The organism is Mesorhizobium sp. CA16 (assembly GCF_020165175.1).
In the GTDB taxonomy this organism is placed as follows: domain Bacteria; phylum Pseudomonadota; class Alphaproteobacteria; order Rhizobiales; family Rhizobiaceae; genus Mesorhizobium.
Genome location: NZ_JAIUHP010000016.1, coordinates 111574 through 168299, shown reverse-complemented (window position 1 = coordinate 168299; position 56726 = coordinate 111574). Strand labels below are relative to the sequence as shown.

The 56726-nt window shown below is 64.5% G+C and carries 56 protein-coding genes and 1 pseudogene (2 of these 57 only partly in view); 26 read left to right on the top strand and 31 right to left on the bottom strand.

The annotated features are described in order from the left end of the window. The 5 genes from LB525_RS21950 to LB525_RS21930 all read left to right on the top strand — a co-directional run. On the top strand, positions 1-1979 hold the 3' portion of the coding sequence (locus LB525_RS21950) for an ABC transporter substrate-binding protein (protein ID WP_224546987.1). It extends 103 nt beyond the left edge of the window; only the last 1979 of its 2082 coding nucleotides appear in the window; its start codon lies off the left edge, out of view; its stop codon occupies positions 1977-1979. Positions 1980-2106: 127 nt separating this feature from the next. Further along, the gene (locus LB525_RS21945; RefSeq protein WP_224546985.1) at positions 2107-3114 is read left to right on the top strand and encodes an ABC transporter permease; all 1008 of its coding nucleotides are present in this window, start codon (positions 2107-2109) and stop codon (positions 3112-3114) included. After that, the gene (locus LB525_RS21940) at positions 3115-4269 is read left to right on the top strand and encodes an ABC transporter permease (protein ID WP_224526461.1); all 1155 of its coding nucleotides are present in this window, start codon (positions 3115-3117) and stop codon (positions 4267-4269) included. Positions 4270-4278: 9 nt separating this feature from the next. Continuing rightward, positions 4279-5949: an ABC transporter ATP-binding protein gene (locus tag LB525_RS21935; protein WP_140845831.1), complete on the top strand. Its 1671-nt coding sequence runs from the start codon at positions 4279-4281 to the stop codon at positions 5947-5949. A gap of 18 nt (positions 5950-5967) precedes the next feature. Then, positions 5968-7338, top strand: a complete 1371-nt coding sequence (locus LB525_RS21930; protein ID WP_224546983.1) for an alpha-glucosidase/alpha-galactosidase — start codon at positions 5968-5970, stop codon at positions 7336-7338. A 9-nt stretch (positions 7339-7347) separates the two neighbouring features. On the opposite strand, the gene purD is transcribed toward LB525_RS21930, so the two are convergent. Then, positions 7348-8628, bottom strand: a complete 1281-nt coding sequence (gene purD, locus LB525_RS21925; protein WP_224546973.1) for a phosphoribosylamine--glycine ligase — start codon at positions 8626-8628, stop codon at positions 7348-7350. A 382-nt stretch (positions 8629-9010) separates the two neighbouring features. Here purD and LB525_RS21920 point away from each other — a divergent pair, with 382 nt between their 5' ends. Then, the gene (locus tag LB525_RS21920) at positions 9011-10036 is read left to right on the top strand and encodes an IS110 family transposase (protein ID WP_224546963.1); all 1026 of its coding nucleotides are present in this window, start codon (positions 9011-9013) and stop codon (positions 10034-10036) included. A 239-nt stretch (positions 10037-10275) separates the two neighbouring features. Here LB525_RS21920 and LB525_RS21915 read toward each other — a convergent pair whose 3' ends face one another. Further along, entirely contained in the window at positions 10276-11070 is a 795-nt protein-coding gene (locus LB525_RS21915; RefSeq protein ID WP_224546961.1) for a phytanoyl-CoA dioxygenase family protein, read from the bottom strand. 91 nt (positions 11071-11161) lie between these two features. Here LB525_RS21915 and LB525_RS21910 point away from each other — a divergent pair. Next, positions 11162-12072 (top strand): annotated as a pseudogene (locus LB525_RS21910) (LysR family transcriptional regulator). Positions 12073-12138: 66 nt separating this feature from the next. Further along, positions 12139-13122, top strand: a complete 984-nt coding sequence (gene ubiA / locus LB525_RS21905) for a 4-hydroxybenzoate octaprenyltransferase (protein ID WP_224547059.1) — start codon at positions 12139-12141, stop codon at positions 13120-13122. 162 nt (positions 13123-13284) lie between these two features. Here ubiA and LB525_RS21900 read toward each other — a convergent pair whose 3' ends face one another. The 3 genes from LB525_RS21900 to LB525_RS21890 form a co-directional block, all read right to left on the bottom strand. Further along, positions 13285-13851, bottom strand: coding sequence for a DUF6101 family protein (locus tag LB525_RS21900; protein WP_071074058.1), 567 nt, complete (start codon positions 13849-13851; stop codon positions 13285-13287). 186 nt (positions 13852-14037) lie between these two features. Further along, positions 14038-15471, bottom strand: a complete 1434-nt coding sequence (locus LB525_RS21895) for an FAD-binding oxidoreductase (protein WP_224546959.1) — start codon at positions 15469-15471, stop codon at positions 14038-14040. A gap of 19 nt (positions 15472-15490) precedes the next feature. Then, on the bottom strand, positions 15491-16453 hold the full coding sequence (locus tag LB525_RS21890) for an L-threonylcarbamoyladenylate synthase (RefSeq protein WP_224546957.1): 963 nt from the start codon (positions 16451-16453) through the stop codon (positions 15491-15493). Positions 16454-16624: 171 nt separating this feature from the next. Between LB525_RS21890 and LB525_RS21885 the strand changes: the two genes are divergently transcribed. Together LB525_RS21885 and LB525_RS21880 are read left to right on the top strand one after the other, a co-directional pair. Continuing rightward, the gene (locus tag LB525_RS21885) at positions 16625-17125 is read left to right on the top strand and encodes a hypothetical protein (RefSeq protein ID WP_224546956.1); all 501 of its coding nucleotides are present in this window, start codon (positions 16625-16627) and stop codon (positions 17123-17125) included. A 99-nt stretch (positions 17126-17224) separates the two neighbouring features. After that, complete coding sequence (locus LB525_RS21880; RefSeq protein ID WP_224546954.1) at positions 17225-17614, top strand: hypothetical protein; 390 nt, start codon at positions 17225-17227, stop codon at positions 17612-17614. 97 nt (positions 17615-17711) lie between these two features. On the opposite strand, the gene LB525_RS21875 is transcribed toward LB525_RS21880, so the two are convergent. Then, positions 17712-18035, bottom strand: a complete 324-nt coding sequence (locus tag LB525_RS21875) for an ATPase (RefSeq protein WP_224546952.1) — start codon at positions 18033-18035, stop codon at positions 17712-17714. A 265-nt stretch (positions 18036-18300) separates the two neighbouring features. Beyond that, on the bottom strand, positions 18301-20700 hold the full coding sequence (gene glyS / locus LB525_RS21870) for a glycine--tRNA ligase subunit beta (RefSeq protein WP_224546943.1): 2400 nt from the start codon (positions 20698-20700) through the stop codon (positions 18301-18303). A gap of 252 nt (positions 20701-20952) precedes the next feature. On the opposite strand from glyS, the gene LB525_RS21865 reads away from it, so the two are divergent. Next, positions 20953-21135, top strand: a complete 183-nt coding sequence (locus tag LB525_RS21865) for a hypothetical protein (RefSeq protein WP_224546941.1) — start codon at positions 20953-20955, stop codon at positions 21133-21135. Here LB525_RS21865 and LB525_RS21860 read toward each other — a convergent pair. Further along, positions 21132-22055: a glycine--tRNA ligase subunit alpha gene (locus LB525_RS21860; protein ID WP_224547049.1), complete on the bottom strand. Its 924-nt coding sequence runs from the start codon at positions 22053-22055 to the stop codon at positions 21132-21134. The two genes, LB525_RS21865 and LB525_RS21860, sit on opposite strands and share 4 nt — an antisense overlap. A 191-nt stretch (positions 22056-22246) precedes the next feature. Here LB525_RS21860 and LB525_RS21855 point away from each other — a divergent pair, with 191 nt between their 5' ends. Beyond that, complete coding sequence (locus LB525_RS21855) at positions 22247-22708, top strand: GNAT family N-acetyltransferase (RefSeq protein WP_224546939.1); 462 nt, start codon at positions 22247-22249, stop codon at positions 22706-22708. A gap of 419 nt (positions 22709-23127) precedes the next feature. On the opposite strand, the gene LB525_RS21850 is transcribed toward LB525_RS21855, so the two are convergent. From LB525_RS21850 to LB525_RS21830, 5 genes are all read right to left on the bottom strand, one after another. After that, positions 23128-24903: a tetratricopeptide repeat protein gene (locus tag LB525_RS21850; RefSeq protein WP_224546937.1), complete on the bottom strand. Its 1776-nt coding sequence runs from the start codon at positions 24901-24903 to the stop codon at positions 23128-23130. A 203-nt stretch (positions 24904-25106) separates the two neighbouring features. After that, positions 25107-25523 (bottom strand): DUF1284 domain-containing protein, encoded by a 417-nt coding sequence (locus tag LB525_RS21845; protein ID WP_224546935.1) that lies wholly within the window; start codon positions 25521-25523, stop codon positions 25107-25109. Then, a complete protein-coding gene (locus tag LB525_RS21840) occupies positions 25520-26128 on the bottom strand; it encodes a biotin transporter BioY (protein WP_224546925.1) in 609 nt (202 codons plus the stop codon). The genes LB525_RS21845 and LB525_RS21840 overlap by 4 nt, the downstream gene beginning before the upstream one ends. A gap of 205 nt (positions 26129-26333) precedes the next feature. Next, the gene (locus tag LB525_RS21835; protein ID WP_095768711.1) at positions 26334-26999 is read right to left on the bottom strand and encodes a GntR family transcriptional regulator; all 666 of its coding nucleotides are present in this window, start codon (positions 26997-26999) and stop codon (positions 26334-26336) included. 100 nt (positions 27000-27099) lie between these two features. Then, positions 27100-28113 (bottom strand): polyprenyl synthetase family protein, encoded by a 1014-nt coding sequence (locus LB525_RS21830; RefSeq protein WP_224547047.1) that lies wholly within the window; start codon positions 28111-28113, stop codon positions 27100-27102. Between the two features lie 154 nt (positions 28114-28267). Between LB525_RS21830 and LB525_RS21825 the strand changes: the two genes are divergently transcribed. From LB525_RS21825 to moaB, 6 genes are all read left to right on the top strand, one after another. Further along, positions 28268-28492 (top strand): DUF2007 domain-containing protein, encoded by a 225-nt coding sequence (locus tag LB525_RS21825; protein WP_027164594.1) that lies wholly within the window; start codon positions 28268-28270, stop codon positions 28490-28492. Continuing rightward, positions 28492-29289: a tRNA1(Val) (adenine(37)-N6)-methyltransferase gene (locus tag LB525_RS21820; protein ID WP_224546923.1), complete on the top strand. Its 798-nt coding sequence runs from the start codon at positions 28492-28494 to the stop codon at positions 29287-29289. Before LB525_RS21825 ends, LB525_RS21820 begins: the two co-directional genes overlap by 1 nt. Before the next feature lie 242 nt (positions 29290-29531). Beyond that, positions 29532-30389, top strand: a complete 858-nt coding sequence (locus LB525_RS21815; RefSeq protein WP_095768714.1) for a S49 family peptidase — start codon at positions 29532-29534, stop codon at positions 30387-30389. A gap of 84 nt (positions 30390-30473) precedes the next feature. Further along, complete coding sequence (locus LB525_RS21810) at positions 30474-30659, top strand: NfeD family protein (RefSeq protein WP_095768715.1); 186 nt, start codon at positions 30474-30476, stop codon at positions 30657-30659. Positions 30660-30684: 25 nt separating this feature from the next. Further along, positions 30685-31578, top strand: coding sequence for a 4-(cytidine 5'-diphospho)-2-C-methyl-D-erythritol kinase (locus tag LB525_RS21805; RefSeq protein ID WP_224547045.1), 894 nt, complete (start codon positions 30685-30687; stop codon positions 31576-31578). After that, complete coding sequence (gene moaB, locus LB525_RS21800) at positions 31565-32122, top strand: molybdenum cofactor biosynthesis protein B (protein ID WP_224546921.1); 558 nt, start codon at positions 31565-31567, stop codon at positions 32120-32122. The genes LB525_RS21805 and moaB overlap by 14 nt, the downstream gene beginning before the upstream one ends. Before the next feature lie 36 nt (positions 32123-32158). Here the strand turns inward: moaB and LB525_RS21795 are convergent, their stop codons facing one another. Beyond that, positions 32159-32662 carry a glycosyltransferase gene (locus LB525_RS21795; RefSeq protein ID WP_095768718.1) on the bottom strand — a complete coding sequence of 168 codons (504 nt, stop codon included), beginning with the start codon at positions 32660-32662 and terminating at the stop codon, positions 32159-32161. Between the two features lie 148 nt (positions 32663-32810). Between LB525_RS21795 and LB525_RS21790 the strand changes: the two genes are divergently transcribed. Further along, on the top strand, positions 32811-33965 hold the full coding sequence (locus LB525_RS21790) for a PA0069 family radical SAM protein (RefSeq protein WP_224546911.1): 1155 nt from the start codon (positions 32811-32813) through the stop codon (positions 33963-33965). A gap of 192 nt (positions 33966-34157) precedes the next feature. Beyond that, complete coding sequence (locus LB525_RS21785; RefSeq protein ID WP_224546909.1) at positions 34158-34856, top strand: ribonuclease HII; 699 nt, start codon at positions 34158-34160, stop codon at positions 34854-34856. A 279-nt stretch (positions 34857-35135) separates the two neighbouring features. On the opposite strand, the gene LB525_RS21780 is transcribed toward LB525_RS21785, so the two are convergent. The 7 genes from LB525_RS21780 to LB525_RS21750 form a co-directional block, all read right to left on the bottom strand. Continuing rightward, positions 35136-35627 (bottom strand): F0F1 ATP synthase subunit B, encoded by a 492-nt coding sequence (locus LB525_RS21780; protein ID WP_224546907.1) that lies wholly within the window; start codon positions 35625-35627, stop codon positions 35136-35138. A gap of 11 nt (positions 35628-35638) precedes the next feature. Then, positions 35639-36220 (bottom strand): F0F1 ATP synthase subunit B, encoded by a 582-nt coding sequence (locus LB525_RS21775; RefSeq protein WP_095768722.1) that lies wholly within the window; start codon positions 36218-36220, stop codon positions 35639-35641. 60 nt (positions 36221-36280) lie between these two features. After that, positions 36281-36505: a F0F1 ATP synthase subunit C gene (locus LB525_RS21770; protein ID WP_027164582.1), complete on the bottom strand. Its 225-nt coding sequence runs from the start codon at positions 36503-36505 to the stop codon at positions 36281-36283. Positions 36506-36580: 75 nt separating this feature from the next. Further along, positions 36581-37339, bottom strand: coding sequence for a F0F1 ATP synthase subunit A (locus LB525_RS21765; RefSeq protein WP_095768723.1), 759 nt, complete (start codon positions 37337-37339; stop codon positions 36581-36583). A 65-nt stretch (positions 37340-37404) separates the two neighbouring features. Beyond that, complete coding sequence (locus tag LB525_RS21760) at positions 37405-37797, bottom strand: AtpZ/AtpI family protein (protein ID WP_095768724.1); 393 nt, start codon at positions 37795-37797, stop codon at positions 37405-37407. Positions 37798-38184: 387 nt separating this feature from the next. Further along, the gene (locus LB525_RS21755) at positions 38185-39366 is read right to left on the bottom strand and encodes a cell wall hydrolase (RefSeq protein ID WP_224546905.1); all 1182 of its coding nucleotides are present in this window, start codon (positions 39364-39366) and stop codon (positions 38185-38187) included. 171 nt (positions 39367-39537) lie between these two features. Then, complete coding sequence (locus tag LB525_RS21750) at positions 39538-40815, bottom strand: MFS transporter (RefSeq protein ID WP_224546903.1); 1278 nt, start codon at positions 40813-40815, stop codon at positions 39538-39540. 116 nt (positions 40816-40931) lie between these two features. On the opposite strand from LB525_RS21750, the gene LB525_RS21745 reads away from it, so the two are divergent. Then, on the top strand, positions 40932-41852 hold the full coding sequence (locus tag LB525_RS21745) for a LysR substrate-binding domain-containing protein (RefSeq protein ID WP_224546901.1): 921 nt from the start codon (positions 40932-40934) through the stop codon (positions 41850-41852). A gap of 236 nt (positions 41853-42088) precedes the next feature. Here LB525_RS21745 and der read toward each other — a convergent pair whose 3' ends face one another. Both der and LB525_RS21735 read right to left on the bottom strand, forming a co-directional pair. Continuing rightward, positions 42089-43519: a ribosome biogenesis GTPase Der gene (der, locus tag LB525_RS21740; RefSeq protein ID WP_224546899.1), complete on the bottom strand. Its 1431-nt coding sequence runs from the start codon at positions 43517-43519 to the stop codon at positions 42089-42091. Between the two features lie 6 nt (positions 43520-43525). After that, positions 43526-44191, bottom strand: a complete 666-nt coding sequence (locus LB525_RS21735; protein WP_224546897.1) for a tetratricopeptide repeat protein — start codon at positions 44189-44191, stop codon at positions 43526-43528. 202 nt (positions 44192-44393) lie between these two features. Here LB525_RS21735 and LB525_RS21730 point away from each other — a divergent pair, with 202 nt between their 5' ends. Continuing rightward, positions 44394-45398: a polysaccharide deacetylase family protein gene (locus tag LB525_RS21730; protein WP_224546895.1), complete on the top strand. Its 1005-nt coding sequence runs from the start codon at positions 44394-44396 to the stop codon at positions 45396-45398. 16 nt (positions 45399-45414) lie between these two features. On the opposite strand, the gene sbmA is transcribed toward LB525_RS21730, so the two are convergent. The 3 genes from sbmA to LB525_RS21715 all read right to left on the bottom strand — a co-directional run bounded on the left by sbmA (position 45415) and on the right by LB525_RS21715 (position 48400). Next, positions 45415-46692, bottom strand: coding sequence for a peptide antibiotic transporter SbmA (gene sbmA, locus LB525_RS21725; RefSeq protein WP_224546892.1), 1278 nt, complete (start codon positions 46690-46692; stop codon positions 45415-45417). A 122-nt stretch (positions 46693-46814) separates the two neighbouring features. Then, a complete protein-coding gene (locus tag LB525_RS21720) occupies positions 46815-47972 on the bottom strand; it encodes a YbfB/YjiJ family MFS transporter (RefSeq protein WP_224546890.1) in 1158 nt (385 codons plus the stop codon). Between the two features lie 227 nt (positions 47973-48199). Further along, positions 48200-48400, bottom strand: a complete 201-nt coding sequence (locus LB525_RS21715) for a hypothetical protein (protein ID WP_224546880.1) — start codon at positions 48398-48400, stop codon at positions 48200-48202. Between the two features lie 98 nt (positions 48401-48498). Between LB525_RS21715 and LB525_RS21710 the strand changes: the two genes are divergently transcribed. The 3 genes from LB525_RS21710 to LB525_RS21700 all read left to right on the top strand — a co-directional run bounded on the left by LB525_RS21710 (position 48499) and on the right by LB525_RS21700 (position 51242). Then, entirely contained in the window at positions 48499-49413 is a 915-nt protein-coding gene (locus LB525_RS21710) for a LysR substrate-binding domain-containing protein (protein WP_224546878.1), read from the top strand. Positions 49414-49531: 118 nt separating this feature from the next. Beyond that, the gene (locus LB525_RS21705) at positions 49532-50788 is read left to right on the top strand and encodes an aminopeptidase (RefSeq protein ID WP_224546876.1); all 1257 of its coding nucleotides are present in this window, start codon (positions 49532-49534) and stop codon (positions 50786-50788) included. 97 nt (positions 50789-50885) lie between these two features. Next, positions 50886-51242, top strand: a complete 357-nt coding sequence (locus tag LB525_RS21700) for a DUF488 domain-containing protein (protein ID WP_224546874.1) — start codon at positions 50886-50888, stop codon at positions 51240-51242. A 381-nt stretch (positions 51243-51623) separates the two neighbouring features. On the opposite strand, the gene LB525_RS21695 is transcribed toward LB525_RS21700, so the two are convergent. Then, positions 51624-51971 (bottom strand): ArsC family reductase, encoded by a 348-nt coding sequence (locus LB525_RS21695; RefSeq protein ID WP_224546872.1) that lies wholly within the window; start codon positions 51969-51971, stop codon positions 51624-51626. Positions 51972-52201: 230 nt separating this feature from the next. Then, positions 52202-52555 (bottom strand): nuclear transport factor 2 family protein, encoded by a 354-nt coding sequence (locus tag LB525_RS21690; RefSeq protein ID WP_224546861.1) that lies wholly within the window; start codon positions 52553-52555, stop codon positions 52202-52204. A gap of 310 nt (positions 52556-52865) precedes the next feature. Here LB525_RS21690 and LB525_RS21685 point away from each other — a divergent pair, with 310 nt between their 5' ends. Beyond that, positions 52866-53570 (top strand): SOS response-associated peptidase, encoded by a 705-nt coding sequence (locus LB525_RS21685; RefSeq protein WP_224546859.1) that lies wholly within the window; start codon positions 52866-52868, stop codon positions 53568-53570. Positions 53571-53612: 42 nt separating this feature from the next. Here LB525_RS21685 and LB525_RS21680 read toward each other — a convergent pair whose 3' ends face one another. The 3 genes from LB525_RS21680 to LB525_RS21670 all read right to left on the bottom strand — a co-directional run. Further along, entirely contained in the window at positions 53613-54650 is a 1038-nt protein-coding gene (locus LB525_RS21680; RefSeq protein ID WP_224546857.1) for a PIN domain-containing protein, read from the bottom strand. 523 nt (positions 54651-55173) lie between these two features. Next, positions 55174-56166 carry a 2-dehydropantoate 2-reductase gene (locus LB525_RS21675; protein ID WP_224546855.1) on the bottom strand — a complete coding sequence of 331 codons (993 nt, stop codon included), beginning with the start codon at positions 56164-56166 and terminating at the stop codon, positions 55174-55176. Next, positions 56166-56726: the 3' portion of an acyl--CoA ligase gene (locus LB525_RS21670; RefSeq protein WP_224546853.1), read on the bottom strand. It continues 969 nt past the right edge of the window; 561 of the gene's 1530 nt are visible here — the last part of the coding sequence; its start codon lies beyond the right edge, outside the window — the gene reads right to left on this strand; the stop codon is at positions 56166-56168. Before LB525_RS21670 ends, LB525_RS21675 begins: the two co-directional genes overlap by 1 nt.

The window sequence follows — 56726 nt, the reverse complement described above, 5'->3', positions numbered from 1 at the left end:
CGGCGACATTCCCGGCCGAAGGTAAGATCCACTATGTGGCGCGCGACTCCATCCTGGAGTTCAAGGCGCTGCCCGAATATCACGAGCCGGACTGGGTAACGGAGAAATACGTCAAGACCGGCAAGTTGCCGCCGGTCAAGGACAGACTGCCCAAGGAGCCGCTGGTCTTCAAGACCGGCAACATGCCCGACGGCAGCGGCGTCTATGGCGACACGATGCGCCACGTCATCGGCGGCAGGCCGGAAGGCTGGAACTACGGCGCCGGCCAGACGCAAGGCTGGGGCGGCATCGATATCGGCTTGTCCGAATGCCTGACGCGCACGGCGCCGCTGTTCCAGGTCGAGGCCAAGGACACCGAGCCGCTTCCGAACCTCGCCAAGAGCTGGGACTGGTCGAGTGACGGCCACAAGCTCACCATGCATCTGATCGAAGGCGCCAAATGGTCGGACGGCGCGCCCTTCAACGCCGACGACGTCATGTTCTACTGGGATGACGAGGTCGTCGATCCCAACGTCTCGCCGCTGAACGGCGCCACGCCCGAAACCTTCGGCGTCGGCACGACGCTGAAGAAGGTCGACGACTACACCGTCGAGTGGACCTTCAAGGAGGCGTTCCCGCGGCAATATCTCTATGCGATGGCCTACGGCACCTTCTGTCCGGGCCCTTCGCATATCCTGAAGCCGCAGCATCCGAAATATTCGAAGAATACCTACGACCAGTTCAAGAACGCCTTCCCGCCGGATTATATGAACATGCCGGTGATGGGCGCCTGGGTGCCGGTCGAATACCGGCCGGACGATATCATCGTCTTGCGGCGCAACCCCTACTATTGGAAGGTCGACGAAAAGGGCAACCAGCTGCCCTATCTCAACGAGCTGCAATACAAGCTGTCGACCTGGGCCGACCGCGACGTCCAGGCGGTGGCGGGCTCCGGCGACTTCTCGAACCTTGAGCAGCCCGAGAATTTCGTCGCCTCGCTGAAGCGCGCGGCCGACCCGAACGCGCCGGCCCGGCTTGCCTTCGGCCCGCGCCTCATCGGCTACAATCTGCGCATGAATTTCTCCGCCAATGGCTGGGGCAACCCGGACGAACGCGGCCAGGCGCTGCGCGAATTGAACCGCAACGAGGACTTCCGCAAGGCGGTGACCATGGCGCTCGACCGCAAGGCGCTGGGCGACTCGCTGGTCAAGGGTCCGTTTACCGCCATCTATCCGGGCGGCTTCTCGTCGGGCACCAGCTTCTATGACCGCAAATCGACGGTCTACTATCCGTTCGATCTCAAAGGCGCCAAGGCCGAGCTTGCCAAGGCCGGGCTGAAGGACACCGACGGCGACGGCATCGTGAACTTCCCGGCCGGCACCGCCGGCGGCAAGAATGTCGAGATCGTGATGCTGGTCAACAACGACTACACCACCGACAAGAGCCTCGCCGAAGGCGTCGTCGCGCAGATGGAAAAGCTCGGGCTGAGGGTCGTCCTCAACGGGGTCAACGGAACGCAGCGCGACGCCATCCAATATTCCGGCCGCTTCGACTGGCTGATCCGGCGCAACGAGACCGAGCTGACTTCCGTGGTGCAAAACACCGAACAACTTGCTCCCGTCGGCCCGAAGACCAGCTGGAATCACCGCGCGCCGGAAAGCGGCGAAGTCGACCTGATGCCCTTCGAGAAGGACCTCGTGGACATCGTCAACAAGTTCGTGACGACGCAGGACAACGATCAACGTGCCGACCTGATGCGAAAGTTCCAGAAGATATCGACCGAGCATGTCTACAATGTCGGGCTGACCGAGTATCCGGGCGCGCTCATCATCAACAAGCGCTTCTCGAACATCCCGCAAGGCACGCCGATCTACATGTTCAACTGGGCCGAGGATTCGATCATCCGCGAACGTGTCTTCGTCGCTGCCGACAAGCAGGCGAAGCACGAATTGTATCCGGAGGAGCTGCCCGGCAAACCGGGTGACAAGGGTCCGATGTAAGGTTACCTCCCCTGACGAAAAGACGTCCCGCCCCCCCGCGGGGCGGCCCGCGCCGGGGCGCGGCCGGACAACGAAACCTCCGAACGCACCTCAGGGAGCGACCGGCCAGAAAGGAAGCTGACCGCCCATGCTGCGATTCCTGCTTATGCGCATAGCGTCGGCGCTTCCCGTCCTCGCCATCTTGAGCCTCGTCACCTTCGCCATCATCCAGGCGCCGCCCGGCGACTATGCGGATTACATCCGCTCGCAGCTGATCAACCAGGGTGGCGCTTCCTACGCCGAGGCTGAAGCGCAAGCCCAGGCCTACCGCGTCGAGCATGGCCTCGATAAGCCGCTGCCCATCCAGTACCTCAACTGGATCGGCGGCATCATCACCCGCGGCGATTTCGGCTACAGCCTCTACTACAACAAGCCCGTGGCCGATGTGGTGGGCGAGCGCCTGCCGCGCACCTTGCTTCTGGCGCTGGTCTGCCATCTGCTCGCCTCGGTGCTCGGCATCAGCTTCGGCATATGGGCGGCGACGCGGCAGTACAGCTGGATCGATTCGACACTTTCGGCGATCTCGTTCCTCGGCATGACGGTGCCGCGCTTCCTGATGGCGCTGATCATCGTCTATCTCTTGGTCTTCCAGTTCAACGTCTCCGAGATCGGCTCGTTCTTCTCGCCGCAATATGGCGGCGCGCCCTGGTCGTGGGCGAAGTTCGTCGACCTGGTCAAACACGTCTGGCCGGTTGTGGCGATCGCGACCTTCGGCGGCCTCGCCTACAATATGCGCGTCATGCGCGGCAATCTGCTCGACACGCTCAACGCGCAATATGTCGAGACGGCCAAGGCCAAGGGCCTGACCGGCGCCGCCGTCGTCATGCGGCACGCCGTGCCCAACGCGCTGCATCCGCTGGTGATGTATCAGGGCGTGGTGCTGCCCTATATGCTCACCGGCGAGATCGAGACGGCAATCATCTTCGCGCTGCCCACTGTCGGCCCGGCGATCGTCGGCTCGATGGCGGTTGGCGACGTCTATGTCACGGCGACCTTCATGATGGTGCTGTCGGCGACGCTGATCGTCGGCAACATCATCGCCGACATGCTGCTGGTCCTGCTCGACCCGCGCATCCGCCAGTTCGGGGAGCGCTAGATGCTGGCCCGCGATCCCTTACCCCCGCCCCCATCCCTTACGCCCTTGCCGGCCGAAAGCGTCCCGGTGGCCGAAGCCGCGCATGGCAATGAGAGCTACATCGCGCTTGTCTGGCGCCGGCTGAAGCGTTCGTGGACCGGCATGGCCGGGCTTTGCCTGGTCGCGCTCTTGCTTGTCATGGCGGTGTTCGCCGAATTCCTGGCGCCGATGGACCCCAAGGCGACCGACGTCGCCTTCGCGCCGCCGCAACTGCCCGCCTTCCACGACAAGGACGGCAATTTCGTCGCGCGGCCGCGGGTCTATGCGCTGGCCGATTCGGCCGATCTCGATCCGGTCACCTTCCAGCCGATCGTCGGCCCCGACTACGACCATCCAAGGCTGCTCGGCTTCTTCGTCGAAGGCGCGCCCTACAAGCTTCTCGGTCTCATTCCGGCGAACCGGCATTTCTTCGCCTCGATGGACGGCCAGCCGGTGCATTTCCTCGGCACCGACAAGTTCGGCCGCGATGTGCTGTCGCGCGCCATCCACGGCTCGCGCGTGTCGCTGATGATCGCGCTGACGGTGGTCTTCATCATCACGGTCATCGGCACCAGCGTCGGCATGATCTCCGGCTATTTCGGCGGCAAGTTCGATGTCTGGATGCAGCGCTTCGTCGAGCTTGTGCTCGCCTTCCCGCAATTGCCGCTTTATCTGGCGCTGACGACGCTGATCCCGGTCACCGCGCCGACCAATGTCTTTCTCGCCTTCGTCATCATCGTCATGTCGGCGCTGGGCTGGGCACAGATGTCGCGCGAGGTGCGCGGCAAGACGCTGGCGCTGGCGCGGATTGACTATGTGCGCGCCGCCATGGCGGTCGGTGCCACCGACCGGCGCATCATCATGCAGCACATCTTCCCCAATGTGATGAGCCATGTGATCGTCGCCGTGACGCTGGCGATCCCGACGGTGGTGCTGCTCGAATCCTTCCTCGGTTTCCTCGGCTTCGCGGTGAAGCCGCCGCTGATCTCTTGGGGCCTGATGCTGCAGGACACCGCGACCTATTCGGTCATCGGCACCTATCCGTGGATCCTGTCGCCGGTCGGCTTCGTGCTGATCACCGTCTTTGCCTTCAACGCGCTGGGCGACGGCCTGCGCGATGCCGTCGATCCTTATTGAGGTGGCCGGATGACGACGATCGCGATCGCAGACTCCCTCGCGCCGGCCGTCCGGTTCGACCATGGCGGACGCCACGACCAACCCGTCATCGACGCCCGCAACATCGAGGTCGCGTTCAAGGTCGAGCATGGCACCGTCGAGGCGGTCAAGGACGTCTCCTTCCAGATCTATCGCGGCGAGACGATCGCGATCGTCGGCGAGTCCGGCTCCGGCAAGTCGGTGACGGCGCGCACCGTCATGGGGTTGTTGTCCAGGCGGGCAACCGTCTCGCCGCGATCGAGCGTCGAATATCTCGGGCAGAACATCCTGAAATTCCCCGAGAGCGCCCGGCGCAAGCTGCGCGGCAACCGCATCTCGATGATCTTCCAGGAGCCGATGAGCTCGCTCAACCCGATCTACACGGTGGGCAGCCAGATCGTCGAGGCGATCCGGGTGCATCGCAAAGTCGGCCGCAGGCAAGCCTGGGCGCGCGCGCTCGAGCTTCTACGGCATGTCCAGATCCCTGAGCCGGAAGCAAGGCTCAAGCAGTATCCGCATCAGCTGTCGGGCGGTCAGCGGCAGCGGGTGATGATCGCCATGGCCTTGGCCAACGAGCCCGACGTCCTGATCGCCGACGAGCCGACCACGGCGCTCGACGTCACGGTGCAGGCGCAGATCCTGAACCTGATCCGCAACCTGCAGAAGGAACTGCGGATGGCGGTGATCCTGATCACCCACGATCTCACTGTGGTGCGCAAGTTCTCCGACTACGTCTATGTCATGCAGCATGGCGAAATGCGCGAGCACAACGTCACCGAGCGGCTGTTCGCCGATCCGCGGCACCCTTACACGCAGCGGCTGCTCGCCTCCGAGCCGCGCGGCCGTCCGCAGCCGCTGCCGGAGGGCAGCGGCACCATTCTCGAGGCGAACGGCGTGCGCGTCTGCTTCATGCTGCGCCACGGCTCGTTCCTCAAGCCGGACTGGCGCGAGCTGGTCGCGGTCGACGACCTCGACCTGAAGCTTTGCCGTCACGAGACGCTGGGACTGGTCGGCGAATCCGGCTCCGGCAAGACCAGCTTCGGCCAGGCACTGATCAGGCTGGCCGACGCCAAGCGCGGCGAGATCCGCTTCGACGGCCTGCCGATCGAGAAGCTGTCGCGCACCGAGATGCGGCCGCTGCGCTCGCGCATGCAGGTCGTTTTCCAGGATCCGTTCTCCTCGCTCAACCCGCGCATGACGATCGGCCAGATCATCGAGGAAGGCCTGGTCGTCAACAGGCTGGGCGCGACGCGGCGCGAGCGGAACGAGCGGGTGCGCGAGGCGCTGGTCAGCGCCGGCATGCCCGGCAACATCCTGTCGCGCTTCCCGCACGAGTTCTCCGGGGGCCAGCGACAGCGCATCGCGATCGCGCGCGCCATCGCGCTGGAGCCCGAATTCATCCTGCTCGACGAGCCGACCTCGGCGCTCGACCTTTCGGTGCAGGCGCAGATCATCGACCTGTTGCGCAAGCTGCAGGACGAGCGCGGCCTGAGCTATCTGTTCATCTCGCACGACCTCAAGGTGGTGCGGGCGCTCTGCCACCGCGTCATCGTCATGCAGCACGGCAAGATCGTCGAGCAGGGACCCGTCGACGAGGTCCTTTCCAATCCCAAGACCGCCTACACCGAACGGCTCGTCAGGGCCGCTTTCGACGTGGCTTAGAAGTGCCGGAGGTTTACAGTGGCAAGAAATCCCAGGATCACATTCATCGGCGCAGGCTCGACGGTGTTCATGAAGAACATCGTCGGCGACGTGCTGCAGCGGCCGGCGCTGTCGGGCGCGACCATCGCGCTGATGGACATCAACCCGCAGCGGCTGGAAGAAAGCGCCGTCGTCGTCAACAAACTGATTGCGACGCTCGGCGTCAAGGCGAAGGCCGAGACCTATTCCGACCAGCGCAAGGCGCTTTCCGGCGCCGACTTCGTCGTCGTCGCCTTCCAGATCGGCGGCTACGAGCCTTGCACCGTCACCGACTTCGAGGTGCCGAAGAAATACGGCCTGCGCCAGACCATCGCCGACACGCTCGGCGTCGGCGGCATCATGCGGGGCCTCAGGACCGTGCCGCATCTATGGAAGATCTGCGAGGACATGCTTGCGGTCTGCCCGGAAGCGATCATGCTGCAATATGTCAACCCGATGGCGATCAACACCTGGGCGATCGCCGAGAAATATCCCACGATCAAGCAGGTCGGGCTCTGCCACTCGGTGCAGGGCACGGCGATGGAACTGGCGCACGATCTCGACCTTCCCTATGAGGAGATCCGCTACCGCTCGGCCGGCATCAACCACATGGCCTTTTATCTCAAGTTCGAGCATCGCCAGCCGGACGGCACCTACCGCGACCTCTATCCCGACCTCGTGCGCGCCTATCGCGAGGGCCGTGCGCCAAAACCCGGCTGGAACCCGCGCTGCCCGAACAAGGTGCGCTACGAGATGCTGACCAGGCTCGGCTATTTCGTCACCGAAAGCTCGGAGCATTTCGCCGAATACACGCCCTATTTCATCAAGGACGGCCGACCAGACCTGATCGAGAAATACGGCATTCCGCTCGACGAATATCCGAAACGCTGCATCGAGCAGATCGAGCGCTGGACGGGCCAGGCGGAGGCCTACCGCTCGGCCGACCGGATCGAGGTCGAGCAGTCAAGGGAGTACGCTTCGTCGATCATGAATTCGGTGTGGACCGGCGAGCCGTCGGTGATCTACGGCAATGTGCGCAACAATGGCTGCATCACCTCGCTGCCTTTCGACTGCGCGGCGGAAGTGCCGTGCCTGGTCGATGCCTCCGGCATCCAGCCCACTTACATCGGCGAATTGCCGCCGCAGCTGACGGCGCTGATCCGCACCAATATCAATGTGCAGGAGCTGACGGTGCGGGCGCTGATGAGCGAGAACCGCGAGCACATCTACCACGCGGCGATGATGGACCCGCATACGGCGGCCGAGCTCGACCTCGATCAGATCTGGTCCTTGGTCGACGACCTGCTTGCCGCGCATGGCGACTGGCTGCCGGCTTGGGCGCGAGGCCGGCGCAAGAGCGCGGCCGCCTGAATTCCGGAATTACGCCCCGGCTTTCTCGCGCTCGACGGCGCGCCAGCCGATGTCGTGGCGGTAAAAGCCTTGCGGCCAGTCGATCTGGTCGATCGCCGCATACGCCTTTGCCTGCGCCTCGCCGACGGTCTTGCCGAGCGCGGTGACATTGAGCACACGCCCGCCATTGGCGACCAGCGCACCGCCATTGATGGCGGTGCCGGCATGGAAGACCTGGACGCCCTCGCCTTCCGCCTCGTCGAGACCGCGGATGACGGAGCCCTTTTCCGGCGCGCCGGGATAACCCCTGGCCGCCATCACCACGGTCAGCGCCGTCTCGTCGCTCCAGCGGACCGACATATGCGCGAGCTGGCCGTCGACGGCGGCGTTGAGCAGGACGAGCAAGTCGTCCTTCAGCCGCATCATCAGCACCTGGCATTCGGGATCGCCGAAGCGGGTGTTGTACTCGATCAGCTTGGGGCCCTGGTCGGTGATCATCAGGCCGGCGAAGAGGATGCCGGCGAAGGGCGCGCCGAGATTGGCCATGCCGCGCATGGTGGGCTCGACGATCTCGCGCATGGTGCGCTCGGTCATTTCCGGCGTCATCACCGGCGCCGGCGAATAGGCGCCCATGCCGCCGGTGTTCGGTCCGGTATCGCCGTCGCCGACTCGCTTGTGGTCCTGCGCGGTGCCGAAGGGCAGCGCGGTGGCGCCGTCGCACAGGCAGAAGAAGCTTGCCTCCTCGCCGGTCAGATATTCCTCGACCACGACCTCGGCGCCGGCCGCGCCGAAGGCGCCGTCGAAACAGGCTTCGAGCGCGGCGTTCGCCTCGTCCTGCGTCATGGCGATGGTGACGCCCTTGCCGGCGGCGAGCCCGTCGGCCTTGATGACGATCGGCGCCCCGGTCTTCTCGACATAGGCTTTCGCCGAGGCGAGGTCGCTGAAACGGCCATAGGCGGCGGTCGGAATGTTGAACCTGGCGCAAAGATCCTTGGTGAAGCCCTTCGATCCCTCGAGCCGCGCCGCCGCCTTGGAGGGGCCGAAGACGCGGATGCCCCAGGCGCGCAGATCGTCCGCGATGCCGGCGACCAGCGGACCTTCCGGACCGACCACGACCAGATCGATCTTCTTTTCCTGGCAGAAGGCGGCCACAGTAGAATGGTCGGCGACGTCGAGCTTCACCGGTTCGGCGATGCGGCCGATGCCCGGATTGCCGGGCGAGGCATAGAGCTTCGTCAGCAGCGGCGAGGCGGACATCTTCCAGGCCAGCGCATGTTCGCGGCCACCCGAACCGAGAAGAAGAACGTTCATGGCCACCTCTTGCTGATCGTCTCCCTGAACCCGCTATTGGTCCACGGGCGGCGGGTCAAGGCGTCTCGGCATTTTGGCGGCAATTGCGCACGGGAACATGGGCCTCATCAAGGCCGATGAGACAGGTGCCGCCGCCGGCCAGTCCCCGGTACAGGGATTTGGGAGGTTGCCGTTTATCGGCGAGCAAGATGTTGGCCGTTCATTTCCGTGAAATCGGCGCAAGCGTTGGTGATTGGCTGAAGTTTCATCAACGTCGTCATTCTAGGGCGGAGCAAGGAGCGAAGCGACGCGCGCAGACCCTAGAATCCTGTGTGTTGGTTCTGGTGTATGGTTGAAGTGGGAAGGAGACCGAATGAATCCTGGTCGTCCTTTCGGACAGGCCGTGGCATGGCTCGGTCCCTTCCCACCGGTGAACCATCAACCTGAACAGTTGCACGGGGCTGTTCCAAGCAGACCCCGCACCACAGGAAGAGGCGTGGACATGATAATGCAGAACTATGTCGGCTGCGACATCTCAAAACAGTGGCTCGACTTTTTTGATGAGACAAGCGGCCGTCTTCGGCGCATCGACAACCAGGCCGACGCGATCGCGGCCTATGTGGCGGGCCTTGATCCCAGCCGCGACTTCGTTGTCATGGAGGCGACAGGGGTCCATGACCGGCTGTTGCGCCATGCGCTGGCCAAGGCCGGCGTGCCGTTCTCGCGGCACAACCCGGCGCACACCCACCACTATGCCAAGTCGACGCGACGGCGCGCCAAGACCGATCCTCTCGATGCCAGGATGCTGAGCGACTACGGCCGCCGCTATCAGCCGGAGGCCGAGCCGGCGCCGCGCGAAGAAGTCGAGCAGCTTCAATCGCTTGCCCGCTACCGCGATCAACTGGTCGAGATGCGGGCAACGGCGAAGAAGCACCTCGCCGAGGCCTTCAATGAGATCGTCATTGCCGATCTGGAAGAAACGATCGCCTACCTCGACACGCGCATCAAGGCGCTCGAAAGTCAGATCGCCGACGTCATTCGTCAAAACCAGGACGCCGCTCGCGACCAGGCGCTGATGGTCTCTGTGCCCGGTGTCTCCAAGGTCGGCGCATTCTCGCTGCTGGCGCTCCTGCCCGAGCTCGGCAAGCGCTCACCCAAGGCAATCGCTGCACTGGTCGGCCTTGCCCCGTTCGACAACAAGAGCGGCAAGCTCAACCGCAGGAGCCAGATCCAGGGCGGGCGATCACGCGTGCGCCGCGCCCTCTACATGGCAGCCCTCACGGCCATTCGAACCTGTGAGCGCTTCAAGACCTTCTACACCGCACTTGCTGCCCGGTCGGGCTCCAAGAAGCTCGCTATCATCGCCGTCGCAAGGAAGCTCCTGGTCGTCCTCAACGCTATCATTCGCGACAAAACCGCATTCGCGTGAACACAGTTGCCATGCCGTGACATTGATCGAGGGCCGCGACGGAGCAGAATTCTGCACCCCTGCAACGCCTCAGCATCACGGCATGGATCCTCGGGTCTGCGCGCGTCGCTACGCTCCTTGCTCCGCCCGTGGATGACGAGGGCGGGCCGGTTCGGCCAACCCCAACATGCGATTGCCGGCGCAAATATAGCCGACCCATCAGAAATTGCCGTGTCCCCAACTTGGTCTGAAAAAATGCCTCAGCTCTGGAAAATGACGGGGAACCAGTCCTCGCGCAGTTTCTGGCCGGGCTTCATGTCGTGACCCGGATAGGGTGGCGAGGTGCGGCCGGGACGTTCGACATAATGTGCGTCGTCGCCGACCCAGCGCAGCGACAGCGCCCGGCGCCGCGCCGCCGTCAGGTTGCCGCGCGCACCGTGCGCGGTGCGGAAGTCGAACAGGATGGCGTCGCCCGGCTCCATCTCCCATTCGAGCACCTTCATCGACGGGTCGTTGTCGGGGTCGGGCACAGGCAGGTAGTCGCCCTCGCCGGCGTAGAAGTTGTCGTCGTTCAGCCATCGCACCGGCAGCACCATCTTTTCCCATTTGTGCGAGCCGGCGATCAGCCTTAGCGTCGCTTCCTTCACCGGATCGATCGGGATCCAGAAGCTGACCGTCTGGCTGCCGTCGACGAAGTAGTAGGGAATGTCCTGGTGCCACGGCGTCGGCTTCTGCGTGCCGGGCTCCTTGACCAGGACGTGGTCGTGGAAGAACTGGGCGCTGCGCGACTGCATGACCGCGGCCGCGAGCTCGGCGGCCGGTGTTTCCTTGACGATCCTGACGAATTCCGGGATGCGCTCCCAGTTGCAATAGTCGTCGAAGAAGCTGCCCTTGCCGCCGGCGATGTCGGAAGCGGCGGCGCTGCGGTTGCGCATATTACGCTCGATGCCGTCGGCGATCACGTCGACCCAATCCTTGAAGGCGCCGCGGATGCAGACCGCGCCATCGCGCTGATAATCGGCAATCGTCGAGGCATCGATCTTCGGGCTGGCCATGGCGAGCTCTCCTTGAGTTGGCAAGCGACTATCGCAAGCGCCCGACATCGGGTAAAATAATAACTTGCCATCTGGTTTATAGTTATAGCCTATGAGACTGACCCTCGCGCAACTGCGCTATGTCGTTGCCGTGGCCCGCTATGGCAGCGTGACCGCGGCAGCCCAGACGCTGAACGTGTCGCAGCCGTCCATCTCGGTTGCGATCGACAATGTCGAGGACGCGCTGGGCCAGAAACTGTTCGTGCGCCAGCGCGGCAGCGGCGTTTCGCTGACATCCTTCGGCCGCAGGGCCGTGGCCAAGGCAAGGCAGGTGCTGGGCGAGGCGGACGAGCTGGCGGCGCTCGGTTCGCGTGACGCCGATGTCGGCGGCGAGCTGGCGCTCGGCTGCTTCGAGGATCTGGCGCCCTATTTCGCGCCGGCGCTGATGCGCGCCTTCGCCGAGCGCTGCCCGGCTGTCACCGTCGTCATCGGCGATGAAACCTTCGACACGCTGGGACGGCGCCTGGCCGACAGCGCCGTCGATCTCGGCCTCACCTACGATCTCGGCCTTCCAGGCCATTTCAAGCGCATTCTGCTGCATCAATTGCAGCCGCACGCGCTTTTGCCCGCCGGCCACGAGCTGGCGGACAAGCACGCCGTCAGCCTGGCCGAGCTCGCGCAGCATCCGCTGATCACCACCGACCAGCCGCATAGCTGGCAGCATATGCTGGACCTTTTCCTCAGCCGCGGCCTCTCGCCGGTCGCCCGGGCGACGACCAGCTCGTCGAGCTGCAGCGCTCCATGGTGGCCAACGGCTTCGGCGTCGCGGTCAGCTATACGAGACCCTATGGCGACCGCAGCTATGACGGCCTGCCGCTGGTCTGCGAGCCGCTCTCCGATCCGCTGCCCATGCAGCGCATCATCCTGACCCACGACACGCGCCAGCGCCTGTCGAAGGCAGCGGTCGCCTTCATCGAGGTCGCCAAGGCCTGGTTTGCCGGTCACGATGTTTTCACCGCCTAGGTTTTCAGCGCTTGAGCGACAACGCGGCCGCTTGACGGCGCTGCTTGCTGCTGCCACTCCAGCGTGATGGAAACCGTCCAGTCGAAAGCGATCCAGGGCCGTGTCGCCGACGCGCCGAGCGGTCATTGGGTCTATCGCGTGCTGCCGCGCTGGCTCTGGCCCTATGCGCAGCTTGCGCGCTGGGACAGGCCGATCGGCTGGCAGCTGCTTTTATGGCCCTGCTGGTGGTCGGCAGCGCTTGCCGCGGGCGCCTATCCGCGCCCGACCGACCCGCTGCTGACGCTGCTGCCGACGCCTTGGTATCTATTGCTGTTCTTCATCGGCGCTGTCGCCATGCGCGGCGCCGGCTGCACCTATAACGATCTCGCCGACCAGGACATTGACAACCAGGTCGAGCGCACGCGCTCGCGGCCGCTGCCCGCCGGCAAGGTGACACGCCGCCAGGCCTGGGCTTTCGTCATCATCCAGGCGCTGGTGGGCTTGGCCGTGCTGTTGCAGTTCAACGGCTTCGCCATTCCGCTCGGCATCGCCTCGCTGGCGATCGTCGCGGTCTATCCTTTCATGAAGCGCATCACTAACTGGCCGCAATTGGTGCTGGGGCTGGCCTTCTCCTGGGGCGCGCTGATGGGCTGGGCGGTCGAATTCGGCGATCTCGATGATCCGGCGATCATGCTCTATATCGGCTCGATCCTGTGGGTGATCGGCTACGATACGATCTACGCGCATCAGGACAAGGAAGACGACGCCATCGTCGGTGTGCGCTCGACGGCGCGGCTGTTCGGCGACAACACCAAGACCTGGCTCACCGGACTCTATGGCGGCGCGCTGGTCTGCTTCGCCATCGCCTTTGCATCCGCCCAGGTGCCGATCGTGGCGCTGGCCGGGCTGATCGCCGCCGGCGCGCATATGGCGCGCCAGATCATCCGACTCGACATCAACAATCCGGACCAATGCCTGAAACTGTTCAAGTCGAACAACCAGGTGGGCTGGCTGATCTTCCTCGGCCTGATCGGCGGGTCCGTGTGGATTTGGCTGAAGCCGCTGGTGTAGCGGGCTCCCCCTTCCCCCCTTGTGGGGGAAGGTGTCGCCGAAGGCGACGGATGAGGGGTGCTCCAGAGGACACCAGCGTCTCACTCCGCTGGAACACCCCTCATCCGTCTCGGCGCTGTGCGCCGATCCACCTTCTCCCACAAGGGAGGAGGGAAAATCGCACTACTCCCTTGCGATAATCTCCTGGCCATCGATGACGAGCCTCAAGCCCAGATTGCCGGCCTTGCGGCGGGCGAGGAAGCGCGGGCGGCGCGTGGTGGAGACGCGGCCCTTGCGGCGCTCCTGCGGCGGCAGGGCCTTGATGGCGGCGCCGAGCGATTCTTCCAGGGTGCGGGCAATGCCGTCGGCCTCGATCAGCAGCATCGGCAGGCGATAGGCATCGGCCCAGGCGCGCCAGTCGGCGGCGACGTCGTCGAGGTCGTCGGCGACCAGGAGCGGCACAGACAGCATCGGATCATTGTGGAGGAGCTCGAGCGTCACGGTCACGTTGCCGTCGGGATCCTCCATGGCGCGCGCGGCGACGCCGCGGAACGCATTGGGGGGCAGCGCGATGATCGCCGGCACGCCGCTCATCTCCAGCACACGGCGGATGACGGCGCCGCGCTGGTCGATGGTGAAGGTCACATCGCCATAGTCGTCGCGGGTGGCATAGCTCACCATCTGCGGCAGGCGAAATGGGTCGAGACGCATGTTGCGCCCGGCCCAGACTGGCTTCAGTCCAGTGTTCATCGATGTCTTCCCTGTTAGTCCTGAGGGCCGTTTTTCCGGTTCTCTCAGGGCCGGTTTTTCCGGCCTCGTTATGGGAAGAAACATTAGCGCTCGCTTCTTACCGGCGCGCTTAAGAAAGTCGGTTAAATTTTGCTGATCTGAGCCAATGGTTATCGGAATGCGACCGACCGCCGGATGAGGTGAGGATCAGATAACCTTACCGGGATTCATGATGCCTGCCGGATCAAAGGCGGCCTTCACGCGGCGCATCAGGTCGATCGCCATCGGCGGCGCCGTGGCGATCAGCTCGTCGCGTTTCAATTGGCCGATGCCGTGCTCGGCCGAGATCGAGCCATGGAAGGAGCGCACGACATCGTGCACGGCCTGGTTCATAGGGTGGTAGAGTTCGAGGAACGCCTCGTCCTGCCAATCCACGGGACGCGAGATGTTGTAGTGCAGGTTGCCGTCGCCCATGTGGCCGAAGCAGACGACGCGCGCGCCGGGGCAGACCCCCTCCACCACGCCGGCCGCCTTTTCAATGAACTCCGGGATCGAGGCGATCGGCACCGAAATGTCGTGCTTGATCGAAGCGCCTTCGGGCTTCTGGCATTCGGGAAGCGTCTCGCGGAAATTCCAGAAGGCGTCGCCTTGGGCAAGGCTTGCCGATACTACCGCGTCGCCGACGACGCCCTGCTCGAGAGCCTCTGCCAGGATCTCTTCGATCAGCGCCCTGCCGTCCTCCTCGGAGCGGCCGGACGAGATCTGCATCAGCACATACCACGGCCAGTCGTCGGCCAGCGGCCGCGTGATGCCTTGCCCGTGCTTGAGCGTGAAATCGTATGGCCTTTTACCGATCAGCTCGAAAGCGGTGAGCGATGCGCCGGCGCGATCCATCGCCAGGGTGAACAGCGAAAGCGCATCTTTCGGCGACGATGGCAGGCCGGCAAAGGCCACCTCCCTGCCCTTCGGCTTCGGGAACAATTTCATCACCGCGGCGGTGATGACGCCGAGCGTCCCTTCGGCGCCGACGAAGAGATTCTTCAGATCGTAGCCGGTGTTGTCCTTCTTCAGCTTGCGCAGATCGTCGAACACCTCGCCGGTCGGCAGCACGACCTCGACGCCAAGGCAGAGCTCGCGCGCATTGCCGTAGGCAAGCACGCCGGTGCCGCCGGCATTGGAGGAGAGATTGCCGCCGATCTGGCAGGAGCCCTGGGCAGCGAGCGAGAGCGGAAACAGCCGGTCGGCGGCGTCGGCCGCTTCCTGCAGCGTCTGCAGGATGACGCCGGCCTCTGCGGTCACCGTGTTCGACAGGACATCGATCTCGCGGATGCGGTTCAGTCGCGACAGCGAGACCACGATGTCGCGGCCGGATCTGTCCGGCACCTGGGCGCCGACCAAGCCTGTATTGCCGCTTTGCGGCACGATCGGCGTTCCGGTCTCGGTCGCAAGGCGCATGATGCGGCTCACTTCCTCAACGCTGCCTGGTCTCAGCACCAGCGATGTGCGGCCGTGCCAAAGGCCGCGCCGCTCGGCGATGTAAGGCGCGATGTCGGCCTGCTCGCGCAACGCATATTTGTCGCCGACGATTGCCGCGAAGCGGTCGATGAGGGTGGGATCGAGGTCCAAGGGCTGATCGTTCATGAGACTGAACCTATGGCGCTCAGCCGGTCTTGTCACGCGGCGCGGCGGCGCGGGCAAGTCGGTCGTTGATCGCCTCGCCCAGCCCCTCGAACGGGATCGGCTCAACGGCGATGGTCGCGGCGCCGACGCGGTCGAGCGCCTGCATGAAGGCGAACAGATTGCTGGCCGCCTCGCGCAGGTCGCCCGCCTCGGAGAGGTTGCGCAGCGCGACGGCCTGTTCCCAGCCCTCAGCGCGGTTGCGGCCGAACGCAAGCAGCGCCTCACCCTCGGCGATGTCTTGGACATTGAGCCGCATCGCGGCGCCCGGCGCGTAATGCGAGGCAAGCATGCCCGGCGCCTCGATGCCGCTGGCGCCGCGCGACAGCTTCGCACCGGCCACCGCCTCGATCTCCTCGGCGCCGATGCCGCCGGGCCGCAGCAGCCGCAATTTGCCGTTCTCGACCTTGAGAATAGTCGATTCCAGGCCGACGGGCGTCGCGCCGCCATCAACGACCAGCCTGATCCTGTCGCCGAGATCGGCGGCGACCGCCTGCGCCGTCGTGCCGCTGATTTTCCCGGAGGAATTGGCGCTCGGGGCGGCGAGCGGCCTGCCGAGGCGCGAGATCAGTTCGCCACCGAACCCGCGCGGCATGCGCAGCGCGATCGTGTCCAGCCCCGCAGTGACAAGCGGGTGGATGCCGTTGCCGGCGCGCTGCGGCAGCACCAGCGTCAGCGGACCGGGCCAGAAGGCTTCGGCCAGTTTTGCCGACAGCGGGTCGAAGCCGGCGATACGGTCCGCCATCGCGCGATCAGCGACATGGGCGATCAGCGGGTTGAAGCGCGGCCGGCCCTTGGCCTCGAAGATGCGCGCCACGGCAACGCCGTTGGTGGCATCGCCGGCGAGGCCGTAAACCGTCTCGGTCGGGATGGCGACGACCTCGCCGCCTTCGAGCAGCGCCAATGCCTGCTCCAGAGCCTCGCCGATCGCCAGTATCTCAGCCAAATCCGCCACCAGTCCTGAACATGCCGGTCCCGTAATACGGCCGCTTGCATCGGGCAAGTGCGGGCATTGGCGATTTATCAATCCCTAAAATGTTAAGTTTCCATGCAAGCCGGCTTCAATCGGACGGCCCTAGGGTGCGGGTTCAATGCGGTTGCGGCTTGGGAGTTTGTAATGCGTTTGCTCGGAGCTTTCGGTATCAGCCTTCTGGCGATGAACGGCGCGGCACATGCCTCGTCAATCGTCGTGGTGGCACCCTCGACCTCGACGCCTTCGGTTATCAGGCTGAATGCGATCGACCCGACCAAGCTGTCCGCGGCCTCGGCGCCGTCGATGATAGCGCTTGGCGAGCCTGTGCCCGCCGTCACCGACGAAAAGGTCGCGGCAATTCCCGAGAAGTCCGGGCACCAGCAAGCCCCGATGATCATTCGCGGCGGCATCGTCGGCGGCGCTTTCGCAACACCCGCGGCGGCCAAGCCCACAGCACCGGCAAACACAACCGCCGCCGCGCCGGCAAACGGCACCACGCCGGCAACGCCCGCGAACGGCACAGCGTCCGCTTCGAACGGCAACAGCGGAACCGGCGGACAGCCGGCCGCGACGGCCACTGCGTCGGGCGGCGGCGCGCAGCCGCAAGGCGCCCCGTCGGTGCCGCGCGTCGGCAAGGCGATGTAGATCACACTGGATCCGGCCCTGGCATGCTAGGCGCTTAACCTGTCCGATTCCCGTGATCGGATCGGGCACGATTGCGCCGGCATTTCAAAAGGGGGTTTCATGACTGTTTCGAAAGCAATGAGCGTTGCCGCACTGTTGGCGGCGACGACACTGGGCACGGGTACGGCACGGGCCGACGACATGCTCGGCTCTTACACGGCGCGGATTTCCGACCGCGATCACCGCGCCAGCGACGGCTACCCGCTCGGCAGCGCGGCGCAGATGGTGCGACAGGACCGCGCCAACTGGCATAAATTCCACCGGCGCGACAGCGACGACCAGGGTGATGTCTGGTTCCGCAGCGACGGCTCGCGCGCCGACCTGCAGCGCATGCTGGAACGCGGCGGCGCCATGAGCAGCTCGACCCGGCGCGCCATCGTCAATGGCGAGCCGTTGATCGAGGTCGATGTCTATTCGGACGGTGTGCGGGTCAGCATAGTGGAGGATTGACGGCTCAATCTTCCTGGAAGACCGACAAGAGCCGCACCGACGAAAAAGGGCGACGCGCGACGCGCCGCCCCTGATGGTTCAGACGAGAGGAGACGGCTCAGGCCGCTTCTTCCTTGTCATCATCGTCGGACTCATCCTCATCGGCTTCGTCCTCATCATCGTCGCCATCTTCATCCTCGTCGTCGGACTCATCGTCGCCCGAGGCTTTGGCTTCTTCGTCGCCGTCTTCGTCGCCTTCATCTTCATCGTCCGGCTCGTCGTCGGCCGAGGCAGTGGTTTCCTCGTCGTCGTCTTCGGACGGATCGGCGGATTCGACCGCCGCGGCGGCAGCGTGGTCGAGAAGGTTTTCGGAAGCGGATTCGATCGCCGCGGCGGCGGCCAGGGTCTCTTCATTCAGGTCGATATCGTCAACGGAATTCATGGCATGCCTCCGTGTTTTGGGAATGTCTTACGGCGCGCCCCACGAAACGATTTCGGGCAACGCGCCTTAGGTCTTTGGTTGATGCATGTCGTTGCCCCAGGACCGATCAGCGCTTCTGGACGACATGCACCTTTGTCCCATGCGGAGGTCATCGTCATATGACTGTAAGCCGGCTCCGGCGCATTAAATTTCGGGCGCCGAATTGTTCAAGCCCGCCCGCACCCTAGCGGATGCGGACAGGCTCGATGTGCGGTTTTCCGAGCCGTCAGCCGACGATTTTTGAAAAATCGGCGACCTGGTCGGTGGCGGCGCGGATGCGGGCGAGCAGCGCCAGACGGTTGGCGCGCACGGCCTGGTCCTCATCATTCACGAGAACACGCTCAAAGAATGAATCAACCGGTTCGCGCAACACGCTAAGCGCCAGCATGGCGGCAGAAAAATCTTCGTTTTGAATTGCTTGGCCGGCTTCCTTCTCGGCCTGATTCACCGCGGCAAAGAGCTTCTTTTCCGCCTCCTCGCGGAACAGCGCCGGCTCAACGGTCGCGGCGATGAGCGTTTTCTTCTTCTCCTCGGCGGCCAGGATGTTGGCGGCGCGCTTGGTTCCGGCGAGCAGGTTCTTGCCCTCCTCGGTGTCGAGCAAGGAACCGAGCGCCTCGACGCGGCGGACGATCTGCAGAAGGTCGTCGTTCAGCGATTGGCCCATCTCCCCCCTTGTGGGGGAGATGCCCGGCAGGGCAGAGGGGGGCGCGACAGAATGAGAGGCCGGCGGGACAGCGCCCCCCTCTGTCGGCTGCGCCGACATCTCCCCCACGAGGGGGGAGATTGGGCGCGAGCCCGCTGACAGCACGGCATCGATCAAGTCATGCCGTGCACCGCTTTCACGCAGATAGACTTTCAGACGGTCGTGGAAGAAGGCGAGGAGGTCGGACGACTGGTCCGCGCCGCCTTTGAAGTTTGCAAAGGCCTTGGCGAAAACAGACGTCAGCGCCAGACGAATCCGGTTCTCGACGAGTATCCTGACCACGCCAAGAGCCGCACGTCGCAGCGCGAACGGATCCTTGCTGCCCGTGGGCTTTTCATCGATCGCCCAGAAGCCGGTGAGCATGTCGAGCTTGTCGGCGAGCGCGACGGCAACCGAGACCGGATCGGTCGGCACGCGGTCGGATGGGCCTTGCGGTTTGTAGTGCTCCTCGGCGGCCGCGGCGACCGACGGATGCTCGCCCTGCAGCAGCGCATATTTGCTGCCCATGGCGCCTTGCAGCTCGGGGAACTCGCCGACCACTTCGGTCTGCAGATCGGCCTTAGCGAGCACCGACGCGCGGGCGACCAGCGCGGCATCGGCGCCGACGACCGAGGCAAGCTCCTGTGCCAGCCGCTTGATGCGCTCCACGCGCTCCCCTTGCGTGCCCAGCTTCGCGTGGAAGGTGACGTTGAGATGGTCAAGACGCGCCATGCGCTGGTCGAGCGGCTTCTTCAAATCCAGGTCGAACTTCGCCGCCGATTCGTTCAGCTGGTCGAGGTCGGGCAAATCGCCTTGATCGGTCCGCCAGAAATAGAGCGCATCGGACAGGCGGGCGCGCACCACCTTGCCGTTGCCGTAGGCGATCTCCTTGCCGCCGTCGCTCGCCTCGATGTTGGCGACCAGCACGAAGCGGTTCGAAAGCGGCGATTGGCCAATCTCCCCCCTAGAGGGGGAGATGCCCGGCAGGGCAGAGAGGGGGGCCTCGCGCTGAGTCCCCTCTATCGGCTTCGCTGACATCTCCCCCTGCGAGGGGGAGATCGGGCGCGACGTCACGAAACACTTCTGGTTGGCGCGGATGGTGAGGCGGATGACCTCGCCCGGAATGGTGAGGAAATCCTGCTCGAACTCGCCCATCAGCACGACCGGCCATTCGACCAGGCCGGACACTTCCTCCAGCAGGCCCTCGTCCTCAACCAGGTCGAGGCCGTTGGCAAAGGCGATGTTGCGGGCATCGGCCAGGATGATCTCCTTGCGCCGGTCGGCATCGAGCACGACCTTGGCCGCCTCGAGCTTCGCCACATAGTCGTCGAAGCGGCGCACGGTGATCGGACCCGGCGCATGGAAGCGATGGCCGTAGGTGACGTTGCCGGCGTGGATGCCGTCGATCTCGAAATCGACGATCACCGGCTCCTCGGTCTCCGGCCCGAAGGTGCAGACGATCGACTGCAGCGGCCGAACCCAGCGCAGCGAGCCGGGTTTCGCCGAGGCCGGCCCCCAGCGCATCGATTTCGGCCAGGGAAAGCTTTTGATGATGCCCGGCACCAGCTCGGCGATGATCTCTTCGGCCGCCCGGCCCGGCTTCGCGATGTGGGCGACGTAGAAGTCGCCCTTCTTGGGGTCGGAATGGACATGCGCCTCGGCGATCGACGAAAGGCCGGCCTTGCGAAGGAAGCCCTGCACCGCCTGCTCGGGCGCCGTGGTCGAAGGACCCTTGATCTCCTCGCGGATGTCCTTCGAGCGCGCGGTCAGGCCACGGATGTCGAGCGCCAGGCGCCGCGGCGTCCAATATTCGCGCGCCGCCTCATAGGTGAGACCCGCCTCGACCAGACCGTCGGTCAGCATCTTCCTAAGGTCGCCGGCAGCCTTGCGCTGCATGCGGGCGGGAATCTCTTCCGAGCGGAGTTCCAAGAGCAGGTCGGGCATAGTTAAGCTCCCCACCCTCCCCTTGATGGGGAGGGTCGGCGCGAAGCGCCGAAACGAATGGGCGGGAGATAGCAACTCGGCCGCCCGCTGTCACCCCGCCAGCAGATCGCCTCTTCGACCGATTTCGCGGAATTTTTCGACCCGCTGTCGGGTTGGCGCGGGGCTGCCCGTCCTTGGAGCAGAACTTCCCATGAACCGAACGCTGCGCTGAAGCGACAAACGCTCAGGCAGAGACCTATTGGCTGAACGGCGATGAAGACGGTATCGAGAACCCTGCAGATCCTGGCGCTCAGCGCCTGCTTCGCCGCCCAGGCACACGGCACGATCACGATGCCGGGGATCAGGCAGGCCATGCGCACGATCGACGGCGCATCGGCGCAGATCGTATTGCCGGCCGGCGCTGCCATCGAGACCGTGAAATCCGTGTCGGCTTAAGCCGCCGCCAGCCCGCCCGCCCGCGTCTTGAGGAACGCTTCGCCGCAGGCCTTGGCCAGATTGCGTACGCGCAGGATGTAGCTTTGCCGCTCGGTGACCGAGATGACGCCGCGCGCGTCGAGCAGATTGAAGACATGGCTTGCCTTGATGCACTGGTCGTAGGCCGGGAAGACCATGCGGTGCATCGCCAGATTGTCGCTTGGCTTGGGCGTGCCGGCATCGAGCAGCGCGTTGCACTCGGCCTCGGCGTCCTCGAAATGCCTCAGCAGCATTGCGGTGTTGGCGAATTCGAAATTGTGGCGCGAATATTCCTGCTCGGCCTGCAGGAAGACGTCGCCGTAAGTGACCTTCTCGGCGCCCTCGCGGCCGTTGAAGTTCAGATCGTAGACATTGTCGACGCCCTGCACATACATCGCGAGCCGCTCCAGGCCGTAGGTCAGCTCGCCGGCCACCGGCGCGCATTCGATGCCGCAGACCTGCTGGAAATACGTGAACTGCGAAACTTCCATGCCGTCGCACCAGCACTCCCAGCCGAGCCCCCAGGCGCCCAGCGTCGGGCTTTCCCAGTCGTCCTCGACGAAGCGTATGTCGTGCAGCAGCGGATCGACGCCGATTGCTTCCAGCGAGCCGAGATAGAGTTCCTGCAGGTTCGGTGGATTGGGCTTCAGGATCACCTGGTACTGGTAATAATGCTGCAGGCGGTTCGGGTTCTCGCCGTAGCGGCCATCCTTCGGCCGACGCGAGGGCTGGACGTAAGCGGCATTCCAGCGCAGCGGGCCCAGCGCGCGCAAGGTGGTGGCCGGATGGAAGGTGCCGGCGCCGACCTCCATGTCGTAGGGCTGCAGGATGACGCAACCATAGTCCGCCCAGTAATTGTGCAAGGTCAGGATCAGCCCCTGGAAGGAGCGGCTGGGATGCATATGGGCGGGAATTTCGATGGTCACGGCGGCCTCGGAAAGCGCGGGATGACGCTTCCCTAGTTGCCGGGCCGCCGAGCGTCAAGGCGGTGGCTCGCGCCCGGCAAGGCGGAAAGCTTTGCGGCGGCTGGACCATTGCCGTCGAGCGGAGGCCGCCGTTTGCTCCGTTCCAGCTCAACGACAGAGGTTTCGCTATGTCCGGTCAACTCACCATACGACCCGTCACACGGCAGGACTACGAGCAGTGGCTGCCGCTCTGGGACGGCTACAACGCATTTTACGGGCGCTCCGGGCCGACGGCGCTTTCCGGCGAGATCACGCAGATGACATGGTCGCGTTTCTTCGATGCCTATGAGCCGGTGCATGCGCTGGTGGCCGAGCAGGAGGGCAAGCTTCTCGGCCTCGTCCACTATCTCTATCATCGCTCGACCACATCGATCGCGCCGAGCTGCTATCTGCAGGACCTCTTCACCACCCAGGCCGCGCGCGGCCAGGGCGTCGGCCGGGCGCTGATCGAAGGCGTCTATGAACGCGCCAGGCAAGCCGGCGCGAACCGCGTCTACTGGCTGACGCATGAGACGAACCACACCGCAATGCAGCTCTACGACAGGATCGGCGAGAAGTCGGGGTTCGTCGTCTATAGAAAAGTGTTCTAGTTTCCTCGACACGGGGATCTGAAAGGCCGCTGTTTGTCGGCGCGCAAGCGCGCAAGATTGTGACCGTTCATCCCGTGAAATCAGCGAAAAAGCTGGCGATTGACTGAAGCCGCCCGAACCTCGTCATTCTAGGGCGGAGCAGCCGCGAAGCGGCGTCGCGGAGACCCTGGAATCCATTCCGTGACCCTGATCAAGAGTGCAGCGGAGCAGAATTCTCCCCCCGCAACAGCGCTCATACGTCACGGAATGGATCCTCGGGTCTGCGCGCGTCGCTTCGCTCCTTGCTCCGCCCGTGGATGACGACAGAGTGGCCGTTTCGGCCAATCTCCACCTGCCAAGGCCCGACCTCGGCAGACGCCGAGCCGAAACGAAAACGGGGCTCGATGAGCCCCGCATTCTTCAATGTTGACGAAAAGCGCTCAGCCTTTCGGCGCGGGCGTCGGCTCCGGCTTCACCTTGGGGGTTTCCTGCGCGGTGTTGGATTCGATCGGCGGCAGGCCCTTGAGCAGCTTCTGCTGCAAAGTGGCGAGCACATCCGGATCGGGCTTCAGGTCGCGTGCCTGCGTCCACTGGTAGGTGGCCTCGAGCTTGCGGCCGACGCGCCAGTAGGCATCGCCGAGATGATCGTTGAGGACCGGATCCTCCGGCTTAAGCGAGACGGCGCGCTCCATCTCGCGCACGGCGTCGTCGAAGCGGCCCATGCGGAAATAGGCCCAGCCCAGCGAATCGACGATGTAGCCGTCGTTCGGCCGCAGATCCACGGCCTTCTGGATCATCGCCAGGCCTTCCTTGAGGTTCATGTTCATGTCGACCCAGGAATAGCCGAGATAGTTCATGACCTGCGGCTGGTCGGGCTGCAGCTCCAGCGCCTTGCGGAAATTGGGTTCCGCCTTCGGCCATTCCTTCAGCCGCTCATAGGCGATGCCGCGCTGGTAGAAGATGTTCCAGTTGGCGGCGGTTGGCGTCTTCAGCTGGTCGACAGCCTTGTCGTAGAGACTGGCGGCCGAGCGGAAATCTTCCTTCGAGCCATAGACGCCGCCAAGCGCCAGATAGGCGCGCATGTCGTCCGGGTGCCTTTCGAGATAGGCCTTGAGATGCGAAATCGCCTCATCATGCTTGTCGAGATCGGCAAGATTGAGGCCGATCTGCAGGTCGGAGAGCTCCTTCAGCGGCGAGGAGGCCGGAATGCGGCGGTAGAGCGAGACGGCGCCTTCGCCGTCCTTCAACTGCTCGGCCACGGCGGCAAGCTGCACAAGGGCTGCGTCGCTGTCCGGCTTCAGCGCCAGGGCATATTGCAGATAGAGCCGCACGAAAGGCTCGCCGCCGCCGCGGTTAAGCGCGGTGGCAAGGTCAAGCAGGATTTCGGATGCGCCGTCGGCCGGACCGGTGACGAGCGGCTCGATCGTGTCGCCCTTGGTGATGCGGTCCCGCAGCGTGGTGATTTCGAGCTTGCCCGGCGCGAAGGCCTCGGCCTGGTTCAACACCGCCAGCGCCTTCGACTTGTCACCCTTGCGGACCAAGAACGAGGCATAGGCCTGGGCGTTGCGCATCCAGGTTTCGGGCGCGGAGCCGCCGGCCGCGGTATCGGCCATGGTGGCGGCGTAAAGTTCCTCGGCCTTGTCGTTCAGGCCGGCGGCGTCGGCGATCAGCGCGCGGTGGAATGATTTGAACAGGCCGAACCAGTCCGGGCCCTTGAGCTTGTCGATGGAGTCCATGGCCTCGGACGCGTTGCCGGCACCTTCCTTGGCCCAGCCGTCCATGACGCCCGAGAGCAGCCGGTCGAGATCGGATTCCAGCGAGAGCTTCAGCCAGTACTGCGCCTTGGCGTAGTCCTTCTTGTGGAAGGAATCGATGGCCAGAGCCAGGCGCGAGAAGCGCTCGACGTCCGGCACTTCCTTCAGCTTGTCGGCATAGACCAGCGATTCCTCGAAGCGGCCTTGCGCGACCAGAGCCAGCATCAGGCTCTGCTGCAATTCCTTGTCGTTCGGCGCAAAGGCCAGCGCCTGCTTGTAATAGGCGATCGCATCGTCGAGATCGTTGTCGCTTTCGGCGATATGAGCCGCGAGATAGGCGCCCGAGAAAGACGTGATCTGGAGCGGTCGGGCCTCTTCCTTGGCCTGGACCGGCAGCACCCAAAGCGCCACACCGGTCAAAAATGCCAGCCTCGTCAGCCAGCGCGCACGTCCTTGCCGCATCGTATCCCTTTCAGCCAGATGCGATCCCGCCCTTGGCGGACCGCCCACAGACTCGCTCTTTTCCGGTCAAAGCATGGCCTTTTTGGGGTCAGGCTTCAATTGCCGGGCGAATCACAATGCAATCATCCGGCTTAAAAAACGATGCCGCGCCAGCGAAAATCCCGCGCGCAGGCCCGGGACGCCCATATGCGGCATCGGATTGCCTACAGATAGGTATCGCTGAATCCGCTGGCGGCAACCGTATCGCACAGGCCGGACCATTCGCAGCCGGAGCACGCCTGGCGCGTCAGGCCGGCGGAAAAAGCCTTGCGCATCCCCGCCAGTTTGTGGGCGTCCAGCACCAACCGGTCTCCGGCCTGGATCGGCCGCCCGAGGAGAGCGCCAACATCGCGCGCCGCCATCCGGTCCCGCTCGGCGGCGCTCTCGCGCAGGCAATGCGGCTCCGGCTCACCGAGCAGCGGGGCGCAGACGTCGTCCGGACCGGCAACGATCACCACCGCCTCGCGCTCACCCAACCGCTTCACCACCTTGTCGTAATTGGCGGTGAAGGCCGGCGAGTAGCCCTTGCCGACATAGGTCAGCAGGCAGAGCAGATGATGGGCGCGCAGCTTGACGGTCATCGCGTTCCGGACGAGCGGTCGCCTTGCTCCGCACGATAGGTGGAAAAGAGCTTCAGCGTCGCCGCCCCCAGCGCCGACTTGAGCAGGCCGCCGACGATGAAAGGCACGAAGCCGAAGGTGATGGCCTTTTCAGCGCCGATCATGACGGCAAGCCAGGCGGTGCCCAGAACCAGGCAAAGCAGGTTGCCGATGAGCATGGCAGCGAAGGCAAGCATGACGCGGTTCCCGTTCCAGCCGCGTTCGGCCAGCCAGCCGACGACAGCGCCGACGACCGGAAAGGCGAAAAGATAGCCGCCGGTCGGGCCAACGAAATGCTGTATGCCAGCGGCGCCGCCTGCAAGAACCGGGAAACCGGCGGCGCCCTCGACGAGCCAGGCGGCGATGGTCAGCGCACCGAAGCGCCAGCCATAAAGCGCGCCGACCAGGGTGACGGCGAAGGTCTGCATGGTGACCGGAACCGGCACCATCGGCACCTCGATATAGGACGACAGCGCCAGGAACAGCGAACCAAGGATCACCGCGCCGATCTGCCAGGCGAGCGAACGGCTGTGCAGCCGCAATGGGCTGAAGGAGGGGTTTTGGGTCGAAATGGCTGCGTTGGTCACGGTGTCTTCCTTGGCTCGTGTGAATTATAGATAATGTTTCGACTTCATCTATTATCGAATCCATATTCTGAAACGAATGGCAAGCGCCTGCCCTCGAATTCGTCATTCCAGGGCGGAGCAAGGAGCGAAGCGACGTCGCTCCGCTCCTTGCTCCGCCCTAGAATGACGAGGCTGAGAAGCCTCGGCCAATCGCCAATCGCCAAACCTACCCCACGATGGCGAAGGCGTCGCGGGTCTTGCCGGAAGCGGTCTTGACCGGCTTCTGGCCGATCCATTGCACGTGCCGCCCGAGTGTCGCGGCGGCCGATTCGGTGTTGCCTTGTCTCAGGGCGCTCAGAATCGCGCGGTGATCCTGGTCGGTGCGGATTTCCCATTCCGAGCGCCACGCCGCGAACAGGAAGCGCGCGCTCGCGGCATGCAGGTCGTCGATGGTGGAGAGCAGGCGCGGCATGTTGCAGGGCGCCAGGATCAGCCGATGGAAGGTGCGATTGGCCTCTTCCCAGGAGCGCACGTCGCGGGATTTGTCGCCGGCCTTGGTCGCCTCCTCGGCCTGGTCGAGGATCGACGCCGTCAGATGCGGCACGGCATGGCGCAGCGCCAGCACTTCGAGCGCCGCCCGCATCTCGGCCACCTCCCTGACCTCGCCGAGATCGAAAGAGGCGACACGCACGCCGCGGCGCGGCTCGCCGATCGCCAGCCCTTGAGCCTCCAGGCGTCGGAAAGCCTCGCGCACGGGCACATGGCTGGTGTTGAATTCCTCGGCGACATGGTCCTGGCGCAGCCGCGAGCCGGGTTCGATGGCGCCCGAAATGATGCGGTCCGCCAATTCCTTGCTGATGCGGACGGCGATCGTGTCTTCTTTGCTGGCCATATTTTATAGATAATTTGCCGGGCCGCCGTTTGTCGAGACGGCCGGCGCGGGATTCACAGGCGCCCTTCCCGGCGGACGCAAATGAGCCGGTCCTGCAGGCTCAGTTGACGCGGCTGATGCAGAAATCGATGACGTCGATCAAAGCCGACTTCTGCGGCGTCGCCTCCAGCGGCGCCAGCGCGTCGCGGGCGATCTCGCCGAAATGGCGGGCGCGGCCGATCGTATCGGCGATCGCGCCGTGGCGGGCCATCAGGCCGATGGCCTTTTCAAGCCCGGCATCGTCGGCGACGTTGTCCTCGATGGCGCGCTTCCAGAAGGTGCGCTCGGCCTTGGTGCCGCGCCGGTAGGCGAGGATCACCGGCAGCGTCACCTTGCCCTCGCGGAAATCGTCGCCGACATTCTTGCCGAGATCCTTGCTCGAGCCGCCATAGTCCAGCGCGTCGTCGATAAGCTGGAAGGCAAGGCCGAGATTCATGCCGTAGGAGCGAAGCGCGGCGCGATCGGTGCGCGAGGCCTGGCCGATGACCGGCCCGACTTCGGCGGCGGCCGAGAACAGCGCCGCCGTCTTGGCCTTGATGACGGCGAAATGCTCGTCCTCGGTGGTCTCGAGGTTCTTGGCGGCGGCAAGCTGCATGACCTCGCCCTCGGCGATGATGGAGGCCGCGGCCGACAGGATGTCCAAGGCTTCCAGCGAGCCAACCTCGACCATCATGCGGAAAGCCTGGCCGAGCAGGAAATCGCCGACGAGCACGCTCGCCTGGTTGCCCCAGATCATGCGCGCCGTCTTCTTGCCGCGGCGCAGCGCGCTCTCGTCGACCACGTCGTCATGCAGAAGCGTCGCCGTGTGCATGAATTCGACGGCGGTCGCGAGCTTGACATGGCCTTCGCCGGAATAGCCGAACATCTGCGCGGCGGCGAGCGTGAGCATGGGCCTGAGCCGCTTGCCGCCGGAGGAGATCAGATGATTGGCGATCTCCGGGATCATCTCGACGTCGGAGCCGGCCTTGGACAGGATCAGCTCGTTGACCCGCCCCATATCGGCGGCTGTCAGATCGATCAAATCCTTGATGGAAGCGGGTTCCCGCTTGCCTTCGATGTTGAGAACGACACCCACCACGACAACTCCCGTCAATCTGACGCACCCTTGGTCCCTCGCCGACTCTAGGGCGGCGCAACCGGGCACGGCAAGAGGCGAATTAGCGCGGCTCCGCCGACAGAGTGTCCACGCGCACGTTTACACGAACGCCACAACCTGCGATTTTCGTTTCATGATCGAGCTTGTCCGCACCAACGACGCCGTCGTCATCTCATTTGTCGAATCGCTGATGCGCGATGCCGGCATCGCCTGTTTCGTCGCCGACCAGAATATGAGCGTGCTCGACGGTTCGCTCGGCATCCTGCCGCGGCGCGTGATGGTCGATGCCGAAAAGGTCGATGCCGCACGGCGCATCCTCAAGGATGCCGGCATCGAGAACGAGATCCGCAAAAAATAATGGGAGCCAGCACCGCCCCCGTCCCGGATACGCCGGCGCACACGATCGATGCCTTCCATCGCGGGCGCTTCTGGCTGGTGCAGCCGAGCCGCGGCGGTCATCGCGCCGGCATGGACGCCATGATGCTGGCGGCCGCCGTGCCATCCGGCTTTTCCGGCCGGCTCGCCGATTTCGGCGCGGGCGCCGGCGCCGCCGCCCTTGCCGTGCTGTCGCGCTGTCCGGCGGCGCAGGCCGTGCTCGTCGAGCGCTCCGCCGAAATGGCCGGGTTCGCCACTGCCACGCTTTCGCATCCCGGCAATGGCCATCTCGGCGACCGCGCCTCGGTGCTGACCGCCGACGTAACGCTGACCGGTCGCGCGCGGACCGAGGCCGGGCTTGCCGACAACTCCTTCGACTTCGTCATCATGAACCCGCCGTTCAACGCGGCCGAGGATCGCTCGACGCCCGACGCGTTGCGCAGAGAGGCGCATGTGGCGGAGGACGGCCTGTTCGAGCGCTGGATCAGGAGCGCCGCCGCCGTCGCCAGGCCGCGCGGCGGGCTGGCCGTCATCGCGCGGCCCGAGCAGTTGGTTGCCATCGTGGACGCGATCGAGGCACGCTTCGGCGATGCCGAGTTGCTGTGCGTGCATCCGCGGCCGGATGCGGCGGCGATCCGCATCGTCGTCAGGGCGGTGCTCGGCGCGCGCGGAAAATTGTCGATCCGCCCGCCGCTCATCTTGCACGGGCCGTCCGGCAACGGGCCGGCGGAGCGGACGGAAATGATCAATAACGGCCTGGCATCGCTGTTCGGCGATTGATCCTTGAAGCGCGTCGCGTTGAAATGGATTCTAGCGACGCGCTTCAAGTTTTTGTTTTATGCATGTCTTTTTCGCAAAACCGCTGCACACTTTTGCGCGACATGCACTGGCCGGCGATGCGGCATTGCCGTTGGCCGGCGAGTTTCTTACATGCCCAAGCAGGATGACGCTGCGCCCGTGAAACAGACCAACCGACCTGATCTCATCTTGCTCCTTTGCCTTTTGTCCGGAGACAATCGTTCGTGAAACGCCTTTTCAACCGCCTGCTGCCGAAATCCTGGCGCTCGACAGTCGTCACCATTCCGGTCATCCGGCTGCAAGGCCCCATCATGGCCGGCGGAGGCCAGTTCCGGCCGAGCCTGTCGCTCGCCTCGACGGCCGGCCTGATCGAAAAGGCGTTCGGCTTCGACGCGCCGGCGGTCGCCATCTCGATCAATTCGCCGGGCGGCTCAGCGGTGCAGTCGCGGCTGATCTTCAAGCGCATCCGCGACCTGGCGGCGGAAAAGAACAAGAAGGTGCTGGTCTTCGTCGAGGACGTGGCGGCCTCGGGCGGCTACATGATCGCGGTTGCCGGCGACGAGATCTTCGCCGACCCGTCCTCGATCGTCGGCTCGATCGGCGTGGTCTCGGCCTCGTTCGGCTTCCCGGAGCTGATGAAGAAGATCGGCGTCGAGCGGCGCGTCCACACCGCCGGCCAGAACAAGGCCGTGCTCGATCCGTTCAAGCCCGAGAAGGAGGAGGACGTCGAACGGCTGAAGGCGCTGCAGCTCGAAGTGCACGAAACGTTCATCGACCTCGTCAAGGAACGGCGCGGCAGCAAGCTCAAGGACGACCCGGACCTGTTCACCGGCCTGTTCTGGACCGCCAAGCGCGGTCTCGAGCTCGGCCTTGTCGATGCGCTGGGCGATATGCGCAGCGTGCTCAAGACCCGTTTCGGCGAGAAGACGCAGCTCAAGCTGATCACCGCGCCGCGCGGTCTGTTCGGCCGTTTCGGCCTGTTCGGCTCGCGCGTTTCGGCGCCGGATATCGCGGCGGCCGCCGCCAGCGGCGTCCTCGATGCGGCGGAAGAGCGCGCGCTGTGGGCGCGCTTCGGGCTTTGAAAAAGCCATGAATGCGGCTAGCATGGCCGCTTGACCGACCCATTCGGCCGGCCTTGCCGCGAGGACGCGGGAGGAGTTTTAGAGATGCCGCAGATCATTTTCTTCGCCGTTGTCGGCGCCGCCGCTTACTTTGGCTACCGCGCTTTCGTGCGCGAGGCCGAACGCGTGACGGCCAAGATCCGGCGTACCGAAAGACAGGCGGCGAACGGCACGACGGGCACGCTGGTCAAGGACCCCAAGACCGGCGAATATCGTCTCGCCAAGGACTGATCCCATCTCGCCAGCAGCCGACATCCTGCAGCCCGGCACAGAGGTCCGGACATGGCTTGCGCCTGCCAAGATCAACCTGGCGCTGCATGTCATCGGACAGCGCGCCGACGGCTACCATCTCATCGACAGCCTTGCCGTCTTCACCCGCTTCGGCGACCGGCTCGAGATCGAGTCGGCGGAAGAGGATGACTTCTCCGTATCCGGCCGTTATGCCGCCGGGCTGCCGCTCGACATAGGCAATCTGGTGGTGAAGGCGCGCGATGCCTTGCGCCGGGAAGCCGGCATGCAACAGGGGTCGCCCGTTGCCATCCGGCTGGAGAAGAACCTGCCCATCGCCTCCGGAGTCGGCGGCGGCTCGAGCGACGCGGCGGCCGCGCTTAATGGCCTGGTGCGGCTCTGGAAGCTCGATGTCGATGACAATTCGCTGGCCCGGATCGGGCTTTCGCTCGGTGCCGACCTGCCGATGTGCCTCAAATCAAAGCCGCTGATCGCACGCGGTATCGGCGATGAAGTCTCGCCGCTATCCGCCTTTCCTGCGCTTGGGCTGGTGCTGGTCAATCCGGGCATCGCGGTCTCGACGCCGGACGTGTTCAAGGCGCTCTCCAGCCGCGATAACGAGGCGCTGCCGCCGCTGCCGAAGCGCTTCGACTTCCACACGATCCGCAACTGGCTGGAGACGACGCGCAACGATCTCGAACCTGCCGCGCGTTCGATCGAGCCGGCGATCGGCGAGGCGCTCAACGCGCTGAAAAAAGCCGACGCCGCCTTCGCGCGCATGTCCGGCTCGGGCGCCACATGCTTCGGCCTGTTCGAGACCGGCAATGTTGCAAAGCGCGCGGCGATCGAGATCCGCGCCCGCCACCCCGACTGGTTCGTTGCCGCGACGCGCAGCATGGAGGTGAGCGATGGCGAAGCTTGACGAAAGCCGGCCCTTCATTCCGGTGCGCATCGCCGTGCTTACCGTCTCCGACACGCGCGGCCTCGCCGACGACAAATCCGGACAGACGCTGGCCGACCGCATCGCGGAAGCCGGCCACAGCCTTGCCGCGCGCGATATCGTGACCGACGACCGCGACAAGATCCGCGACAAGGTGCTTGGCTGGTCGAAGGACGAAAACATCGATGTCGTGATCACCACCGGCGGCACCGGCTTCACCGGCCGCGACGTGACGCCGGAGGCGCTGGAGCCGATCTTCGAAAAGCGCATGGACGGCTTTTCGGAAGTCTTCCACCGCATCTCCTACGACAAGATCGGCACCTCGACGATCCAGAGCCGGGCGACCGGCGGCGTCGTCAACGCCACCTTCGTCTTCGTGCTGCCGGGCTCGCCCGGCGCCTGCAAGGACGCCTGGGACGGCATCATCAAGGCGCAGCTCGACTACCGGCACATGCCCTGCAACTTCGTCGAGATCATGCCGCGGCTGGACGAGCATCTCAGGCGCGGCGGCAAGCCCACCTCGTAAAGCTCAGTTAAGGCGCCCGGCCGGCACCGCGGGGCATCATTTCGGCGGCGCGATCCAGATTTCGGCGTTCAGCCTTCTGGTCGCCAGGCCGCGCGCCAGGGCTTCGGCGCTGCGCGCGCTCTTTGCCAGAGCCGAGGCCTGACGCTTGCTGATGACAAGCCCCTCGGCCAGCGCACGATTGCTCGAGAACACCCTGGCCAGGAAAGGCGCACGGTTGGCGCGGGCGCGTGAAAAGCGCGCCGGCATGGTCTGTTTCGCGGTGTGCGCCACGACTTCGTCGATCCAGCCCTCGGCGAGCCGCGCCCCTGGCTCGAGCAGGAGCAGCCAGTCGCCCTTGGCCTGGCCGATACCGGCGCCGATCCCGCCGGTCGCATAGTGGCAGCCGGCATGCTCGGCCACCCGGTGCGTCTGATCGGTCGAGCCTTGATCGCAGACGATCACGTCGCGCACGACGCCTTCGACCGCGCCGCCGACCAGCGAGGCGAGCGTACGGGCAAGCCCCTCTTCGTCGTTGCGGGTTTCGATAAGGACGCTGAGCATTTTAGCCGAATAGCGGAAAGTGCGGCGATGCGCCAGTTGTGCGCTTCAAGCGAAAAAGTTCTTGCTTTGTTCTCTTCGGCGAAATAGGAATAGTTTCATGAACAGAGCGATTCGACAGCCTGCCGACAGTCCCTGGGAGAGGGCGAAAATGGAACAGATCGTGCGCGCCGACATTGCCGCTTTCGGGGCAGGCCGAGCCGAGATGGCGAACGCGATGATCGAGCAGAGCGGCTTGCGCGTGCGGCCCGATCGCAATCGCGGCCGCTCGGCCGGGATCAATCCGTCCGGCCGGTTCGAGCCGATCAGCCGGCATGTGTTCGACGACGGCTGGAACTCGCTGGAGGAACTGCCGCCGTTCAAGACGGAAGTGCAGGTCGAAAAGCCGCGCACCATCATCACGCGCAACGAGTCGCCTGACATCTCCTTCGACCGTTCGATCAACCCCTATCGCGGCTGCGAGCATGGCTGCGTCTACTGCTTCGCCAGGCCGACGCATGCCTTCATGGGCCTGTCGCCGGGGCTCGATTTCGAATCGAAGCTGTTCGCCAAGCCGGATGCCGCGCGCATGCTGGACAGGGAATTGTCAAAACCGGGCTACCAGCCGCGCACGATCGCCATCGGCACCAACACCGATCCCTACCAGCCGATCGAGAAGCAATACCGCATCATGCGCGAGATCCTGGAAGTGCTGGAAGCGCGCGGCCATCCGGTCGGCATCGTCACCAAGTCGGCGCTGGTGACACGCGACATCGACATCCTGTCGCGCATGGCCGAGCGCGGCCTTGCCAAGGTGGCGCTGTCGGTGACGACGCTCGACCGCGTGCTGGCGAGAACGATGGAGCCACGCGCCTCGACCCCGACGAAGCGGCTGGAGGCGATCAGGCAGCTTTCGGACGCCGGCATCCCGGCATCGGTCATGGTGGCACCGATCATTCCTGGGCTTACCGATCCGGAGATGGAGCGCATCCTCGATTCGGCTAGAGCCGCCGGCGCGCGGGAGGCCGGCTATGTCATCCTGCGCCTGCCGCTCGAAGTGGCGCCGATCTTCAAGGACTGGCTGTTGCGCCATTATCCCGACCGCTACCGGCATGTGATGTCGCTTATCCGCTCGATGCGCGACGGCAAGGATTACGATTCCGAATGGGGCAAGCGCATGAAGGGCGCCGGTCCCTATGCCTGGCAGATCGGCCGGCGCTTCGAGATCGCCGCCAAGCGGCTCGGCCTCAATGTCGAGCGGCGGCAGCTTCGCACCGACCAATTCGTCGCAGGCACCAGTGCCGGCGAGCAGCTGATGCTGCTTTGACGCCAGCACCGGCCATGACGGCCGGCGCTAAGCACTTCCAGGCAAAGCGATTTTCGGTCTGGAATTGTCGCCCTCAAGAATCCCGTCCGGCCCCTGTCCCCCGGCTGTGAGACGGTGCCTTCCCGGTCCGACGCCCCATCCGACCCGGAAGGACTTGCGGAGAATCGGAGCCGATGCGAACCTCGCCGCACCATGGCTCGCGCGCGTTCCGATTCTCCGCTTCTCTTTGAAATGGTCGAGAAGCCCGACTTCTCGATCGAGACGAAAGCGATAGCCGACGGGCTGTGGCCGGTCGCCGGCATGGACGAGGCCGGCCGCGGTCCGCTCGCCGGTCCGGTGGTGGCCGCCGCGGTGGTGCTCAACCCCGCCAACATTCCCGAAGGCCTCGACGATTCCAAGCGCCTCACCCATTTGCAGCGCGAGGCGCTGTTTCTCAAGATTCTCGGCTCGGCGCTCAGCATCTCGATGGCTTCGATCAGCGCCGAAGGCATCGACAACAGCAACATTTTGAAAGCCAGCCTCGAAGCGATGCGCCGCGCCGCCGCCGGCCTGTCCTTGCGGCCGAAGCTCGCCCTGGCCGACGGCCGCGACATACCGCCAGGTCTCGCCTGCGAAGGCCGCGCGCTCATCAAGGGCGACCAGCGCTCGCAATCGATCGCCGCCGCCTCGATCGTCGCCAAGGTGATGCGCGACCGCATGATGTGCGGCTGCGGCGGACATCACGAGCACTACGGCTTCGAAGTGCATATGGGTTACGCGACGGTCCGCCACCGCACCGCGATCGAGGCGCATGGGCCGGTGGCACGGCTTCACCGAGCCTCGTTCGCGCCGTTCCGGTTGGGTGGGGTTGAGATGGCGGAAGAGGAAGAGAGCCTCGCCGGGCTGGAGTAGTTAGCTGATCGCTCCCCTCGTGGGGGAGATGTCCGGCAGGACAAAGGGGGGCGCTGTCCCGCCAGCCTGTCAGCCAGTCGCACGAACTTCTCGCACAGTTGCACTCGACCCAGCGCACAGAATGAGACGCCGCGATCCTTCGCGCCCCTCTCTGCCCTGCCGGGCATCTCCCCCACAAGGGGGGAGATCAGCAGTTCAGGCGCCGCGCTCCCTTTTCAAACAACAAAAAAGCCGCCGGGTTGCCCAGGCAGCTTTTGAGTTCGAAGTTTCGAAGTCGGCTCAGTTCAGCTTGGCCTTCACATCATTGAGCGCCGACTTGAACAGATCCGCGCCTGCCTTGACGTCGACCTTGGCGGCGAGCAGCGTGCGGGCGGCTTCGACGGCGATGTCGACGGCGGTGGCGCGCACTTCGCTCACCGCCTCGCGCTCGGCCTGGCTGATCTTCTGCTCGGCAAGCGCGGTGCGCCGGGCGACATAGTCCTCGGTCTTCTTGGCCGCCTCGGAGGCAAGCAAGTCAGCCTCGCGTTTGGCGGCAGCGACGATGTCGGCGGCCTCCTTCTCGGCTTCCTTGCGCTTCTGCTGATACTGGCGCAGCAGCTGCTGGGCCTCCTCGCGCAGGCGCCGTGCCTCCTCGAGCTCGCTGCTGATCTTGGCCGCGCGGGCGTCGAGCGACTTGGCAAGCATGCCCGGCACCCTCAGATAGATGACGGCACCGAGGAAGATGATCAGGGCGATGGTGGCCCAGAGCGTGGCGAGTGATGTGGCGTCCATGATCCCGCTCCTCACCGGCTCGCGGATTTGACCGCGGCCGCGATTTCGGCCTTGTCGGCCTTGCCGCCGACAAGCGCCTCGACGATGGCCGAGGTCGTGTCCTCGGCGATAGTGCCGACTTCCTTCATCGCCTTGGCCTTGATCGAGGCGATGCTCGCCTCGGCCTCGCCAAGTTTCTTCTCAAGCTCGGCCTCGAGCTTCTTGCGCGTGCCCTCGGCTTGCGCCTTGGCGGCGTCGTTCGCCTGCTGGCCGATCTTGTTGGCGTTGACCTTGGCTTCCGCCAGTTCCTGCTCATAGGCAGCAACCGCGGCGTCCGCCTCGCCCTTCAGCCTTGCGGCATGGTCGAGGTCCTGGGTGATGCGGTCGTTGCGGACATCGATGATGCCGCCAAGACGCGGCATCACAACCCGCTTCAGGAACAGATAGAAGAGCCCGAAGGTGATGACCAGCCACAGGATCTGCGACGGGAAGGTCTTGGCGTCGAACGGCGGGAACGCTTCATGCTCCGCGGCAGGCACGGCAGTGCCGGCATGCGTATCGCCCTCGGCCGCGGCCGGCGCTGCTTCTTGCGCATAGGCAGATGTCACGAACATCTCATTCCCCTGTCCCTAGAACGGACCGCACCATGCGGCCCCTTTCGTCAGCGCCGGCTCTTACTTGAAGACCAGGAGCAGAGCGATCAGGAGCGAGAAGATGCCCAGAGCTTCGGTCACCGCGAAGCCGAAGATCAGGCGGCCGAACTGGCCGTCGGCAGCCGACGGGTTGCGGAGCGCACCCGAGAGGTAGCTGCCGAAGATGTTGCCGAGGCCGATGCCCGCGCCGCCCATGCCGATGCAGGCGATACCAGCGCCGATAGCAGCTGCTGCAGTTGCGTCCATTTCAAAACTCCTGTGGTTTCTCTGTTCGTTGAAGTTGGTACGTTGGGTAAGCTGGCGCCGGGGCGCCGGTGAAAATCAGTGGCTCGGGTGCAGGGCGTCGTTCAGATACATGCAGGTCAGCACCGCGAACACATAGGCCTGCAGGAAGGCGACCAGCAGCTCGAGCGCCGAGAGCGCGACCGCCATGGCAAGCGGCAGCACCGAGCCGGCGATACCGACGGCGCCAAACGCGCTCAGGCTGACGACGAAGCCCGAGAACACTTTCAGCGTGATGTGGCCGGCCAGCATGTTGGCGAAAAGACGAACCGAGAGGCTGACAGGCCTCGAGACGAAGGAGATGATTTCGATCGCCACCACCAGCGGCAGAAGATAGCCCGGCACGCCATGCGGCACGAACAGCTTGAGGAAGCCGAAGCCGTGCTTGGCGAAGCCGTAGACGAGGACCGTGCCGATGACCAGGATCGCCAGCGTGAAGGTGACGATGATGTGGCTGGTGACGGTGAAGAAATAAGGGAACAGGCCGATCAGGTTGGCGACCAGCACGAACATGAACAGCGAGAACACCAGCGGGAAGAACTGCATGCCCTGCTTGCCCGCGGCATCGCGCAGCATGTTGCCGACGAATTCGTAGGCCATTTCGGACACCGACTGCAGGCGACCGGGAATCAAGGCCCGGCTGGCGGTGCTCATATAGAGAAAGGCGGACGCCAGGACGATCGTCACGACCATGAACAAAGAGGAGTTGGTGAAAGATACGTCGTAGCCGCCGATATGCAGCGGGATGATCGGATGGATCTGGAACTGGTGGATCGGATCGACCTTGTCAGCAGCCACTTTAAATCCCCGTCAAAGCCACAAACGGCTTTTTAATTCACTTTAGCGCCCTGCGGCGCCTCACTTCATTCTCTCGGCTCGCGCGGCTTGCCGCCCTGGCCGAATTCCGATGCCAGTCCCGCCGAGCGCAGGACATTGAGTATGCCTGCGCCAAAGCCCAGCAACAGGCCGACGATCAGACCCCAGGGCGCTATTCCCGCCAGACGGTCGATGATCCAGCCCAAGCCGACACCGACCACCACTCCGGCGATGAACTCGCTGGACAGCTTCAGCGCCTGACCGTAACCGGTCGCAGCTTTCGCTTCGTCTTTCCCCTCGGACCGGTCCGTGCGTCTCGTCGCAAGCGATGCTTCGAGGTCGCGCCGGCGGCGCTCAAGTTCGTCGTCGCGGATGGTGGCTTCTGGCTGCCTGCCGCGGCCGGTTTCTCCGGTTCCGTCTGGCCCGGTTTTGTCGGCCATCGCACCCCCCCTGCCCGGGCAGACGATTGCCGTCCGTCCGCTTCTAAAGTCGCCGGCAACATAGTTAGAGGGTCCGCCCCCGTCAAGCCACGGGCCGAACTTCCGAGCGATGTATTTTTAGTAGTTAAATCAATGGTTTATCGAGGTGCGACATCGTGCCCTTCACGCCTGCGTGAGGTAACGGCGCGAATCCGCGCGACAAGGCGCGTCCGCCGAGGCATTGCCGGGCGTCGGAGGAAGGATAGCCGGGGCGGTGTTTGGGCGGCTCAGCTTGAGCCGCCTAAGCGCGTCGCGATCCTTCAGATTCGCTCCACGCGCTTCAGTTTTTGATTTCGCGCGTGTCTTCCCGAAACCGCTTACCACTTTCGGGAGACATGCTTTAGCGGCTCAGCTCCAGCCGCCGCCATAGGTGCGGTAGAAGATATGCAGGCCGATCCTGGTCATCTTGTGCATGGCCCGCGCCCAGCTCGGATGGACGTAATTGGCGTAGTAATGCGTCGAAGAACCGACCTCGGGAATGAATATCTTGCCGGCGGTCACCGCCATGGCAACCTCCTGGGCGGTCTTGTAGGAGGCCAGGTCGGTGATTGTCTTCTTCCTGCCGTCGCAGGCAAAGGAGAACTGGCAGCGGTTGAACCAGTTGTCATTCTGGTAGACGACGCCGCAGATCGTCTTCGGATAGGTCGGGTTGCGGACGCGGTTGAGGATCACCTGCGCCACCGCCGCCTGGCCGCGGACCGGCTCGCTGCGCGCCTCGAAATAGATGCCCTTGGCAAGGCAGGCCTGCTCGGGCTTGGAAAAGACACTTGCCGGCAGGGGGGTCTGCAGCCAGGCATGGTCGCCCTTGCCCATCGGCGGAATGAAGCGGCCATCGTTGGGATCGTCCTGCAGCAGCGCCTCGAAGGGCGAAGCCTTGGCGTAGTCGGGCGCGGACTGGGCATAGGCCGTGGCAAGGATGTCCGGCTTGTCGTTGTTGACGAGAGCGACAAGTGCCGCCGGCAGCGCCGGATCAGGCCTCTTGTCCTCGCGAAGATGGAAGGCCTGGGCGATCTGGACTTCCTTGCCCTTGATGCCCGGCTTGGCGAAGGTGAGCTTCAGGCCGCTGTCCATCGCGGGACGCAGCAGCGAGGAGGTGCGCTCGAAAATCGAGCCGGCGCTGAAATTCTTGGGCGGCGCGACTGGCGACACCTTGACGATGCGGCCCTTCTTGTCGGCGCGCACGACACGATCCTCATCGGGCGTCGCGCCCACGGCGCTGCCCTTGCCGCGGAAGGCGACGGTGCCAACCCCCGGCAAATTCACGCCGGAACCGGACAGCGAGCCGGTGGTGACGGAATCGACAAACGGCATTTCGGCGGCATGCACCGAGCCGGCGGCGGATTTCTCGATATAGGCGTTCCAGCGGGTGTCGGACGATTCCAGGCCGGAGATCAGGCTTGCCATATCCTGGTAGGCGACGGCCGACGGAAAGCCGATCCAAATACCGAGCCCAAGCACCAAAGGAGGAAGAAAGGAACGTTTTTTCGCAACGGCGGCGGCGGCAAGCCGCAATGAAACGCGTCGATGCACGGAACTCTCCAGAACGCTACTGACCCCGGAGAGTCAAAATGAAGCATTAACCTTGATGCGCGGTTAACGACATCGATCATGTTCTTTTCATGTTTGAGGCAAGCCGGCTTGCAATTTCCACAGCGGGCCGATTAAGAATCAGGCTTGGGTGGGTGCATCAGTTTGGGTGAATCAGGCGGGGCGCAGGAAGATTGGCCACGCGAGCGCCGCGCAGATCGCGGCCGCGAGCCACACGCCGGGCCATGCGAAGACCACCAGCAGCCATGGAATGGCGATGGGCACCAGACAGAAGCCGATGAACACAAAACTGTTGGCAAGGCTGAGTGCCGTGCCGACATGGCCGGCGCCGGCAAGCGTGGCAAGCTCGGTATAGGCGACGCCGTGCCAGGCAGAAACGGATATGCCGGCAACGACGACCATCAGCGGAAGCAACGGCAGCAACGACGGCGCGTCGGCAGCGCCGATCACCAGCAGCCACAGCGCCAGGAAGGCAAATGCGCTCAGCGCGCTGCAGAGTTTCAGGAACGGGCGACGGTTGCGGTGGCGGTCGGTGAAGCGCCCGCTCCAGACACGCATCGCCATTGCGCCGGTCTGCACCGCAGCGAGGCTGGCGCTGGTCACAAAGGTGCCCATGCCGGCGAAGTCATGCAGGAAGACCGAGGCGAAGGTCAGCACCGCGACCTGCGGGAAGCAGAGCAGGCCGATGGCGGTCGAGATGCGCCATACCTCGATGTTGCGCAACGGCGCCGGTCCAAGTGTCGCCGTGGCGGGGTGAGGGCCGCTTTCCACTGGCGGCTCGTGCAGCCAGCGCCAGGTAAACCAGGCCGAGAGCGCGGAGACGACCGCAAGCAGGCCGAAGACCGCCGTGAAGCCCAAACTCAACGCAAGCGACGGCAGGACAAGCGCGCCCAGCCCGCCGCCAAGCGGCACCGCCGTCTGCCTGATGCTCATGGCGAAGCCGCGCTCGCCCTCGCCGAACCAGCCCATGATGGCGCGGCCGCTGGAACCGTTGACGCTGCCGCCGAGCAGGCCGACGACGAGCAGGCTTGCCGACAGCAGCGCGACGCCGGGAACGGCCATTTTCGTCGGCACGACAAGCAGCGCCATGATGAAAAGCCATGCGGCCGTCGCCCCGAGCCCGGTCAGGAGCACGCGGCGGTCGCCCCAGCGGTCGGTGAGCACGCCCCAGGGCAGCTCGCTCAGCGCCACGCCCAGACCGAGTAGACCCAATGCCAAGCCCAGCGAGGCATTGTCGAGGTGGTAGCCCTGGCGCATCACCACCGCGGTTGCCGGAATGCCGGAGAAGGTGGCGGAGAAGCCGGCATTGGCGGCGACGCCGATGCCCAGCACCTTCCAGCGATGGTTGGGGCCGAAGGCGCGGCAGGCTGAGGCGCTGGCAATGTCTCCCGCGGGCGGCTGGCAGACATTTCGTGTGACGATGGCGGACATGGCTCCATTCCTGTGATGGCCGGCTGACGGCTTGACGGACCGGATGTAGCGCCATAGCTTCATCCATAAAATCAGGAAGTTTTTCACCAACAATCCTGAAAATCAGGACTATCCCGATGCGCCGCGTCACTTTCGACCTCGATGTCCTCAGAACCTTCGTCACCGGCATGGAGCTGGGCAGCTTCGCCAAGGCGGCCGAACGGCTTGGCCGCTCGACATCCGCGGTCAGCGCGCAACTGAAGAAGCTGGAGGAGCAGGCGGACACGCCGGTCTTCCGCAAGGCAGGGCGCGGCCTGGCGCTCACCGAAGCCGGCGAGACGATGCTCGGCTATGCGCGGCGGCTGATCGAGCTCAACGACGAGGCGGCCTCCGCCATCCGCGACGTCGAGCTGGAAGGCTGGGTACGGCTCGGCCTGCAGGAGGATTTCGGCGAGGCCGTGCTGCCCGACGTGCTCGGCCGCTTCGCCCGCGCCCATCCCAAGGTCCGCATCGAAGCACGGATCGGCCGCAGCCACGACCTTGCCGAGCGTGTCCTGTCAGGTAATCTCGACATCGCGCTTGCCTGGCATGACGGCATGGCCCTGCCCTATAGCCGCCATGTCGCCGACGTGCCGGCGCGCTGGATAGGCCCGGCCAAGCCGATCGAGGCTGGTCCGCGCAATGGCGAGCCGCTGCCGCTGGTGGTGTTCGAGGCGCCGTGCCTGCTCAGAACCGTGGCCACCGAGACACTCGATCGCGCGGGCATGCCCTGGCGCATCTCCTTCTCGAGTCCTTCCCTCGGCGGCATCTGGGCGGCGGTGGCGGCAGGCCTCGGCCTGACGATCCGCACCGATATCGGTCTGCCGGCCAATGTCAGGGCAATCGCGCCGGGCGTGCTCGGGCTGCCTGCCCTGCCGACAATGGCGCTGCACCTGCACCGGAAGGACGCCGAGCTCGACCCCGTGGCGACGCGGCTGGCGGAGATTCTTTTGCAGGCGGCGCTGGAGACGCTGCCTGAGGGAGCGCGAACCGGCGATGGACTGCGGGAGGTCGCTTAGCGTCTTAGCCGACGCCTTTCGACATCGTCATTCTAGGGCGAAGCAAGGAGCGGAGCGACGCAGCGCAGACCCTAGAATCCATTCCGTTACTTCGCGCGAGGAATGCGGCGGAGCAGAATTCTGAATCGTCGCGGCGCTTCTAAGTCACGGAATGGATCCTCGGGTCTACGCGCGTCGCTTCGCTCCTTGCTTCGCCCGTGGATGACGAGGGATCAGCGTCGGCGCTTTCCCAGAAGTCACCGCTTCTTCGCCCTGCCTGCAAACGGATTGTCCGAGGTGCGCAGCGCCATGCGGATCGGCACGCCTGGCATGTCGAAGGCCTCGCGCAGGCTGTTGGTCAAATAGCGGACATAGGATTGCGGCATGGCGTCCGGGCGGGAGCAGGAGACGACGAAGCCCGGCGGGCGGGTCTTGGCCTGCGTGACGTATTTGATCTTCAGCCGGCGGCCGGCGACGGCGGGCGGCGGGTGATGCGCGAGGATGCCTTCCAGCCAGCGGTTGAGCTTGCCGGTAGAGACACGGCTGTTCCAGACCTTGTGCGTCTTGATGACGCTTTCCATCAGCCGGTCGAGGCCGCGCCCGGTCTCGGCCGAGACCGTCACCGCCTGGATACCGCGCACCTGCGGCAGGAGCCGCTCGGTCTTTTCGCGCAGCTCGGCCAGCAGCTCCTGCGGATTGTCGATCAGGTCCCATTTGTTGAAGGCGATCACCGGCGCCCTGCCCTCGCGGATGATGAGATCGGCGATCTGCAGATCCTGCTTCTCGAACGGGATGGTGGCGTCGAGCATGATGATGACGATCTCGGCGAAGCGGATGGCGCGCAGGCCATCCTGCACCGAGAGCACTTCCAGCTTTTCATGGATCCTGGATTTGCGGCGCATGCCGGCCGTGTCGAACAGCTTTATCCTGCGGCCACGCCAGTCCCAGTCGACCGAGATCGAATCGCGGGTAATGCCGGCTTCCGGACCGGTGAGCAGCCGCTCCTCGCCGATCAGCGCATTGATCAGCGTCGACTTGCCGGCGTTCGGGCGGCCGACGACGGCGATGCGCAGCGGCTTGGTGTCGTCATAGGGCGCTTCAGCATCCGGGTCGGCGATGTCCTCGCCGATCAGAACCTCGCTGGCGGCGATCTCGCCGGCTTCGTCTTCCTCATCCTCGCCGAAAGCGCGTTCCTGGCCGAGCGCTTCAATCACCGCGTCGCGCAGATCCGGCATGCCCTGGCCGTGCTCGGCCGAGATCGGGATCGGCTCGCCGAGGCCGAGCTCCCAGGCTTCCAGCATGCCCCCTTGAGCGCCACGCGCCTCTGCCTTGTTGGCGACGAGCACCACCGGCTTGCCCGATTTGCGCACCACCTCGGCGAAGGTGCGGTCGTCGGGCATCAGGCCCGACTTGGCATCGACGGTGAAGAAGATGAGGTCGGCCTCTCGAATGGCGATCTCGGTCTGCTGGCGCATGCGGCCGGGCAGCGTCGAAGCCGCCGCGTCCTCGAAGCCGGCGGTGTCGATGACATCGAAATGAAGATCGTAGAGTTTTGCCGCATGGACGCGGCGGTCGCGCGTTACACCAGGCGTGTCGTCGACAAGCGCCAGCTTCTTTCCGACCAGCCGATTGAAAAGAGTCGATTTGCCGACGTTAGGCCGGCCGATGATGGCGACTTTGAAGCCCATCCAGGATCACGACACGTTGCCCGACCCGCGGATCAACTCGGACATCAGCTGCGCGCGCTGGCGCACATTGCGCGGGGCGGCTTCATCCGAAGAGATCTGGTCGAACAGTTTGAGCGCGTCCGCCGCCTTGCCGTCCTTCCAGGCGGCAAGGCCGAGCGCCTCGCGCGCCGAATGGCGCAGCGGATTGGTGTCGGCGGTAAGCGCCTCGATGCGGCTGGAGACATCGGCGTAGGAGCCGTGGTCGACGAGCAGGAGCGCCGCCCTCAGCCGCGCGATATCGCGAATGCCGGCGGGAATGGCGCTGTCGGCGGCGACCTCGTCGAAATCCTTGACCGCGCCATCGACGTCGCCCTTGTTGGCCTTGACGGTCGCGGCGCGCATGCGGGCGAGCAGCGGATAGGCGCCGTAGCCGTCCTTCTCCAGCTGGTCGAGCGCGGCGATCGCTTCGTCGTTCTTGCCGTCATTGGCGAGCTTGAGGGCCGCCGAGAAGGCGTCGCCCGAGCGGTTGGCGCGGGTTTCGTCCCAATAGCGGTAGCCGACGACAGCGGCGGTGCCGAGCACGATCAGGATGGCAAGGCCGAGAATGGCCGGGCCGAAACGGTCCCATAGCTTCTGCGCCTGCTCGCGACGAATCTCTTCGTTGACTTCGCGGATAAAACTGTCGTCCGACATCAATCAAAACCATTGCGGCCCCAGGAGGGGGCGCTTCTTGAGCCCGCGTTTTAGCGAAATTTCGTCGGCATGGAAGGGGGCGGACCGGAAAATCGGCTGAGAATGCCGGGCGCCCACAGTCCATACCTGAACGCAACCGCGCCACATTTGCGCGATAGCCGGCTTCCGATCGGCCGGAGACGTCCCCGACAGAAGGTTGTCAATGCTTCGTTCGTACCGCGTCCTTGCGATCAGTCTTGCCTCGCTCGCCTCAGCCAATGCCGCCTTCGCCGATCCGCCGAAATCACCAACCGTTTCGCCGGCCAAGCAGGTCGTGCTGATCTCGTTCGACGCCGCCCGCGATATCTCGCAATGGCAGCGCAGCCGGGCGCTGGCAAAGCGCACGGGCGCGCATTTCACCTATTTCCTGTCCTGCGTCTTCCTGCTCTCTCCCGAGACGCGGCTGCACTATGCCGGCCCCGGCAAGGCCGCCGGCAAATCCAATGTCGGCTTCGGCGCCTCAAAGCAGGATGTGGCCGACCGGCTTGAGCAGGTCCGGCTGGCAGCTGCCGAGGGCCACGACATCGGCAGCCATGCCTGCGGCCATTTCGATGGCAAGGACTGGAGCAAGGCCGACTGGCTGGCCGAATTCGCCTCCGCGCGGCGCATTTTCGAGAATGCCTATGCGATCAACGGCATCCAGGAGCCGGCCGGCTGGCGCAATTTCGCCCGCCATACCGTAACCGGTTTTCGCGCGCCCTATCTATCCACCGATAAGGCGCTTTACGAAGCCTTGCCCGAGGCCGGCTTTGAATACGATGCCAGCGGCGTCTCGAGCGGCCCGGCCGTGCCGCCAACCCTGAATGGCATAACCCGCTTCGCCCTGCCGCTTGTCCCGGAGGGAGACAAGGCCAAGCCGGTCGTCGCCATGGATTACAATCTTTATGTCCGCCACTCGGGCGGCACGGAAAAGCCGGCCGAGGCGGACGCATTCACCGAGCGCGCCTATCAGGCGTTCCGCGCCGCTTTCGAGGCTCAGTACAACGGCAAGCGCCTGCCGCTGGAGCTCGGCTTCCATTTCACGCTGATGAACGACGGCGCGTACTGGAACGCGCTGGAGCGCTTTGCCGGCGAGGTCTGCGTGATGCCGCAAGTCGAATGCATCAGTTTCCGCGACTATCTCGCGCGCCAGCGGCCCGGGCAGGCGCAGGCGAGTGTGGGCGGCTAACTGGACCGGCCGCGCTCTAGCCTGCCGGCTGATCTTCGGGACGCATGCCAGCTTGCTCGCGCTCTAGATAGTGCTGATCGATAATCGGCAGTTGCTCGCCCTGCAACGTCGCTTCGAAGGCTCGCAAACGTTTGTGCACCGACTGCAGTTCAACAATCGTCGACCAGGAATTCAACAGGAACTGCAGCGAATTCGTCACCTTGCCGAACGCGTTCGATATCTGGTTCAGGGCGCCGAACGTGATCTTATGCGCAACCAGCGAGGGCCCAAGGATGAGCAACGAAAAAATGTTGTCGGCCTGCAGGTAGGTGTAACGAACGACGTTGAAATAGATGTAGTGGAAATATAGCTTGAAATAATTGCGGCGGACATTGGCGAACAATTGTGTCGTCGTCGCCGGCTGCGCCCGATCGGGATGATCCTCGCCGTAGACCAGTTCCTTGCGATAGGCTGCCTCGACACGCTGATTGCGGAACTGCAGGCCCGGCAGCTTGAGACCCGCCACCATGACGGAAATCGTTCCGAACAGACACCAGCCCAATGCAGCAACGACCAGCGGCTGCGGGACCGTGCCGATGATCGGCAATTCGGTGATGTGGGCCTGCAGTTGAATCAAGACCGGCAGAAAGGCGATCAATGTCATGATCGACTGAACGAAAGTCGAGCCGAGATCTTCCATGATCTGCGAGAAGCGCATCGTGTCTTCCTGGATACGCTGCGAGGCGCCCTCGATGTGGCGCAGCCGGCCCCAGTTGGCCATGAAGTAATCGTTCATCGCGGTGCGCCAGCGGAAGATCCAATGGCTGACGATGAAGGCGTTGACCACCTGCACGTTCATGCCGACCAGCGCGAGCCAGGAGAAATCGGCCAACCCCTTGTAGAATTCGATGTCGGTCGAGGCCGTCGTTCCCGACATCAAGCCCTGAACATAATCGAAGAACGGGCCATACCAGTTGTTGACCGCAACCGAGACCTGAACGTTGAAGTAGATGAAGAACAGGATGACGGCGGTCATCAGGATCGACCAGTTCTGCCACGGGTGCGGGGCGTACCAGCTCCAGAAGGCGTAGAAGATCGCCACGCAGGCCACGAAGTACATGTAGAACCACAGAAACGGCTTCGACCACAGCACCGCGATGCCGATGATGGGCGGCGTGCCGGCCGCTACCGACGGCAGGCCGAAGACGGCGCCCAACTGCTCGCCGCCGAAGAACCAGAACAGGATCGCGGCAAGGCTCCAGACGGCCGCCGATGTGAAGAAGAGCTTCGGCTGCGGGAAGAAGGATACGAACACTGTGGCGGGTTTCCTCGGTCTGACCGCAAATCAGCGGCATTGCTGTTCGGCGGGCATAAAGTCACACATTAGGGGGAAAGAAAATGCCCGTGCCCGACGCCCGGCATCGAACAAACCGCAAATCATGGCGATTTTGGCGCAGCCGACCAAGCAATGACGCCGGAGGCGAGCAGCGCCGACGCTGCCATGATCGAAGCAAGCACGTAATTGCCCGAAGCCTGGGCGAGCAGGCCGGCGGCGATCGGGCCGACGATCTGGCCAAGGCCGAAGGCCGCCGTCATCACCGCGAAGATGCGGCGCGGCGCCCGCGGCGCGAGCTGCCTGCCCATCTGTAGGCCCAGCGCCGTGATGGCGATGAAGGTGCCGCCGAGCAGGACGCCGGCGATCAGCGGTCCGGCGGCGCCCTTGACGACGACGCTGGCGGTGACGCCGACCACCTCGACCAGGCAACTCGCGGCATAAGTGGCATAGAGCCCGATGCGGCCGGCGAGCTTCTGCCACGCCCAAGTCGAGGGAAAGCCAGCGAGGCCGGCGACCATCCAGACAGTCGCCTCGAAGACGCGCCCGCCGCCGCCCTGGCGGACGATGGCGACCAGGAAAGTGGCGGTCACCACATAGCCGAAGCCGAACAGCCCATAGGCGACGATCAACTTCACCAGGGACCCGTCCTTCGGCAGCGCCGGCTCGCGCCCGTCGGCGACATTGGCCGGCGTGGTCGAGCCGGCGAGCAGCGCGACGACGAGCAGGCCGACAGTCGAAAGCGCCCCCGACCAGAGCCAGCCGGCGGCCCAATCCGCATGTTCGGAGACGAGGACCGCCAGCAGCGCCGAGGACGCGGCAATGCCGAGGCCCACGCCGCCGAAATGCAGCGCCTGCAAATCGCCGCGGCCAGCCTCAGCCAGATGGCTGAAGGCGATCGAGGCCATGAACACCATGACGAAGGCACTGGCGAGGCCGGCCAGGAAACGGATGACGAGGAAGGCGGCCATCGTCTCGCTGAACCCCATGAGGGCCGCGAGCACGGCGCTGGCGGCGAGGCAGGCGAACATCAGCATGCGCTCGCGGCCATGCGCCCAGCCGCCGGCCGCGGCAAGCGCGCCGATGAGGTAGCCGACATAATTGGCGGAAGCGATCCAGCCGGCAGCGGCCGGCGTCAGGCCAAGTCCCTCCATCATGCCCGGCAGGATCGGCGTGTAGACGAAGCGGCCGATGCCCATGGCGACCGCGAGCGCGACCATGCCGGCGAGAGCAAGCCGCAAGGGAGATGGCGTGGCGTTCATTGCGGCGCACAATAATTGCATGTGCAGGTGAAACAATGCGCTTGCGTTGGGCCAGGTGCACGTCCCCTCACCCAGCCTCCGCTTCGCTCGGCTGACCTCTCCCCGGTGGTGGGGAGAGGAGCCTGTCGCTGCCGGCGCCATCTCTTCTCGCCTTGGGGAGAAGGTGGCCGCGAAGCGGCCGGATGAGGGGGAGCATCGCCGAAAAAGATCAATAACTTCGCGGCAACTTAGCGGCCAGCGGCACCCGTCATCTCGTAAGCTGTGCGGCGGGCCGTCAGCCGGAAGGGCATGTCGCCGAGCTCGCGCTCCGACATGGTGTCGAGCACCGGATGCGACAGCGGATCGATGATCCAGCGCGCGATCTCGCCGTCCTCGGGCGGCCTCGCCTCGGTGCCGCAAAGCCCTTTCAGCAAAGATAAAATCTTCATCGGGCCACCTCATGGCTCAAGGCTGTTCCAGGTAAATTCTGCCGTTTCCTGCCGGGGTTTCAATTGAGATTTCGGTCCGTTCACTTTAGAAAAACTGGATGGCTATGCTGAACCGCGTCCATCTCAACGGCCTGCGCGCCGTGGAAACCGTCGCCCGCCTGGGATCGCTGGCGGGCGCGGCCGCGGAGTTGAATGTCTCGGTCAGCGCCGTCAGCCAGCAGGTCAAGCGCACGGAAAAGCAGCTGGGCCAGGCGCTGTTCGAACGGACGTCGGGCGGGCTGGTGCCGACGGAGTTCGGCGCCGCCTTCACGGCGCGGCTCAGCGCCGGCTTCCGCGAGCTCGCGCAAGCCGTGGCGCTGGCCGACGAGGCCAACGAGTGTACGCTGGTCGTCTCGGTGGCGCCGGCCTTTGCCTCGAAATGGCTGCTGCCCCGGCTGTCGCGGCATTTCGCGCGACACCCGAATGTGCTGTTGCGCATCGACGCATCGGCCAGGGTCGCAGATCTCGATCGCTCCGACATCGATATCGCCATCCGGCTCGGCGACGGCAAATGGCCTGGCGGACGCGCCGAGCTTCTGCTTGCCCAGGAGGTGTTTCCGGTCTGCGCGCCCTCGATCGCGGCCAGGCTGAAGTCGATCGGCGATCTGGCGCAGACCTGCGCCATCACCGACGAGCGGGCGATGTTCAGCTGGGACGGCTGGTTCGAGGCGGCCGGGGTCGAGCCGGTCACCTTCCAGAAAGGCGCGCGCTTCACCGATCCGATGCTTTGCCTGGAATCGGCGATCGCCGGCCATGGCGTGATGCTCGCCTGGCAGTTGCTGACCGCCGACGCGTTGGCCGACGGCCGGCTGGTCGCGCCCTTCGGAATTAGGGCCGAGAGCGGGCTGGGTTACTGGCTGGTGACCTCGGCCACCAAGAGCGAAAGCCGCAAGGTACGCGACTTCAAGGCCTGGATCCGCGAGGAGATCGAGGCGACCATGGCGCAGTTCCGGGCGCTCGACAGCGCGGCATAACCGCTGCGCACTTTTCGGTCCGTCATGCCTGAGAGCAGGCCCATTCGATCGCGGTGGAAAGGTCAATCGCAGCGGTCTATGTAAGGATGAGAACCCCAACATAACGGCAGGCAGGATCATGACCACACATTCGCGCGGCGTTTCGGCAAGCATCGACCCGGTGAAGCTCGACAGGCTGGCGGAAGTCGCCGTCAAGGTCGGACTGCAATTGCAGCCCGGACAGGACCTGGTGCTGACCTCCTCGATCGCAGCGCTGCCGCTGACCCGTCGCATCGTCGAGCACGCCTATAAGGCGGGCGCCGGGCTGGTGACGCCGATCTTCAACGACGACGAGATCACGCTGGCGCGCTTCCGCTACGGTGCGGATGCCGGTTTCGACCGCGCCGCCGGCTGGCTCTACGAAGGCATGGCGAGGGCCTTCTCCAACAATGCGGCGCGGCTTGCGGTGCGCGGCGAAGACCCGTCGCTGCTGTCGTCACAGGATCCGGCCAAGGTGGCGCGTGCCAACAAGGCGAACTCGATGGCCTACCAGCCGGCGCTGGAGAAGATCACCGGCTTCGACATCAACTGGAACATCGTCGCCTATCCCGATCTTGCCTGGGCAAAACAGGTGTTTCCGGGTGAGCCGGACGACGTCGCGGTGGTGAAGCTTGCCGACGCCATCTTCTCGGCCTCGCGGGTCGACGTCGAGGACCCGATCGGCAATTGGAAGGCGCATAACGCCGCCTTGGCCGAGCGCACGAAGTGGCTCAACGAGCACCGTTTCCACGCGCTGCATTTCACCGGGCCGGGCACCGACCTGACCGTCGGGCTGGCGGATGGCCATGAATGGATGGGCGGCGCTTCGACGGCGAAGAACGGCATCACCTGCAACCCGAACATTCCGACCGAGGAGGTCTTCACCACGCCGCATGCGAGGCGCGTCGAGGGCCATGTCTCCTCGACCAAGCCGCTCTCCTACCAGGGCACGCTGATCGACGAGATCTCGGTGCGCTTCGAGGGTGGGCGGATCGTCGAGGCCAAGGCCTCGAAGGGCGAGGACGTGCTGCAGAAGGTGCTGGACACCGATGAAGGCGCGCGGCGTCTCGGCGAGGTGGCGCTGGTGCCGCATTCCTCGCCGATCGCGAAGAGCGGGCTGTTGTTCTTCAACACGCTGTTCGACGAGAACGCCGCCTGCCACATCGCGCTCGGGCAGTGTTATTCGAAATGCTTCGTCGACGGCGCGTCGCTCAGCCAGGACGAGATCGCGGAGCGCGGCGGCAACAAGAGCTTCATCCACATCGACTGGATGATCGGCTCCGACAAGATCGACATTGACGGCGTGGCCAAGGATGGCGGCCGCGTGCCGGTGATGCGCAAGGGCGAGTGGGCGTAACGGTGCTTTGTTGGCGCAATTCCGAACGGACGGCCACGGCGAAGTCGCCGAGCCCAACCGCTGCACACTTTGCCGGGGCTTGGCAAAGGAGGCATAAGTGGCCTTCGACATTGCGGTGAAGCGTGTCTATGAGCCGCCGGCGAAAGCCGACGGCCAGCGGGTGCTGGTCGACCGCATCTGGCCGCGCGGCGTCAGCAAGAAGGACGCCGAACTGACGCTTTGGCTGAAGGAGATCGCGCCGAGCGACGCGCTGCGCAAATGGTTCGGGCACGAGCCGGAGCGCTGGCCGGAATTCCAGAAGCGATATGGGGCCGAGCTCGACGCCAATAGCGACGCGGTAGCGCAGCTGCGTGGCCTGCTGCGTGAGGGCAAGGTGACGCTGCTCTACGGCGCGCATGACGAGGCGCACAACAATGCGGTGGCGCTGGCGGGGTATTTGGAAGCCCACGCATAATTATCGAGACGTAGCGTTCCTTCGCCCCCTCTCTGTCCTGCCTGACATCTCCCCATGAAATGGCTAGACTATGCACACGTCTTGTGTGACAGGCGTAACGGATCAGGCCGAGGCTTGATTGCCACGTGGTTCCCCCAATCCGTCGCTGCTTCGCAGCGCCACCTTTCCCCCCTCCGGAGGGAAAGGAAGGGAGCCTTGCGGACGAGCGTTGACGGCAAAAAGCTTGGCGCCTTTCCTCTCCCCCATCGATCGGGGGAGAGGTGGCTCGGCGAAGCCGAGACGGAGTGGGGGTCGACCAGCGCTACATTAGACGATGCATACGCCAAGCTGCCATGCATGCCGTAGCCCACAAGGGGAGATTGGCAGCTTCGCGGTCGCGCACTATTTCACCGCCTCTTCATAAACCTCCGGCTTGAATCCCACAAACACCCGATCCCCCACCTCCAGCACCGGCCGCTTGATCATCGTCGGCCTGGCGAGCATCAGCTTCTTGGCCTTCTTCTCGTCCAGCCCTTCCTTGTCCGCCTCCGGCAGCTCGCGAAAGGTGGTGCTGCCCTTATTGAGCAGCTTTTCCCAGCCGACCTTGCCGACCCAGCCGTTCAGTTTGCCAGCCTCGATCCCCTCGGCCCGGTAGTCATGAAAACGATAGGGCACGTCATGGCTCTCCAGCCAGACACGCGCCTTCTTGATCGTGTCGCAGGTGGTGATGCCGTATATGGTGATGGTCAAGGCGGGCCTCTGTCTGATGGGGTTTCGAATCCGGCGGAAGCCTAGGCCGGCCCTACGAGCTTTGCCAGCGCTTCGCGCCGGTGCGATTTTGCGGGGAACGGTTGCCGACCAGCTTGTGGACTATCTGACGATTTGCGAAGCAGACATGGCGGCCTAGATGTCATCCGGCCGCCATTCCCGATCTTTCAAATCATGCTGCGAAAGGCGTGCGCAGCCGAATGCCGGAAGCCTCAATAATAGAAACGCTCTTCGGTGATCTTGCCGTTCTTGACGGTGTAGAGGCCAACCTCGTCCATTTTGACACGCTCGCCGGTGGATTTGGGCGTCACATCGAAGCTGAAGCGCAAGGCGAACTGGTCACCATTGACATAGGGACCCTCGATCGAACCGCCATGAACCTCGTGGTTCGCTTCCCACCACTCGCCCTTCTGCCTGACGGCTTCCTTGCCGTTGCAGACGGCCATCGGGCCTTCCATGGCTTCGTAGCTGACGATGTCGTCGGCATTGTATTTCGCGGCAGCGCCGTGACTGTCGCCCCGCTTGAGGAGTTCGGTGAAATCCTTGGCAATTTCCGCAGTGGTCATGATTTCCTCCCGGTTTGGACCAGACATCAAGGTAGGTATCGATCGTTCGCCTGCCACCGACAGCGGGCTCCGCAGGTGACAAATCGTGTCAGGATGGTGACGCTTGCGCCATCAAAGGCCAACGATCCAGTTCCCGCCAGCGCCTTGCAAGCCATTGGGCCATGGTGCTCGGCCAGTTGGCCGGGCACTTGGGACCCCAACAGAAGACCTTAGACAGACTCGAGATGCAGGCATGTTCGACCGACCAGTACAGGTCCGTCGGCCATTTTTTGTTTCTGGATTACGAGTGATCGCTGGGGCATCCTAGGGCATGTGCAACCTCTACAACATCACCACCAGCCAGGACGCGATCCGCGAGTGGACCCGCGCAATGCGGGACATCATGGGCAATCTTGAGCCTTCGCTGGATGTGTACCCCAATATGCCGGGCGCTGTGGTCCGCAACGCCCCCGATGGCCAGCGGGAGCTTGCCAAGCTCCTGTGGGGCATGCCTACACCGGCGGAGCGGGTGAAGAGCAAGGCGGACTATGGCACCACCAATATCCGCAATCCCCAATACGGCCATTGGCAGCAATACGTTGGCGTGGAGAACCGCTGTGTGGTGCCGGTGACGAGCTTCGCCGAGCCGAGCCCCACGCCCGGCGATAAAGACCCCGAGACGGGCGTACAGCGGAACTACTGGTTTGCCCGAAGCGAGGACCGGCCGCTGTTCTTCTTTGCCGGCCTATGGACGCGCTGGCAAGGGATCCGCAGGGTCAAGGACGGACCTGGTGACTTCGAGCTTTACGGCTTCCTCACGACTAAGCCCAACACCCTCATAGCGCCCATCCACGAGAAGGCTATGCCGGTCATCCTCACCGCAAGGGAGGAGGTGGAAACCTGGCTCACGGCCCCATGGTCGGAGGCGCGGCACATGCAGCGGACAGCCCCGGACGATGCCTTGGTGACAGTCGAGAAGCCGGCCACACAGATCAAGTTTCCGCAGCAGGCTCCCGCTCAGGGTTCATTGTTCTAGATGGTGGGATGTGCCCGAGCGCACCTCTGAAAATCCCAAGCCTCACGTGTCTAGCATATCCCAATCGTCGCCTAGAACCCAGCGCAGCGCTGAGAGCTTCCCGTTGATCATGCCCCATTCGAAGTCGTCCCAGGGACCGAGATTCTGAATTCCGACCTCTTGCTCGGTCCGGTTCGCGGCCTCGCGGGCAAGCTTCCAAGTGCCTTGGGTAATTAGCGTCTGGCGGCGGCGTGGTTCCGCAGCCGACCACTCTGCACCAGAAACGATTTTCGTCTTTCCTCGCTCAATACTGATGCGCAGGTTCTGGTGCCTGTTGTACCAGACCTGCTTGTAAAGCAGATGTTCGGCCTCGCGAATTTCAGAGAACCCTCGGACCTGGGTGGCCCCATATAGCTGAAGGTCGTAGTTCGCCAGCAAGTCCTGGTCTAGGTCGTTAAGCATGTCCGCCAGCGAAATCCAGAATGTCGAGCGACCGCCGTCGAACAGCGGCAGCAAATCGGCATGTGGTTGGCGGTGGTCGCCCGCTTCCTCACTAAAATCGGCCTTGTTGTGCGTGACGAAGGCAAACTCATCGTCCCAAGAAGCGACCGGAGCCATCTGCTCAGCATAGGTCTCGATGATGATGGCATCTCCGATGCTGTTCTTAGGGCGGTGGCAGGGAGCCGACCCACGGAGGGCGCGATCAGCCGCTCGGGCCTTGACCGACTCCGTTGCCGCGATCGGCTCTGCTGCCTGGAGCATCCGCTCGATACGCTCAAAGGATTCGTTCACAGCCTCGCCTTTGTAGACCGCCGCGTGATCCACCTCGTTCAGGGCTTTGATGGTCGGATCGATGTCCTTCTCGTTTCCGAAACGTCGCACGGCGTCCCTGACGAGGCTGAAGTGGGATTGAAGACTTCGTTTCGCATCGGCGGCAACCCTCTCCTTGTTCCGAGCGAACTCGTCTAGGACTGTCTGCGGCACGATTAGCCCAAAGTCAGGATGGTTGAGGAGGTCCTCCAGGGCAGCGACAACCGGCTGGTTTCGATAGTCCTTCGCGAGGTCTAGCCACACGCAAGTGTCAACGAGAATGCGGAGCATCGATGCGTCCTTTCGGCAGTATTCTTAGCCGATAACCGAGGTATCCGGGAGCCGCTATCCTTGCCCTTGTGGCCTGCTTTACAACAAGCCGCCCTATGCTGCTATTCATCGCTCCACATCACCCGCCGCACCGTACGGACTCCCACAAGCCGCCTCACGCGTATTTTCACGCGTTGCACCGCGCTAGGCAGAAGAATGTCCACATCGAACTCTCGCCGCTTGCAGCGCTCGCACCGCATGTGCCGCTCGACGTCCCAGAACGGAATGTCCCCCATGAGCTTGAGGAGGTCTCCTGGGAGGTAGTGGCGCGTGATGTTGCAGTTGATGCAGCGGACGCGGATTAGCTGCCCGATTTCATGGGCGCGGCTCAGCGTCTGGACGACGCGTCGGGTTCGGCTGCTGGGCTCCGGCATGGCCTACGAAATAGGAATATGTTCCTCGCGGAGTCAATTCAGGCCAGACCCTTTCGTTCTATTTTTGTTCATTGTGGCAGTTAGAGCTATCGGAGTGAAGCAGCGGATTTTCAGACCGGCGTTCCCCAATAACACCCGCGTTCGATCGCAAGCCGCCGCACCAGCGCCAGCACGGTGTCGATGGTCGGCGTCGGCTGGCCGGTCAGGCGGCCGAGCTCCTGCACAGCGGTGACCAGCGCGTCGATCTCCATCGGCCGGCCGCGTTCGAGATCCTGCAGCATCGAGGTCTTGTGCTCGCCGACATCGCCGGCGCCCTTGATGCGGCGGTCGACGGGGATGAGGAAGCGCACGCCGAGGCGCTCACCGATCGCCTGCGCCTCCAGCATCATGGCGCGGGCGACGGCGCGCGTGGCTTCATCGCCGACGATTGCCGCAAGCGTGGCGCCGGTCAGCGCCGAGATCGGGTTGAAGGAGAGATTGCCCCACAGCTTCACCCAGATCTCCGAGCGGATGTCCTCGCGCACCGGCGTCTGCAGTCCGGCCTTGACCATTTCGCGAGCAAGCGCGGTTGCCCGCTCGCTCTTCTCGCCGGAAGGCTCGCCCAGCGAAAAGCGCGTGCCTTCGACATGGCGGATCAGGCCCGGCGCATCGACCTCGACAGCGGGATAGACGACGGAGCCGATGACGCGCTCCGGTCCGATGCGCTGCCAGATCGCGCCACCTGGATCGACCGCGTCGAGCCGTGTGCCTTCGAGCGCGCCGCCCGCCTTGTAGAAGTACCACCACGGCACGCCGTTCTGCATGGTGACGACGACTGTCCCCTCGCCCAAGAGCGGCGCAATCTCGTCCAGCGCCGGGGCCAGCGAATGCGCCTTCAGCGCCAGCACGACATAGTCCTGCACGCCGAGTTCCTCGGCGCGTGCCGCCGCCCTCACCTGCGCCACGGTTTCCTTGCCGTCCTCGATCAGGCGCAGGCCGCCGGCCTTGATCGCTTCCAGATGCGCGCCGCGCGCCACGATCGACAGATCGACCGAGCCGGCGATCGCGAGCTTGGCGGCGAGATAGCCGCCAATGGCGCCGGCGCCAAAGACTGTAACGCGCATCAGCCGAGTCCGAGCTTGGCCGCCAGCCCGATGCGCTGCAGCTTGCCGGTGGCACCCTTCGGAATCTCGTCGAGGATCACCACCTTGCGCGGCACCTTGAAATCGGCGAGCCGGGTCGATGCAAAGCCACGGATATCGGCCTCGCTGGCGCTCTTGCCTTCGCGCAGCACGACGGCCGCCGCCACCTCCTCGCCGAGCTTGTCATGCGGCATGGCGAAGGTGACGACCTGCGCCACGGCCGGGTGATCCATCAAGACGCCGTCGACCTCGAGCGGCGAGATCTTCTCACCGCCGCGGTTGATGATCTCCTTCAGCCGGCCGGTGACGCGCAGATAGCTGTCCTCGTCAAGCACGCCCTGGTCGCCGGTGTGGAACCAGCCATGGGCGAAGGCACTGGCATTGGCATCCGGGTTCTTCTCGTAGCCTGCCGTGACGTTCGGTCCGCGAATGACGATCTCGCCGACTTCGCCGGGCTTGAGCAATCGCCCGTCCGGCGCCATGACGGCGACTTCCGGTCCGGCCGACGCGCCGACGCTGCCGGGCTTGCGCACGCCCGGCGG

Coding starts and splice junctions, on each gene's coding strand:
- LB525_RS21885 (WP_224546956.1), top strand. CDS start 16,625: ATGCGTTTGCTCGGAGCTTTCGGTATCAGCCTTCTGGCGATGAACGGC.
- LB525_RS21915 (WP_224546961.1), bottom strand. CDS start 11,070: ATGGCCAGCCCGAAGATCGATGCCTCGACGATTGCCGATTATCAGCGC.
- LB525_RS21940 (WP_224526461.1), top strand. CDS start 3,115: ATGCTGGCCCGCGATCCCTTACCCCCGCCCCCATCCCTTACGCCCTTG.
- LB525_RS21895 (WP_224546959.1), bottom strand. CDS start 15,471: ATGAACGATCAGCCCTTGGACCTCGATCCCACCCTCATCGACCGCTTC.
- LB525_RS21795 (WP_095768718.1), bottom strand. CDS start 32,662: ATGCTCAGCGTCCTTATCGAAACCCGCAACGACGAAGAGGGGCTTGCC.
- glyS (WP_224546943.1), bottom strand. CDS start 20,700: ATGCCCGACCTGCTCTTGGAACTCCGCTCGGAAGAGATTCCCGCCCGC.
- LB525_RS21865 (WP_224546941.1), top strand. CDS start 20,953: ATGAAGACGGTATCGAGAACCCTGCAGATCCTGGCGCTCAGCGCCTGC.
- LB525_RS21710 (WP_224546878.1), top strand. CDS start 48,499: ATGGCTATGCTGAACCGCGTCCATCTCAACGGCCTGCGCGCCGTGGAA.
- ubiA (WP_224547059.1), top strand. CDS start 12,139: ATGGAAACCGTCCAGTCGAAAGCGATCCAGGGCCGTGTCGCCGACGCG.
- LB525_RS21680 (WP_224546857.1), bottom strand. CDS start 54,650: ATGCTCCGCATTCTCGTTGACACTTGCGTGTGGCTAGACCTCGCGAAG.
- LB525_RS21820 (WP_224546923.1), top strand. CDS start 28,492: ATGGGAGCCAGCACCGCCCCCGTCCCGGATACGCCGGCGCACACGATC.
- LB525_RS21825 (WP_027164594.1), top strand. CDS start 28,268: ATGATCGAGCTTGTCCGCACCAACGACGCCGTCGTCATCTCATTTGTC.
- LB525_RS21750 (WP_224546903.1), bottom strand. CDS start 40,815: ATGTCCGCCATCGTCACACGAAATGTCTGCCAGCCGCCCGCGGGAGAC.
- LB525_RS21745 (WP_224546901.1), top strand. CDS start 40,932: ATGCGCCGCGTCACTTTCGACCTCGATGTCCTCAGAACCTTCGTCACC.
- LB525_RS21775 (WP_095768722.1), bottom strand. CDS start 36,220: ATGTTCGTGACATCTGCCTATGCGCAAGAAGCAGCGCCGGCCGCGGCC.
- purD (WP_224546973.1), bottom strand. CDS start 8,628: ATGAACGTTCTTCTTCTCGGTTCGGGTGGCCGCGAACATGCGCTGGCC.
- LB525_RS21945 (WP_224546985.1), top strand. CDS start 2,107: ATGCTGCGATTCCTGCTTATGCGCATAGCGTCGGCGCTTCCCGTCCTC.
- LB525_RS21790 (WP_224546911.1), top strand. CDS start 32,811: ATGGAACAGATCGTGCGCGCCGACATTGCCGCTTTCGGGGCAGGCCGA.
- moaB (WP_224546921.1), top strand. CDS start 31,565: ATGGCGAAGCTTGACGAAAGCCGGCCCTTCATTCCGGTGCGCATCGCC.
- LB525_RS21760 (WP_095768724.1), bottom strand. CDS start 37,797: ATGGCCGACAAAACCGGGCCAGACGGAACCGGAGAAACCGGCCGCGGC.
- LB525_RS21900 (WP_071074058.1), bottom strand. CDS start 13,851: ATGAACACTGGACTGAAGCCAGTCTGGGCCGGGCGCAACATGCGTCTC.
- der (WP_224546899.1), bottom strand. CDS start 43,519: ATGGGCTTCAAAGTCGCCATCATCGGCCGGCCTAACGTCGGCAAATCG.
- LB525_RS21780 (WP_224546907.1), bottom strand. CDS start 35,627: ATGGACGCCACATCACTCGCCACGCTCTGGGCCACCATCGCCCTGATC.
- LB525_RS21785 (WP_224546909.1), top strand. CDS start 34,158: ATGGCTCGCGCGCGTTCCGATTCTCCGCTTCTCTTTGAAATGGTCGAG.
- LB525_RS21935 (WP_140845831.1), top strand. CDS start 4,279: ATGACGACGATCGCGATCGCAGACTCCCTCGCGCCGGCCGTCCGGTTC.
- LB525_RS21875 (WP_224546952.1), bottom strand. CDS start 18,035: ATGAATTCCGTTGACGATATCGACCTGAATGAAGAGACCCTGGCCGCC.
- LB525_RS21685 (WP_224546859.1), top strand. CDS start 52,866: ATGTGCAACCTCTACAACATCACCACCAGCCAGGACGCGATCCGCGAG.
- LB525_RS21855 (WP_224546939.1), top strand. CDS start 22,247: ATGTCCGGTCAACTCACCATACGACCCGTCACACGGCAGGACTACGAG.
- LB525_RS21835 (WP_095768711.1), bottom strand. CDS start 26,999: ATGGCCAGCAAAGAAGACACGATCGCCGTCCGCATCAGCAAGGAATTG.
- LB525_RS21675 (WP_224546855.1), bottom strand. CDS start 56,166: ATGCGCGTTACAGTCTTTGGCGCCGGCGCCATTGGCGGCTATCTCGCC.
- LB525_RS21735 (WP_224546897.1), bottom strand. CDS start 44,191: ATGTCGGACGACAGTTTTATCCGCGAAGTCAACGAAGAGATTCGTCGC.
- LB525_RS21810 (WP_095768715.1), top strand. CDS start 30,474: ATGCCGCAGATCATTTTCTTCGCCGTTGTCGGCGCCGCCGCTTACTTT.
- LB525_RS21860 (WP_224547049.1), bottom strand. CDS start 22,055: ATGCATCCCAGCCGCTCCTTCCAGGGGCTGATCCTGACCTTGCACAAT.
- LB525_RS21720 (WP_224546890.1), bottom strand. CDS start 47,972: ATGAACGCCACGCCATCTCCCTTGCGGCTTGCTCTCGCCGGCATGGTC.
- LB525_RS21880 (WP_224546954.1), top strand. CDS start 17,225: ATGACTGTTTCGAAAGCAATGAGCGTTGCCGCACTGTTGGCGGCGACG.
- LB525_RS21690 (WP_224546861.1), bottom strand. CDS start 52,555: ATGACCACTGCGGAAATTGCCAAGGATTTCACCGAACTCCTCAAGCGG.
- LB525_RS21715 (WP_224546880.1), bottom strand. CDS start 48,400: ATGAAGATTTTATCTTTGCTGAAAGGGCTTTGCGGCACCGAGGCGAGG.
- LB525_RS21730 (WP_224546895.1), top strand. CDS start 44,394: ATGCTTCGTTCGTACCGCGTCCTTGCGATCAGTCTTGCCTCGCTCGCC.
- LB525_RS21705 (WP_224546876.1), top strand. CDS start 49,532: ATGACCACACATTCGCGCGGCGTTTCGGCAAGCATCGACCCGGTGAAG.
- LB525_RS21845 (WP_224546935.1), bottom strand. CDS start 25,523: ATGACCGTCAAGCTGCGCGCCCATCATCTGCTCTGCCTGCTGACCTAT.
- LB525_RS21770 (WP_027164582.1), bottom strand. CDS start 36,505: ATGGACGCAACTGCAGCAGCTGCTATCGGCGCTGGTATCGCCTGCATC.
- LB525_RS21850 (WP_224546937.1), bottom strand. CDS start 24,903: ATGCGGCAAGGACGTGCGCGCTGGCTGACGAGGCTGGCATTTTTGACC.